Origin of the sequence: Streptomyces sp. NPDC050287 (genome assembly GCF_044459385.1) — a bacterium.
GTDB lineage: Bacteria > Actinomycetota > Actinomycetes > Streptomycetales > Streptomycetaceae > Streptomyces.
In genome coordinates this window covers 227,687-271,064 of record NZ_JBITIY010000014.1, presented here as the reverse complement: position 1 = coordinate 271,064, position 43,378 = coordinate 227,687, and the positions used below count along the sequence as shown (strand labels likewise).

Here is a 43,378-nt window from a genome sequence, read left to right as displayed (position 1 = left end):
AGCAGCCGCAGTTCGGCGGTGGCCTCATCGGTCAGTTCCACTTCCCGCAGGTCGGTGCGGAGCATGACCTGCTCGGCGATGACCTTCGCATCGCGCGGGTCGGACTTGTTCTCGCCGCCCCGGGTGCCGCGGCGGGCGCGGTTGACGGCGAGTCCGGGCACGTGCACGACACGCAAACCGGCGGCCAGCAGCATCGCGGTCAGCACGGCGGCCACGCCGCCCAGCAAGTCCAGCCCGATGGTCAGTTGGCCGTGTTCGGCCTGCAGGGCCTTCAGGTCGGTGATGGCCTCCTCGATGACTTCGGGGTCGTTGTCGACCCGTCGGCTGCACAGCTGCCGGCCCCGGTCATCGGTAACGGCGAGCCAGTGAAAGTCCTTGGCGATGTCGAACCCCGCGTTGGCGGACAAGGTGACGCTCCCCTCGTCGAACAGCCCGTGGCGCGACTCCTTCCGCCTGTCCTCGCCCTACCAAGCGATGATCCGCAGAGCCTGATCAGCAGTCCGGAAGAAGTGGCGAGGCAGGGGGAACAGCGGCCTGAGCCATCGACGGCAGCCAGCATGAAAACCATCCCTGCCCCGCTCGCGCGACCCCATCGTCGCGAACGACCGGGCCCTGCGAAAGAAGGTAGGGCCGCATGAGCACCGTACGGATCTCGCAGCGCGCCCAGGCCGTCGCCCCCTTCTACGCCATGGAGTTCAGCAAGGCGGCCGCCGCGCTGGAGGCGCAGGGCCACCATGTCGTCAAACTCAGCCTCGGCGAACCCGACTTCGGTGCTCCCCCGGCCGTCCTGGAGGCCATGCGCGCGGCCATGGACGGCCGGCCCATGACGTACACGGCGGCGCTCGGTCTGCCCGCGCTGCGGCAGGCGATCGCACGGTTCTACGAGGATCAGCACGGCGTCGGGGTCGACCCGGCCCGGGTCGTCGTGACCGCGGGCGCCTCGGCCGCGCTGGTGCTGGCCACCGCCGCGCTCGTCGATCCCGGCGACGAGGTGCTCATCTCGGACCCGTCGTACCCCTGCAACCGGCAGATCGTCGAGAGCTTCGGCGCCCGGGTCACCCTCGTCCCCACCAGCGCCGACACCCGGTTCCAGCTGGACGAGGCAGCAGTGCGGTCGCACTGGACGGACAGCACGCGCGGCATCATGGTCGCCACTCCGTCCAACCCGACGGGCACCTCGGTGCCGGCCGGCGAACTCGCGGCGATCTGCCGGCTCGCCGGCGAGAGTGACGCGTGGCGCATCGTCGACGAGATCTACCTCGACCTCGGCGACCACGACGGCCAGGGCCGGCCGCCGCGCAGCGTGCTGTCGTACGACCCTGACGCCGTGGTCATCAACAGTTTCTCGAAGTACTTCGGCATGACCGGCTGGCGGCTGGGCTGGTGCGTCGTTCCCGAGGTGCTCGTGCCGGCGATGGAGCGCCTGGCCCAGAACTACTTCCTCTGCGCATCCACTCCCGCCCAGCACGCCGCCCTGGCCTGCTTCACCGCCGAGTCGCTGGCCCTGTGCGAGGCCCGCCGCGTCGAGTTCGCCGAGCGGCGCGCGCTCGTCCTGGACGGCCTGGCCCGGATCGGGCTGCCCGTCCCGGTCCCGCCCGACGGCGCGTTCTACGTCTACTTCGACGTCGGCCGCACCGGACTCACCTCCTGGGAGTTCTGCGAACGAGCACTTCAGGAGACGCACGTCGCCCTCACCCCGGGACGGGACTTCGGCACGCACACCGCGCAGACGCATGTCCGCCTCTCCTACGCGGCGTCAGCGGACGAACTGAGCGAGGGGATCGCCCGGCTCGGGAAATTCGTGGCCACGCTGGGGTAGGACGGCCGGCATTGCCCTACCGTGCCGCGGCAAGGGATTGCGAAATCTTGGCCCGCACAAGCAAGGAGCGTCGCCATCCCCATGACCCCACTCGCCGACCGCTTCATCCAGCTCGCCCGCGACCCGCCGCATCTCCTCCAGGGGGCGGCCTGCCGGGCCGGTCGGTGCTGAAGAACGTCGTCAAGACGGTAGCCCGTGTGCCGTCGGAGCCGGGAGCTGCTGCACTCGATGTATGGACCCCGACCAGACCGACCCTCCAGATGGGTTTCGAGCGCCCTGTCCGGGGCTGGTCACCTTCGGCCACAGCACCGCGGACCGGGGAACGCTGGCCAGGCTCCTCCGCGAAGCCGGCATTGCCGCCGTCGTGGACGTCAGGACCGCTCCCGGCAGCCGCCGTGACCCGGATCTCTCCCGGCAGCGCGTGGCCCAGTGGTTGCCGGAAGAGGGCATCGCCTACCGGTGGGACAAGCGCCTCGGCGGCTTCAGGAAAGCGCCGCCGGACTCACCCGACACGGTATGGCGCAACCTGTCCTTTCGTGGCTACGCCGCTCATACCCGCAGCCCGGATTTCGTCACCGCCATGGACGAGGTCATACGCCAAGCGATTGACCAGCGCACTGCGGTGATGTGCAGCGAGGCGGTGTGGTGGCGATGTCACCGGCGCCTCATCGCTGACTTCGCCGTCCTGGCCCGCGGCGTGCTCGTCCACCACCTGATGCACGACGGGCGCCTCACGTCTCACACGCCGACACCAGGCGTGCGCCTTCGTTCCGACGGCCTTCTTGTGTACGACGACACCGGTGCCGTACCACCGTGATGGCGGATCAGACCGCGATCACCGTTTCCCCTGCATGGAGGCGTTCCGAGTCGCCATGGCATCCCAAGTCCCGAACACACGAGCCTTGGCGGACAAGGACGTCCGCCACTCGCCGAGTCAGGAATTTGGACATTTCCTACGGTGTTTCCGTAATGAGCATTACCTGAGCCTCGTCTCTTGAAGGACAGAGTCACGGGCGTGTGAGGAGTTCGGCGATGACCTGGATATCTGCCCTCGTTTCGGTAGCCGACCGAGGCAGCCGCGTGGGACAGGCCGCACTCGGCCTGCGGGGCCTCGTGCTCGGGGCGCCGCTGCTGCGGCGGCAGTCCGCGGCGGGGTCCGGCGATGGCTGGGGACACGTCGTTGTCGAGCCACGGGAGCCATGGTTCGTGCGGGGCCATGCGGCGGACCTGGGATCCGTGACGGTGGCGTACGAGCGGCAGGGAGCCGGGGAACCCGTGGTCCTGCTGCACGGGCTGGGCTCCCACCGGCTTGCCTGGGACACGGTCGTGCCGCTGCTGAGCGGGCAGCGGGAGGTCCTCACGATGGATCTGCCGGGCTTCGGACAGTCCCCCGACCTGGATCCCGGCATGCCCCGCGACCTGGATACGGCCGTACTGTGGCTGACTTCGGTCTTCGCGGCGCTGGGCGTGGAGCGGCCGCATGTGGTGGGACACTCGCTGGGCGGACTGATCGCGCTGCGTCTGGGGCAGGCCGGGCTTGTGCGCAGCGTGACCGCGATCGCTCCGGCCGGTTTCTGGACCAGCGCCGAGCGACGCTACGCGTACGCCGTGGTGAACGCCGCCCGCCAAGGGGTACGGCTGCTGCCGGGGCCGGCGCTGGAGGTGCTCGTGCGCACCGCGCCCGCCCACGCGGTGCTGACCGGAACCCTGTACGGCCAGGCCGACCTGTGCCCTCCGCACGCGGTGGCCGCGGCGCTTCGGACGCTGCGGAGCTCGGTGGCATTCAAGGCGACCCTGGAAGCCGGGCGTGCGCCGGGACTGTTCACCGGCGACATCCCCGACATGCCCGTGACGATCGCCTGGGGCACCCGTGACCGCCTCCTGCCGCCTCGGCAGGCTGTACGGGCCCGGGCAATGATCCCGAACGCCCGCCTGGTGCCGCTGCCCGGCTGCGGTCACGTGCCGATGCTGGACGCGCCCGACCTGGTCGCACAAACGATCCTGCACGCCACCGAGCCCGGGAAACCTTCGTGGCCGGGGTCCAACCCCGCCGAAGGACGATAGGCACCGAAGCGGAGCGCTCCGACCGTGTCAGCTCGATCTGCCGAAGCCGCCGAGCCGCGCCGCGTCGAGATCACGGCCGGAGAGTGATCCTCCTCGCAGAGACGGAATGCGCTCCTCGTACGGTCGGCGAAACGCATCGCTGAGATGAGAGCCGCCCGGGGGTCTGCCAGGCAGGAGGCCCCAAGGGCGGCTCCTCTCCCGATCAGGACGACACGCGTGCCTCCGCGGCGGACAGGACCCCTTGGCGTCGCCGGTGGCGCTGTTCGTACTCCACCACCTGACGGGCCACGTCTGACGGAGCGTCCAGCAGGCTCCCGGTGATCTCGTCCGTGTTCATGGCGTCGTAGCCGGTCCACGGCTCTGTTTGGCGCAGCTTCCCGATGGCGTCCAGGACCTTCTTACGGTGGGCGTGTGCGCGCTCGTAGCCCTCGATCACCGTCAGATCGAGCTGGGACAGCGTGGGCAGCCGCCTCTGGATCTGATCGGTGCTGAGCTGGCTGAACCCGTGGACCGGCAGGTCCTCCTCGCGCCTGACCGCTCCCAGAACCTCCTCGGCCAGCGGGCGGGCGGGCTCGTACCTCTCCTCCCGCCCGACGCCCTCGGCCGCACCCCGGACCTGCCGGAGGCCGCGCTCGGCGACGTACCGGGCCCGGTCGAAAGCGCTCCGCATCGACCGAGCCACCGCGTCACCCAGACCGCCGTCTCCACCTTGGTACGGGCCGAAGCCGTTGGTGGACTCCGCCACAGCGCGGGCGTGCTCGGCGAGGCTCTCGTCCAGTTCCCGCAGCAGCTTCTCGTCCTGGTGACGCAGCGAGCCGAGCAGATCGGCCGTGAGCTGGTCCGCCATCTGCTCAGCGAGGACCTCTCCCGCCCGGCACGCCGCCAGCGCCCGTGCCGCAGCCGCGTACTCGTCCTCCGCGTTCCTCATCAGCCGTCGTGGACCGGCCGGGCCCCAGCCGGGCAGCATCCCCCGGACGACCACCGACCCGATCGACATCGGCAGCATCACCGTGCGCACCGCCCCCCGCGAGACGGAGCGGGTCACACTCACCGCGGTGCCCAGGAGGCCCCGCGGGTGCAGAGCGCGCTCCTGGCGCTGGATGCGCTGGACGCTGATCTGGAGCTCGGCGGCCCGACGCTCGAGCATCTGCCGGTGCGGGCCCGGCGGCGTGACTGTCGCATCCGCCCGGAACCGGTCGAGGACCACGGTATGCGCCTGGCGCGCATCCTCCAGTACCGGTACGAGTTCCTCCGTCATCACAGCCATGCGGTACTCCCTGCGGAAAGGTGAGCGGCATCCGCCGCACACGGAAAGCGGCCGCCCTGAGCGCCCCCATGTCCAGGCCACCGGCACCATCCTGCGGGACAGACGCCAAGATCGCCCTGCGGGCCGGACCGGAAGGCCGGGGCTCGCCGGTCCCCGCAGCGTGGCGCCAACGCGGGCGGGCACGTGACCGCATTGGCCTGTCCGGGTGAAGGCCGGGCCGCCGTACGGCGTGCACGAGGCCCACGGGCCCCCCGGGCGTGGCACCCTCGTCGCTGCCCGTTTCCCTGGCCGACGAGGCAACCAGCGGGTGAGGGCCACAGTGAGCGGCCCCGGCCCGGCCACGACCAGACGGAGGGAAAGGCAACCGTGGAGACAGATCCGTTCCCCTGGGCCGACCAGCCCTCCCATGCCACCGAGACCGCGAAATTCCTGCCGGGCCCCCGCGTGCCCGCCGTGCCCGCCCTGCCTGAGAACACACCAGGTATTGCCGTCGGTGACGCCACCGCCATGACGCTTTACGGTCTGATCTTCGCGTCAGTGGCCTCCGGAAGGCCGGACATCCGCCGGGACTCCGGCGCCACAGCCGACAGCCCACCATGACCCAGCCCACCGACCGACTGCGGAACCCCTCATGTCCGCAGGTCGTCGTCCGCTTACGGTCGAAGCGGCCCGCCCCCGCCCGCCCCCTGCCGCCGCCGTCCGCCAGGAGCTCGCTACGGGATTCCATGACCTGGGCGGTAGAGCGGACCCACGGCCGGGTGATGCCCCACCCCCACCTGGCCCGCGACTACGAAACCCACTGCTCTACGGGCAGTGTCATGGGGTGCCTCCTTGATCAGCGTGCGAGCAGGTCGGGCAGCTCGCCCAGGACCTGCTCGAAAACGGAAGGGTCGTCCAGGACTCGGGCCACCACCAGGGCGCCCTCGATACGGACGAGCGCGGCACGAGCCCGACTCTGCGCTTCCTGTTCGCTCGAGCCGGCCCTGGCGGCGGCGTCGGCCATGGCGTCGAGCCAGGTTCTGGCGAGCCGGGTGGCATGGGCTCTGATGTCCTGCGGCGCCCCGATCAGTGTCATCGTGTCGAGAACGCAGGCCATGCGGCCGTCCCTGTAGACGACCGCCATCCGCCGCGCCATCTCGGCGACACCTTCGGCGACATCGGGTTCCGAAACGAGCGGCTGGAGGATCTCACCGAACCGGGCCTCCATGCTCCTGAGCACGGCGGCCGCCATGGCGGAGTACGTCGTGGTCCCCGCCGACCGGATCGCTTTCACGTCGGCGGGCCTCTCGCCGGTGGACGCGGCCTCCCTGGTCGTCGGGGGCGCGACGGCGCTGATCGCCCTGCGGGACTCCGTGCGGCTGGTGAAGGGAGAACGGGTCCTCGTGCGGGGCGCGGCCGGCGGAGTCGGTACGGCCGCCGTGCAGCCGGCGCACGCCATCGGTGGCCGCGTCACCGCGCCGGCCCGCGACCGTCACGCCAAGGCCCTTGGCGACTTGGGCGCCGACCAGGTCCTCGACCACGCCGACACCACCCCCGAGCAGAGCGGGCCGTTCGACGTCATCGTCGACACGGTCGGCTCCGACCTGAGCCGTTACCGCCGGCGCCTGACTGACGGCGGCCGGATGGTCACCGTCGCTCTCTCGGGTCCCATTCTGGCCGCGATCGCCGCGTCCACCGTGCACGGAGCCCGCCTTATCCGCACCTTCAGCGCCAATCCCGACAGCGCTCTCCTGCACGACCTGGCCGACCAGGTCACCTTCGGCGCGCTGTACCCCGTCGTGGCCGACGTGTACCCGTTGGCGGACATCGCATCAGCCCACCGGGCGTTCCAACGGGGCGGTGTCATGGGCAAACACGTCGTTGCCATATCCGGCTGACGTCATCGGCGCCCCTGCCCACCCCGACCGAAGGTCCGCCGAAACAGCCTCATCAGCCTGCTGAGCGCGCCAGATCCGTCGGCGGCCCTCACCGAGCGGGCTGGGGAAGCGAGGGACGGGGCCGCCCCGAAGCGGACCGGGGCCTTTCCCCGTTCCACCCACTGAGCACGGGCCCGTACCCCCGCCGGAATGCCCGAATGCCTGCTCCGCCTCTGTCCGGGCCCCTTCGTCGCCCGCCTGGCCTCCGGCCGGCAAGCGGCTGACGCATCCGCGCGCGGGCCGAATTCGGGCGGCGACGGCACCCGCGGCCTGGCGATCGTGGCGGTCACCGTTGCGACCATCGCCCCTCCATCGGCTACCCGGAGCTCAGCCGAGCACATCAGGCCGACGGTTCGGCCACGGCTCGTGTTGCCGGCGTGTCTGCGGCGGACTCCGCCGGAACGACCCGGCTGCGCGGAGCGGTGTCGCCGACGAGCACGGCCAGGAAATCGTCGAAGGCCTGATCGGCTCGCGACACATCACCCGTCGCCTCGATGTCCATCACGAGACCGCGGATGACCGCCAGCACAAGGGTGCCGAGTTCGGGGCGGCCGATGCTTCGCATGCCGTCCTCCAACGGGCGCAGCCAGTCCGTGGTGGCCTCGCGCCGGAAGCCCGGCCACAGCTGTTGCTCGGCATTCTCGCGGAGCCTGCCGAACATGCTGAGGTACGGGCGGCCGACCGGACCGGTCATGGCCCGCCAAGCCCGTCGCAGAGTGCTCGGATAGGGCTCGTCCGATCGTGGGGCCACCAACTCGCCGAAGAAGTCGCGCTGACGCCGCCGTGCCCGCCCGAGGGTTTCCCGCAGCAGCGCGTCCCGGCTCCCGAAGTGGTAGATCAGCATCCGCGTCGAGGTACCCGACGCCGTCGCGAACGGCTCGAGACGGTCGGGCAGCCCGTGCGTGAGCGCGTGGTCGACGCAGGCGTCGAGGATGCGGTCGCGGATCTCCGGCTGCTTGTACCGTCCCATCGCCGCACTTTTTCACGTAACTGGCGGTACGTCTACCGTTGATCCAAGTGGTCGGGACACCGAATCAAGGAGGAAGAGATGCGTGTTGCCTTCGTGCACGGGGCGTGCGTTCGGGACGGGTCGTGGTGGTGGCACCGGGCCGCGGCGGCCCTGCGGGAGCGTGGCATCGACAGCGTCGCCCCGGCGCTGCCGAGCTGCGGCGAGGGCGACCGGCCGGCCGGGCCGCAGGGTCCCGGACTGCCCGAGGACATCACCGCGGTCCGCGCCGTCCTGGCCCAGGGAGACGAGCCGACCGTGGTCGTGGCGCACAGCTACGGCGGCATCGTCGCCGCCGAGGCGGCGGTGGGCGTCAAGTCGGTGCGTCACCTGGTGCTGGTGTCGAGCTACCTGCCCGAGCCCGGCGAGTCGCTGTCGGCGTTCGGCGCCGACGCGCCGCCACCGTTCCTGGACTTCGACCCCGACGGCGGCACGTTCGGCGCTCGGCCCGAGCTGTTCGCCGAGACCTTCGTCCAGGACTGCCCGCCGGACGTCGCCCGCGACGCGGCGGCCCTTCTGGTCCGGCAGACGCTGGCCGTGACGCAGCAGCCCGTACGGGCGGCGGCCTGGCACGACCTGCCCACGACGTATGTGGTGTGCACGGAGGACCGGGGCACCCCGGCGGCGGCACAACGTGAATTCTCCCGCCGCGCGGACAAGGCCATCGAGGTGGACGCGGGCCACCACCCGTTCCTGTCACAGCCGCAGACCATCGCGGACATCATCACGAGCCTGTGGTGACCGGGACTGCGGACCTTGTGCGGCACGGCTCTACGCCGCCTCAGCGGCCGGAGCGGCCGGCATCTGCTCACCCTCGTGACCGAGGACATCGACGGACCGGACGGCCCGACCAGGGCGCACGGCACAGCGGCCCTCCGCGACCGCCGGGTACGCCAGTGGAGCCGAGCCCCGCGAACGGACCGAGCCGACCGTTTTTCTCCGGTCCCGTGGATCAGGAACCGGTGCGGTGACACTCAGGCGGCGGCCCCGGAGAACCCCGCTGACGTCCGACGTTCGACGTCCTGATGCTCGAAGCCTTCCGCGGTGATCCCGCACGACGGAGTCCGGTGATCCGGCGGCCGAGGTGCTCGCGCGGCTACGGGAGGCAGCGCCTCGGCCGAGCAGGACGGCCGGCAGGGCAGGGCCGGCCACGCGGTGAAGCGCTATCGCGAACTGGTCGTTCGGGCGACGTCCGCCCCGGGTCCGACGCCCTCGCCACCCTGGCCCCGCGACACCAACTCGCCCACTCAACACGGGAGTCGGACGACCCGGAGGGCGCGGTGCAGAGCACGAAGTCACGGCAGAAGTCCTCCGGCGGGCGGGCGGGCGATGGAACCCATGGACCGCCCGGCCGGGGAACACCCCGCTCATTCCAGGCAGGCCCGCAACTCGCGCACTGCGCGTGCCACCTCTGCGGGAGCGTCGAAAGGCTGATTGTGACCGCTATCGATACGTCGATAGTCAAGGAGGTGCGGAAATCGGGCGACGTGCTGCTCACGCGGGCGGGGATGCAGCGCGGGGTCCTCGGTTGGGTCAAGGACGATCGAGGGCACGTCGACGGTCGGGAGGCGGGCCAGGAATCGCTCATCATCCTCGTACTGTGGATCACCGGCCACGAGTCCGAATCGATGCCGATAGGAGTGAATGACGACCTCGACGAAGTCGGGGTTGTCGAACGACGGCGCCGCCCGCTCGAAATCCGCATCGTCGATGACACGTGTCGGCGACCACTCGCGCCAAAGCTGGTTCGCCAGCTCCCGGCGGTAGCGGGCGAGGCCGACGCGCCCGCGCTCGCCATGAAAGTAGTACTGGTACCAATCACGACTTTCATCAAGCGGCGGCGTCGGCTCGGAGGATGCAGCGATGTCTTGGATGGAGTAGCACCGAGAGCGACTGTTCCCCCTATGAGATCGGGACGGAGGGCCGCCGCGACGCACGCCGCGCGGTCACCCCAGTCGTACCCGACGAGAATCGGTGCCCCGAGTTCAAGTGTCTCCACCAGATTCAGCACGTCTCGGCCGACCGCCGCCTGCTGGCCCGAGCGCGGCGTCGACTCGGAGACAAAGCGGGTTGCTCCGAAGCCCCGCAGGTAGGGAGCGAGCACGCGAACTCCTGAGACCGCGAGCTCGGCCGCGACTGGCTCGAAGGAGTGTGGGTCGTAGGGGAACCCGTGCAGGAGCAGGACGGGCCAACCGCCCTCGGGCCCCGCTGTCTCAATACCCACATCCAGTGGGCCGCTGCGCACGGAGAGCCGGGTGAAGGTCATGGCTCAAACGCTAGGGGCGCTGTCAAATGTGGGCCTTTCCCCTTGATCACCTCGGACGGCACCTTTGGGGTCCCGGGGCCCGAGTACTGCCCCGGACTCGCGGTGTGGTGTACGTGATGCGGCAGGAATCGGTTAGACCTGTTCGAAGTGGAACGCCTTGATGAAGCAGTCGCGGGGTTGGGTGACGGCGAAGAGGATGCAGTCCACGAGCGACTGCGCGGTGAGGGCGTCCTTTGCCTCGCGAGGTGTGGTCTCCCACTCCTCGGAGAGCGGGTCGGGGTTATTGAAGTCGGGTGGGTAGAGGGTTATGACGCGGACCCCCCGGGGACGCAGACGTTTGGAGAGAATCTCGGCGAACCCTGCCTGGGCGGATTTGGCAGCGTAGAAGGCGTCGTGCGCGTCCGACCGGTGATGACCAGCTGTTCCGCAGGCGGAAACCATGGTCACCACGTCCGGCCTGTCCGAGTTGAGCAGGAGAGGCATGAAGTTCTTCACGGTCAGGACGGTTCCGGTGGCGCCGGAAGCAATGGTGTCGACAACGTCGGCATCGGAGGCGGATCGGAGGTCCGGGCCTTCGAGGTAGCGGGAACCGTTGTTGATCAGCAAGTCGACGCGATCGGTGTGCCGGGCGACGTCGGCAGCGAAGTCCCGGATCGAGGCAGGGTCCGTCAAGTTGCAGGAGAACGCGTGGACTTGTTGCTGTCCCCGGGCGCGAATCTCGTCGCGGACACGCTCGGCGGCGACGGGGTTGCGAGCGGAGAGGAAGACCTCGGCGCCGAGATCTGCGAGACGGATGGCCAGGGTGCGGCCGAAATCACGGCCGGCAGCCGTGATGACCACGCGGTGGTTGTCGAATCTCATGTCGTCGCTCCTGCCGTTGCCTGATCAGTTGAGCAGTACCACTGTGCCTGCGTCCACCGCGCTCACCCCTGGGTGTGACTGCTACGTGCCCGTGTCGGCGAACGCGCCGGAACCCTTCGCGACTCGACCGCGGCGTACAGCGGCGCGCGGCTCTCCCAAGCTGCCGTCCCCTTCCCCACGAGGGTGGTGGCGTGAACGCGTTCGACCAGGTCACGGTGGCGGTAGCAGAAGGGAGTCATCGTGTGGGGCATCGGACCGCACCTCGAGACCCCCGGGCGCAAGGGAAACCGCCCGCCCCGGACCGGACCACCACTGGGAGTGGTGTCGCCGGCTCGCCGCCGTGGACGCGAACGCGGCAACCCAGCCCGCCCAACACCGTTCGAGGCAGGCGCAGTGAACAGGAATGGATCTACGACCCACTCCCGCTCACTATGTGGGAACGGTACTTTGCCGTGTACGGGCTCTTCATCCGGTCTGCCGGCAGGGCGGGATGTCGGCCGATCGACAGCTCCGGGGGGTCTGTATGCGTTGGATCGGCAAGCGACGGAACGGCACTCCGGAGTCCGGTGAGCCGGCCGCCGAGGTGCTCGCGCGGTTGCGGGAGGGCAGTGCCTCGGCCGAGCAGGACGGCCGGCAGGGCAGGCCCGGCAAGGCGGTGAAGCGGTACCGTGAACTGGTCGTTCGGGCGACGGCCGCGCCCGGGCCCGACGACCCCGACACCCTGGCCCTGCGGCACCAACTCGCCCACTGGACAGGGGAGTCGGGCGACCCGGAGGGCGCGGTGCAGTTGTTCGCGCAGCTCCTCTCCGACCGCGAGCGGCTCCAGGGACCCCGGCATCAGGACACCGGCCTGGCCCGCCACCAGCTCGCCCACTGGCACGGCCGGGCAGGGCGGGCCGAGGAAGCCGTACGCCGTTACGAGGAGATGCACCGCTCGGCCGAGCAGGAGGACCGTACCGAGGCCGCGCTCAACCTGCTCTGCGACATGGGCCACTGGCAGCAGCAGGCCGGCGACAACGCGGCCGCGCTGCGCACCTTCGCCCGGATGCTGAAGACCGCCGAGGGCGAGCTCGGTTCGCAGCACCGGCTCACCGGTATCGCCCGACAGCGTTATGCCGAACTCGCCGGCGGGCTGCCCTTCGGTCATGAGCGGGGGCACGACAGCCTGGAGGGGCTCGTCGCGGCGGCCGCGGAGATCGAGCGGAGCGGTGACCTGCGGAGGGCCGCCCGCATGTACGGTCAAATAGCGGAGAAATGTGAGGAGTTGTACGGCGCGGGCAGTGACCGGACGCTCGGCGCGCTGGTGTCGCAGGCGAAGGCGGCCATGCAGACGGATGACCCAGAAGGCCTGGCCGAAGCCGTTGTCTGTTTCGGGAAAGTGCTCGCGTGCATGGAGCTACGGGGACAGGGCCCGGGTTCTCCCGAGTACGACACGCTGTCCCAGCAACGCGACGGACTCGCCCGGGCAGCCGGGACGACGGAATTGCACATCGGCGACGCGGCGGGAACCCTGCTCGCCAGGCAGGTGGAGGCGGCACCCGCCACGGCCTTCGGGCTGCTCGCACGCGAAGCCCGCGCCCGGCATATCGCCCGGGTCTTCCCGGTCAGCGGTGATACCGATGACACGCGACCGCACCGGGTCAGCGTCGCGCAGTGGCGCACCGTGATCCAGCACGTGGCCGACCAGGGGTGCGAGGCCCGCGCCTTCTACTTCGCCCGTGCGGACCGCCGGCCGATACCCGAGGAGATCGCTCTGTGCGAGCGGCTGGGGCTGCTCGGCGTCTACGTCTCCAGTGAGGGCGCCGGCAATGTCAACGTGCAGGCCTACTCCTTCCGGGACGGCACGGCCCATTCGGTGTCGCTCGTCGTGGTGGACGACGAGCCGTCGGAGCCGGAACCCGCCCCCGCGCGTGCCCAGGGTGGTCCCACGGACGTCCATGCCGAAGCCGAGGCCCTGGGGCAGTGGCGGCAGGTGGCGCGGGCCACGTCCGCGCGGACGATGGAGGATCCGGCGGCCTTCGGTCCCTACGAGGTCCTGGAGCGCGTCGGAGAGGGCGGGTTCGGTCGCGTCTACCTCTGCCAGGATCCGGACGGCGTCATGGTGGCGGTCAAGACCCTGCACGCGGAGTACGCGGCCGACTCCTCGATCCGAGATGGGTTCACGCACGAGGTGCAGGCGGCCCGGCGGGTCAGCGGCCGGTTCACCGTGCCCGTGATCGCCGCCGACACCAGCGGCGAGACCCCCTGGATGGCCGTGCCGTTCGTGGCCGCGCCCTCGCTGCAGGAGGTGGCCGAGCGGTGCGGCGCCCTGGATACCGCCACCGTCCGCGGCATCGGTGCGGGCATTGCCTCCGCGCTCAGCGCCATTCACGCCGAGGGCATCGTGCATCTCGACCTCAAACCCGCGAACGTGCTGCTGACCGAGGACGGCCCCCGCGTCATCGACTTCGGTATCGCGCAGATCGAGCGGCTGACCGAGCCCCGGAGCGGGTTCGCCGGTACGTACGCCTACGCCTCGCCGGAACAGATCCGGGAGCACCAGCAGTTCACCCCGGCCAGTGACGTGTTCTCCCTCGGCACGCTCCTCGCCCGCCTCGCCCTGGGGCGCCTTCCCTGGGGCAGGAAGGTCCTCGCCGTGATGAGCAACATCTGCGACGGCACGCCCGACCTGGGGGGTCTGCCCGCCGAACTGGAGCAGGTGGTGCGGTCGTGCCTGCAGGCCGATCCGGCCCGGCGGCCGACCCCCGCCGAGGTCGCCGCGGCCCTCGCGGTCGGACCTGCGGGCGCACCCCTCGTACCGGAGGCGGAACGCTGCGCCCCGCCGCCCCTGCCCGCCGAGGCAACGACCCTCATCCGCGAGCACGCCGCTCTCCCGGCCACCCGCCGCTTCGAGACGCTCGTCCGCACTCGGCTCGAGGGGCCGGACGACACCACGGTCGCCGCACGGCCGACGACGGGCGGCGACACCAGTGACACACCACCCGAGGCCCGCACCCCCGACACCGCGGCCCGGGACCTCGAAGCCCAAGTCCTCGCCTGGGAACGCGAAGGCGGCTCGAAGTCGACCGACCAGGTACGCCGGGAATGCGGCGCCTTCGCCGCGGAGGCGCGCTCCCGGCTCGGCGAGGACCACCCCCTGGCCCTGCGCCTCAAGGTCTCCCACGCCATGCTCGGCTACGACGGGACAAGCGGAACGGCTTACGCCGAACGCGTCGTGGACGAGGTCGCCGTACGTCTCGGTGACGGCCATCCCACGGTCCGGGACGCTCGTTCGCTGCTGGCGGCGCTGCGGTCCGCCCAGCCGGGCTGAGTGCGTTGTGGCAAACCGGATTCGTTCGAGGTGTGCGGTGCGGGTGATCGTCTGGACAGAGTTACGGGCGCGGCGGTGGGCATGGAAGAACGGGCCTCTTGGTAGTGACGCGGTTACGACACCCAGCACGACCAAGGAAGCCCGTTGCCTGATCAGTTGAGCAGTACCACTATGCCTGCGCCCGCCGCGCTCACTCCTGGGTGTGACTGCTACGTGCATGGGTTCGGTTCGATCGCTCCGGGGCTGCGGGCAGGCTGCTGTCCGGGTGACATGACGGATGCGGAGTGGGCCGAGGTCCGCTCCGCGATGCCGGTGCCGGCCTGGCTGAGCGTCGGCGAGGACAGTCGCGGATACGACGGCGGCAAGTCGCGTGACGGGCGCAAGCGCCACATCCTGACCGATACCGAGGGCCTGCTCCTGGAGGTGACCGTGACCACGGCCGATGTGCACGACTCCAAGGCCGCCGGCCCCACGCTGCTGGAGACATTCATGGACCAGCCGGGCCGGCTGTTGAAGCTGGTGTGGGTCGACAGTGCCTACCAGGGGCCGGCGCTGGTGAAGGCGTTCGCCCGCCACGGAGTCCGGATCGAGGTCGTAGAGCGTCGGTCCCCTCTCGCCCCTTCCCGCTGTCTTGGCTGATCGACGTGCAGGTCGAGTCCGTCCGACCGTTCAGCTGGGGGGGTAAGTCCAGGTCGGGAACGTCTCGCAAGCGGATTACCCGAGGCGCTTCAACAGGAGCCCGAGAACATCGTCGGCCGAGTTCATCCCCGCGATCTCCCCGGCCACCGTCGCGGCGCCGTCGGCCACCGCGTGGTCGGCGAGCACTCGCGCGACCGCGTCGGCGACCTGGTCCGGGGCATCAATGACCACGGCCGCGCCCGCTTCGGCGGCGCGTGCGGCGTTGACGGGTTTGTCCAGGCCCATCGGGAACAGGACCATCGGCCGGGCAGCGCTCAACGCGGACAGCACACTGCCCGCTCCCGCAGAGGACACCACCACGTCCACTCCCTCCAGCAGGTACCTCATCGGAACGAAACCCGCCAGGTGCACCCGCGCGGAGTCGACCGGCCGGTCCCCGACGTCCGTTGCACGGTGCGGAGCGACCAGAACGTTGACGTCCAGGGCGGCCAGCGAGTCCAGGATCGCGGCGAGGGTGGCGGGATCCTCGACAACCGTGCCCAGAGTCACGAGGACCAACGGGCGGTCCTCGCGGTCGGCGAAATGCGGCCGGGACCACGTGCTGTTCTCGTCGGAGTGCGGCTCGGGGCGGATGGCTATACGCTCCGCGGGCAGCGTGTAGCCGTCCCGGAGCAGGCTGTCGGGCCACGGGTCGATGTAGGCGACGGGCGCCGTGGGGGTCACCCCGTAGTGGGCGAAGCGAGCGACGGCAGCCTCGTCAAGCACGGTGGCCAGCCCGGCGTCGAGCGGCAGGGCCGCCCCATGCGCCGCCCAGGGGACGCCGAGCGATGCGGCGGCAAGTTGGCCGAGGTAGTCGACCATGTCGGCGACGATGAGGTCGGGGGCGAAGGCGGTGGCCGCGGCCAGCGCGGCCTCCGCACCCAGGCTCACTCGGGATTCGATGAAGAACTCGACCGGTCCGGCCGCCATATCCTGCATGGCGTCTATTTCGGCGCGTCGGGTCACATCCTGCAGGGTCTCCGGGATGCTCGGGCCGGCGGGGAGTAAGGGCGTCGGAGCGGTCGAGGCGGTCATCGACGCATGGCTGAGCACCGCGACTTCGTGACCGGCACGGCGGGCGGCCGCAACGAGCGGCAGCATGGGCAGCAAGTGTCCAAAGGCAGGCGTGCTGGAGAACAGGATGCGCACGGAACTCCTCAACGTGATGTGGCGGCCATGCCATCGGCCGCTCGAAGGCGAGCGCAGAACTTCGGCCGGCGGATGGGCAGGCAACCACCGGTCCGCCCGGACCGGACGGACTACGCGTCCGCCCAGGCCACTGCCCCCGGCTCAGCCGAAACTCGCGCTCTGACAGGGTGTTGACCCAGCAACGTCGGTGAGCGACTGGGGCGGTAGTTACCCTAGCAATAAAAGTGAGGGATGATTCATTTTGCCGAAGGTCACAGCGGCTTACCTTGAGGCGCGGCGTCAGGAAATCCTCGAGGCTGCCCTCACGCTGTTCGCCGAGAAGGGCTTTGCGCACACCTCCATGGCGGACATCGCCGCCGCGTCCGGGATTTCCATCGGAGCGGTGTACCGCTACTTCCCGAGCAAGGGTGACCTGGTTCTCGCTGTCTGCAGCGAGGGTGAAGGCGAACGGATCCCGGGCGACACCGCGACCGAGGCCGCCGAGCAACTCCGTCGCCACGTGGACCCGCAGCACAACGGGCGCACGCATGCCCGGCTGGTGGCTCAGATCTGGGGCAACGCCGCGATCGACCCCCTCCTCGCTTCGGTCGTCGCGCGACAGCACACCCGCATTCGCGACCAGCTCGCCGACCTGATCACGCAGAAGCAGTCCGGAGACAGTGAGCACCGGACGCCCTCCGACGAAGCCGAAGTCGTCCTCGCCGCCCTCATCGGATACGCCGCGCTTGTGGCCGTCGATGGGCACGTCGACCACGACGGATTCGGGCGTGCGCTGTCCCGGCTGCTCGACTGACGCCTCCTGACCACACCCTGCCTGCGTCGATGTCGGCCCAGATCGCGGTCATGCGGCACGGGAGCTGGCCATCCGTAGGCTCGTCGTCCTCTCTCATGCCAGCGACTTGGCCTTGCGCCAGACCCGGGCGCCGTTGCGGTCGAACCGTAGGGCAACCACCCGGTCGACGGCCGTGACCTTGAGGTCGGTGTGGTCCATCAGCTCTTTGAGCACATCGGGGGCCACGCTCGCATCCGCATGCCGCTGGGGGTAGGTGTGCCGGTAGGCGTAGGGGAAGGTCCGGGTCTTGTCGAACGGCAGCAGGCACGAGACAGGTTCTCCTCCTTCTTCCAGAGCACCCACCTGGCATCGGACCGACGACGGTGGCCAAAGCGTCCTTTGCCCACGGCAGCCCGTTCCGGCGGGACGGACGAGGGACAGGCTTGGGGAAACCGAGTGGTTCTGCCCCCAATGCCTGGCCTGAGCAATGAGCTGTACCGCGGTGCGGCGTCAGTCGAAGGTGAATCCGTACTTGTCGGCGACGGCGGCCATCGCCTTCACGTCGACCTCGTTGAGCGGCGGGCCCACCTGTCCGCGCACGCCCGGAGTACCTATCTCGGTGAACATCGCGTCCATGCCGCCCGGGGCGTACAGGAAGTAGATGCGCGCCGGCTCGGTCCGGCTCAGGTTCCTGAAGGAGTGCCGTACACCCTTGGGTACGTAGACCACACCGCCCGCCTCGACCTCGTACTCCTCGTCTCCGGCGGTGATGACGAGTTCTCCGTCCACGACGATGAACGTCTCCGACTCGCCGTGATGCGTGTGCGGAGGCGGTCCGGCGTCCGCGGGCATGATCGCTTCCACCAGGGAGAGTTCGCCATTGGTGTGCGTCGACTTCAGCAGCGTGGTGTACGTGTCACCCACGAGGTAAACAGGCTCACCGCCGTCCGGCGGAACGTGCACGGGGGGAATGTGGAGGGACACGCGTGATCCTCTGACTCATGTGACGTTGAAACGGCGGACACACCATGAGGTGCCGCCCACCGCAGTCGGAGTCTGGCAAGAGTGACCACCCCAACACCACAACACGAGGTGCTCAATAGGTGCTCACTCCTGTTCATTCCTGTACGGCCAAGGCTTGGGCACAACCGCCAACTCATGCCGCAAGTCTGGACGCAGGCTGATCCCAAGGGGCTTGTCGGCGCCCGCATCGCGGCCGCGGGCTTGGCTCTTCGCCACGGCTCGGCGAACGTCATGGCCGTGAGCATAATTTGGCATGGAACGATCAGGGAATGAGCACCGTGGTCACGCGGTCCGGGCCGGTGACGATGCCACGATCGGACCGTGAGGCTCCCGGTGCCCCCTGAGTAGCCGGCCTGCGTCGCAGAACGCCGACCGCGCTGTCCGAGCACGAACCGACGCGGCCCATGGGCCGCGAACGTCCTGTCAAGAAGAGGTAACCAGCTTGCGCACACATCGACTTGCCGTGGCCTTGGCCAGTTCCACCGCGCTGGCCCTGGCGCTCACCGCCTGCGGAGAAGGCGGCGCCGAGTCGAAGTCGGTCGGAACGGCAACCACGGAGCCCACCGACACGACCGTCACGCCCACCGCCACCGCCACGGCCGCCTCGGCATCGGCATCGGCATCGGCGTCTGCCACCGCCACAGGGCAAGCCACGAAGGGGGCGGGCTCCCAAGGCTCCGGAAACGGTGGCGGCAGCGGAGCGGGTGCCACCAAGACCTCGTCCGCCGGCACGGGCTCCGGCAGCGCCAAGCCCGTGGACTGCACCACCGGTTCTTTGAAGTTCGCCATGAGAGAGGTGAAGAAGCCCATCAACCATGTCCTCATCACGGCTACCAACACCGGCTCGAAGCCCTGCCACATCTACCGCTACCCCGCCCTGCGGTTGAGCGAGAACTCGCAGGCCGAAGCAGCCAGGTTGGGGCAGAGCCAGCCACAGGCCGTCGTCACCCTCGACCGCGGCGCCACCGCGTACGCGGGCCTGATCACCGCGTCCGTCGACCGCAACAGTCAGACCAAGGTCACGACCTCCTCGATCGGTGTGTCCCTGCACGGCCCCGACGCGGGAGACTCGTCCACCGAGAACGGGGTGGATGTACCCGTTCCCGGCGGTTCCCTGTACGTCGAGGAGGACAACGCCCAGGTCACTTTCTGGCAGGACAACGTGAGCGACGCGCTCGCCTGGTGACCTGGAACTGGCGTCCCACGCAAGGGCCTTGGCCTAAGCTGAGCCGTCGATCCACGTAAGAAGAAGGTGTGACCGTCCATGCCATTGCGAGATGGTGACCCGGAAGCCGTGGGGGGCTATGTCCTGCTCGACAGGATCGGTGCCGGCGGCATGGGCACCGTGTTCCTGGGACGCTCGGCCGCCGGACGCAGGGTCGCCGTGAAGCTGGTGCACCCACAGCTCTGCGAGGACGAGGAGTTCCGCGTCCGTTTCCGGCAGGAGATCGCGGCGGTCCGCCGGGTCAGCGGGGCGTTCACGGCACCCGTCGTGGACGCCGACCCGGATGCCGAGCAGCCATGGATGGCCACGCTGTACGTACCGGGCCCGAGCCTGGCGGCCTGCGTGGAACGCAGCGGCCCGCTGACCGGACCGGAGCTGCGGATCCTGGCACTGGGGCTCACCGAGGCGCTGCGCGAGATCCACCGGGCCGGGGTGGTGCACCGCGATCTGAAGCCGGGGAACGTGCTGATGGCCGAAGACGGCCCACGCGTCATCGACTTCGGCATCTCGCGCGCCGCCGACAACCAGCAGTTGACCGTCACGGGCAACGTGATCGGTACGCCGCCGTTCATGTCACCGGAGCAGCTGCGTTCGCCGCGCGATGTCACCCCGGCGTCGGACGTGTTCTCGCTGGGCTCGTTGCTGGCCTACGCGGCCACCGGGAACGGCCCGTTCGACGCGGACACGCCGTACATGGCCGGCTATCAGGTGATGTACGAGCCGCCGGCACTGGACGAGGTTCCGCAACCACTGCGCGGTATCGTCGAACGCTGTCTGGACAAGGACCCGGCGGCACGCCCCGGATTGGTGGAACTGCACGACTGGCTCCGCGCGTTGCCGCAGACGGCCGCCTCCGGCAACTCCGACCACACCACCGGTCCCGGCGAACACGGCCGCCCCGGCGATCCCGACGACTCCGGCAACGCGGTCGGCACAGGCATATGGGCGATCCCCGGAGCCTCCACGGAACCCGTCACCGGCCGAGGTCCGCGCGGAGAACGTCGTGGCCGACGGCTCACCCGTCTGCTCACGGCCGTCGGTACAACGCTCGCCGTCACCGCGTTGAGCCTCGCGGCGGTCAACGCCTTCGGCGGCGACGAACCAGCCGGCGCACGCACCGCTTCGCTCCCCGCCGGCTGGCAGCCGTGGCAGACGACGCTCCGCCTCCGCTCCGTACCCGACACCGCGATGGATTCCGGCCCGCCGGGATGCGTCCCCGAGCGCACCGTCCTCTACTGCGGCGGCGAGGGCTTCACCGTCGCCAAGATCGATGCCGCCACCGGCCGCGTCATCTGGCGGTCCGGCGACTCCGTGCAGAACGCGATGCCGTACGGCGTACGGAACGGGGTCGTGTACGTCGCCGAGCAGACACAGGGTGAATTCCGGACCGCGGCTCTGGACACCGCCACCGGGAAGCGCAGATGGGTACGAGACAGCCCGAACGACGACTCGGTCGTGTTCAGCGGCGGGCTGCTGACCTCCACGGGCGACATCCAGGGATTCATCGCGTACGACACATCGGGGAAGGAACTGTGGCAGTCGCCGAAGGCCGCGTTCTGCACACCGCTGTCCCTGGCAGGCGTGCCGTACGCCGAGTGCACGGTCTCCGGCCAGACCACCACCCTGCTGCGCCTGGACCCGGCCAATGGCACGGCACGCAAAATCGCGGCCCTGCCGATCGGGTCGAAGGGCATCGGGCAGTCCGGAGGCGCACCGGTCTACGCGCAGCCCGCGGCGGCGGCGAACCAGGACGGGGAGATCGAGAGCGAGCGCCGGTACACCACGTTGCTCCGGGTCGACCCGCGTACCGGCGCCGTCCGTCCCGTGCCGCTGTCCCGCACCCTGCGCGGCGCGCCGACCCTGCTCGGCGACGATGTCGTGGTCTTCGCCCAGACCAATGGAAGCGTCACCGCGGTGTCCGCCGACGACGGCAAGCAGTTGTGGCAGCGGTCGACCGGCATGGAGGGCCTGTCGCAGCCGGTCTTGTCGGCGACGTACGGGCGGATCTACTTCGCCAACCGCATCGGCCGCGTGGTGGCCCTGGACCTGAGCACCGGCAAGGAACTCTGGCGCACCTCCGCCGTCGACGTCCTCGGGGACGCGTCCCAGGACTGGGCGCCGAGCGTGGTCCTCGTCAGGGACGAGATCGTGGCGATGGCCGGCAACACGCTCTCCTCCGTCGGTCCGAACGGCCCCATGCCACGGGCCACCGACTGACGGCCATGGCGTGCGGCGGCAGCGGGCTCGCCGAGCGAGGCCACCTCCACGGTGCGTCGGCGGACATCGCTCAGCCTGGCTGCCCGCCTCACTGCTCCGCTGACAGGTCCCGGCCCAACGGAAGGACCGGTGTTCCGCTCAGTTCGTGACTCCACAGGACGCCCTTGATGTGCTGCACCGCGGCCGTCAGGTGGCGGCGGTAGGTGCTGAAAGACATCCCGAGGCGTCGGGCCGCCGCTTCCTGGGTGGGGGCGGTCTTGCTGTACGTGGTCGTGAGGACCTGATGACGTGTCTCTCCGCCGCGCTCCCGCAGCAGGGTGTCGATGGCGTGGAGCAGGACATCGCGGAGGTTCTGGTCGTGCTCTGCGACCAGTCGGCTGCGGTTGAGGGGGTTTGCCGCGAGCTCGCCCGGCCACCACAGTGCCCGCAGGGCGTCCCGTACGGCGGTGTCGAACTCCGGCCGGGACAGCACCACGTGGTCCGACCGCTCCTGGGGAGCCGTGACCGCAGGCGTGACGGCAGCCACGCCCTCCTGCAGAGCTTCGTGCTTCTCCGCCACCCACTCCATTGCGGACCGGGTACGCCAGTCTTGGGCGAACAGGCGGTAGCCGTGGTCGCCGACCACGGGACTGGCATCCGTCGGCCGCATGTCGCCGGGCGCGAGGTGAGCGTTCCAGAACCCGTCGTCCCGCATCACGACGAACAACCACGCCAGACGGTCGGCCCGGATGATCTCCGCCGTCACGCGCCACGTGACCAGGTTCAAAGACGCCGAGGGCCGCTGGTACGTCTGTGCGTCCACTATGAACCGTGCAACAGCGATGTGCTCGCCTGCTCGCAGTGGGCTGCCTGCGCGGGCGTGAGACCAGGCGGCGGCCACCACCGGATCGACGTCCTCCCCCTCCGGTCCGCTGAGCCGCAGAAACGTCGAAAAGGCAGTGATCTCGTCGGTCCGGTTCGAGCGGTAGACCCTGAACGCTTCGGGCTGCCGCTGCAGCCAGAAGCGGGCGATCGCGGCGGACTCGGCGCCCTCCGTCCGGTGGACCAGGTCCACCACGCGGCTCTCGTCGTCAGGCGTACAGGGCATTTCCCGCACCGCGTCCTCAGGGTCCCATACGAGGGTGTCGGCAAGATGACCGAGGGAACGGTCCAGGTACACGAGTGAGTTCATCGCCTGCAGCACCTGTGCGGCGGGCACCTCGCGGACCCGGGCGAGCAGATGGTGGTACATCCGCCGGCGCAGGGCGGCGAATCCCTCGGGGTCTCGCCAGCGGAGATCGGCGGCCAGCACCTCGCGCACGACATCGTGCGGAAAGAGCCCGGAGGCGGTGGATTCGACGAACGGCTGGGTGCGCAACCAGGCGAACAGTTCAGCGGCGTCTTCGCCCATCATCGCCCGCATCAGGGCCTCGGAGGTGACATCGGCCTGCGCGCACACCTCCAGCGCCGTGCGGTGCGCCGCACTCGGGGTGTGGCCCACGAGGTGGGGCAGCAACGTCGCGATCACGTCCTGGCCCGGTGACCAGTCTGCAGCACCCCGGGCCCCGTCCGTGTCCCGCTGCACGGCGAACGCCACCGCCAGCGACAGGGCCAGCGGATTACCCCTGGTGAAGGACATCAGCGCGTGGTGCGCACCGGCCGGGACACCACGTACCCGCAGGAAGGCGGCGACATCTTCCCGGGCCAGATCCCGCAACCGCACCACCCGCAGCAGCTCCGCCCACCCCGCATCGGCGACCCAGCGCGGATCGGGGGCGACGCGTCCGGCCACCACCACGACCGTGCCCAGCGGCAACCGCGGCAAGAACTGCTCCCACAACCAGTGTTCCAGGCCGTGGCAGAGCTCGAAGGTGTCGACCAACAGCACGGTGTTCGGCTCGCCGATCGCTTTCCCGGCTGCGTGCTCGAAGTCCTCCGGCGTCGCGGCGACCGTGCGCCCGTCCACCTCGATCACCAGCCGCCCCGCGTCCCGCGCCTCGAGAGCGAATCGCCTCAGCAGCGCGGACTTGCCGATCCCGCCCGGCCCGTGCAGATACAGAACCGACGGCGCGTGGGAGTCCCCCGCCAGCGCGGACCGGAAGACCGCCCGCTCCGCCATCCGCCCCACGAACGTCTGGTCCCGCGCGGCGACCACCAGGTCACCCAACAAGCCACCGTTCCCCGAATCCACGAGCCCTCCCCCACCAACCGAACCATGCACGGCCGAGCACCTTACGCCGCGCACTCCTGCGCCTGCAGAACTCACCACAGGAGGTGCCGCCGTCGCGCCCAGCGCCGGGCGTGCCAGTTCCGCCGTCTCCTGCGCCGCGGAGCTGGCGTACGCCCGTCTGCTGCACGAAGAGCGCAGCCCCGAAGGCATACGTGTGGCACACACCGCGATCGTCGGCGCACTGGGCCCTGGGCTACAGCATGAACCCGCGACGGTGGCCGAACTCCTGTGGCGACAGCATGCCGAGGGCCGCGACTTCCAAACCGTCCGCGCGAGATGAAACCAGTGGCCCACTGGGCAGCCGCCCGCAAGCGATCTGAGTGGTGTCCGGGCATTTCGCGGTGCGCGGTCAGAGACGAGGCCGGTTGGGGCACCTCGCTGATGTCGGGGGATCAGCCAGTGCCACCGATGGCTGACAGCAGCCGTTCTCGGGTCAACTCCAAGAGCTCGGGCACCGGGCTGAAGCTCGTGTGCAGAATGCGCAGTGTGCCGGCGAGTGTGCTCAAACCGAGGGTCTGCTCTCCCTCGAATCCGAAGAGGACCGAAGGTCCCCACAAGCTTTTGAGGGTCAACGAACCGTAGGACGTCCCGATGGGCAGGGCTCCGAGATTGGTGAGCAGCAGTTCGTGGGGTGCGGCGGCGGCGAGCATACCGGCCATGTCAGCCGGGGCCGGGCGGCTGCGCAGGACGCCTGTCCACAGAGCGAGCGACTGAAGCAGCGCGCTCTTGTGGCGGAACGGGGCGAGGGTGTCGGTGAAGGACCGGGCCGCCTCCCACGGGTCGCTCCACTTGCCGACCTGTGCGGTGGTGGCCGGGGCGAGGATGTTTCCCATTCCTTCAGCCGGTGCGGGAAGGAGCCCGCGCAGGCTGAGGGGCGAGTGCACCCGCAGCGGGACGGTCGACCAGTCCGCGTTGAGTTCGGCCGCCGCACCCAGGGCCGCGGCGGCGACAGCGCCGTGCACGGTCGTGCCTTCTGCCCGGGCGCATTCGCGCAGTGCGGCTGTCTGGGTCCGGCTCAGAGTGGCGGCATCGATGGAGAGCACGGCGTCCGGGTCGGGTGTCCGGTAGATGCCGGGCATGTCGGAGAGGGGGATGTCCATGTCACTCGGCAGAGTCGTGGCTGCGGCGGCGATCTCTCGAGCCAGGAAATGGTCCACCGGATGTCCAGGATGCCCTTCGGCCGCCCCCTCGATGCTCCCGCCGCTGAGGAGGGTCAACAGGTCTCGTACGAGATATGCCTGTGACAGCCCGTCGACCACCGCATGGTGCGCGACGAGAACCAGCGCGCACCGTTCGGGGCTGTACAGCAGGACGGCCCGTACGGGCGGCATCGCGGCCGCATCGACTCCGTGGCGCATCTCGGTGGCCAGTTCGTGTTGCCACCCGGTCGCCGCCAGGTCGGTCACTCGCAGCGGAATCTGTGCGGCGTGGCCGAACGAGAGACGGGGGCCGTTGCCGCTGTCGCGGATACGGGCGCCGAGGAGGGCGTGGCGGTGCTGGAGGGTGTTCAGCGCCGTTCGCCACTCATGCACCTCGGTGGGGCCCGCGACTTCGATGGCGGTGGCCGAGTGGGTGGGGCGGTTCTGGTTCATCAGCCACATGAAGTGCTCAGCCACCCCGAGCGGCCGTTGTGCGGGCATGCTGGTGGCCGGTGCTGGGGCCGTCGTCACGATGGTGCTCCTCGGGCGAACGTGGTCCGCACACGCTCCGGATCCGGTGGGGGCGCGGACGGTGGATACGGCTCCACTCTCAGCCATCAACCAGGCCTGGACCAGCCCATTCCCTGTCCGCTGGTTGTTCACTTCGCGCTCAGTCGACCTTCACGCCCGGCCACCCGCGTCGTTGTGCTCCAGCTCCCACCGTCGGCCGGTCACACGGGCGAGCCCGCGGGTGTGGTGCCTGCGGTAGGTACTGAGGTTGCTCGTTGTGCACCGACATGCGCACGCCTGCGGGCGCAGACCGCCGGCAGCCGCGACGCTACGGGCGCTGCCGCACAGGCCGGATGACCAACTCGTTGACGTCGACGTCGGCGGGCTGGCTGATCGCATAGGAGATCGCACGAGCGATGGCATCGGGCGAGATGGCCGCCGAGCGGTAAGCCTTCATTGCCGCCGCGGCTCCCGGTTCGGTGATGGTTTCGGCCAGTTCGGACTCGACGACGCCAGGTGAGACAGTGGTAACCCGGATGAACGGCTCAGCCTCCTGCCGCAGTCCTTCTGTGATCGCCCAGGCCGCGTACTTCGTGGCGCAGTACACAGCAGCTGTGGGGACCACGGAGTAGGCACCGATCGACGCAATGGTGATGAAGTGCCCGCTGTTCTGGCGCTGGAAGTGCGGCATGGCCGCAGCGATGCCGTGCAGCAGTCCCTTGACGTTGACGTCGATCATCCGGTCCCATTCGTCCACCAGCAGTGAGTCGAGGCGCGACAGCGGCATGACGCCGGCGTTGTTGACGATCACGTCGATGTGCCCCCGGGCAGTAACCGTTTCGTCGACGAACCTGGTCACGTCGGCCCGGTCGGTGACATCGAGACGGCGTACATCGATGCTCCCGCCGTCGGCTCGCACGCTCTCCGCCAGGCTGGTCAGGCGATCCTCTCGACGCGCACCGGCAACGACGTGGTGGCCCTCCGCAGCAAGCCGCCTGGCGATGCCTTCGCCGATGCCGCTCGTGGCACCCGTGACGAGTACGACCTTCCGGTCGCTGCCCTGCTCTGTGGTCCCTGAGGTTGTCCGTGTCATCGCGTTCTCCTTGCTCAGTCAGGGCAGAAGCCCCGTTGACGGATCGTTCACCTGCGAACTTGCCGTGCTTTCGATGGCAGGAGAAGGCCGGGATCTTCCTAGGAGTACTGCACACACCACACCTGACCGACGAGGCAGTCGTGCCGTCACTGACCCACCGAGCGTCGGGTCACGAGGTCAGGTCCGTGGCGATCCACTCGGTGACCGAGCCGTGGGAGGGCGAACGGCGCGGGTCAGGAGAAGTTCTGACGAGTAGTGAGCAGGGTTTGACCTGTTGATGACCGTGTGGCCTGCGGAAGGCTGGCGGAGTGAGGCCAGATGCGCACACGTCTGCCTCGCATCCACTCGTCATCTACGGAAAGCACCATGATTCAGGACAAGCGCATCATCGTGACCGGCAGCTCCCGGGGAATCGCCGCGGCGGCCATCGCGTCATTTGCCCGAGCCGGACATCACCGCATCAGGGAGGTCCTGCCGGCCTCCGTGTCCTCCGGCTCGTCCGGGGCGTCCGCGCCTCCGCCGTTTCCGCAGGTCAGCGAACCCTTCCCCGCGGCTTCATAGCCGTCGCCGGCAGTTCGGGAGCCGGCAACGGGTCCCCGTCGTACCCCTTCACCTCCCCGAACCGTGTCCCTTCCATCCAGTCCTGCCGAGCCTGCACGATCTCCTCCTGCGACCGCCCGATCCAGTTCCAGAACATGATCAGCTCCTCCTCGAACGGCTCGCCGCCCAGCAGCATCAGGCCCGCGTCCGACTCGGCGCGCAGCGGGAGTTCGCGGCGGCCGCAGCCCAGGTAGAGCATCGATCCGGGCAGCAGCGGCACGCCGTCCACGTGGGCCTCGCCGGACATGGCCAGGACGGCGTACTCGAAGTCCGGTTCCAGCGGCAGGCGTACGTCCGTGCCGTGGGCGAGGGCCAGATCGGCGCCGACGATCGGGGTGTACGTCGTGCCGGGCGAGCGCGCGCCGTCGAGATCGCCGAGGACGAGCGTCGCGGTGAGACCCGGCGCCGTGACGCGGGGCAGGTCGGCGTGGTGTTCGAAGTGCGGGTCGGTGTGCCGGTGACTGTCCGGGAGCGCGACCCACAGTTGCGCGCCGTGCAGGAAACGGGCGTGCGACCTGGGGCTCTCCTCGGAGTGGCTGATGGCGCGGCCTGAGGTCATCAGGCCCAGTTCACGCGGGCGGATCGTCTGGAGGCTGCCGGTGGAGTCGCGGTGCAATACCTCGCCCTCATGCAGCCAGCTCACGGTCTGCAGGCCCATGTGCGGGTGCGGGGGCACCTGCATCCCGGGTTCGTCGGCGATGTCGTCCGGGCCGTAGTGATCGACGAAGCACCAGGCACCGACCATGCGCCGGCCCAGGTTGGGCAGCAGACGGCGGACCTCGGTGGACTCGCCGAGCTGGACCCGACGGGGACTGAGGAGCTCCCGCACGGGCTCCGCCACCACGAATCCACGGCCGCCGCACAGCGCGGGCACCGCCTCGCGATCAAGATTGCTCATGCCGCTCAACCTAGTCCCGCGCGGGGTTCCGCGTCAGTCCGACCAACCCTCGACCATCAGAAGCCATGGATATGGTATCCATGTACTGTATCTGGCTCATTCGCCTCACGACATCCGAGCGAAGGTCGAGGAGCAACCATGACCACCACCGCCCCACCCACCGTCAACGGCCGCGTCATCGCCCTGGCTCACTACGCCGGCCGCGCGGTTCTGGAGACAGCCCTGGCCCGCCGCGGTCTCACCTTCCAGCAGATGGTCACCCTGCGGCCCGTCGCGCTCGCCGGCGCACCCGTGGAGCGCGACGAACTCACCGGCCAGGTCGTCGACGCCCTCAAGGTCGACGCGGTGGAGGTCCGGGGCGTCGTCGAGGAGTTGACCGCCCGGGGCCTGCTGGCGGCCGAGGCGTCCCGGCTGAGGGCCACGGACGCCGGCCAGGCCCTCTACACCGAGGTCAACGCCGAGACCGCGCCGATCTCCGCCCGGATCTACGCCGGCATCCCCGCCGAGGACCTGGCAACCGCCGGCCGCGTCCTGGCCCTGGTCACCGAGCGGGCGAACGCGGAGCTGGCCGCCCTCTCGCGGTGACGGGCCCGAGCAGACCGGGTCGCGGACGAAGACGGACCACGGTCATGGTGCGGGCCCGGACCCTCCGAGGAGCCGGGCCCGCACCACATCCCGCGGCGCCCCCTACTTGGCCCCGAACTCCTAGCTCGGACACGAGCCGCAAGGTAACCGGCGGGTAGCTTTCGCATCGTCAGACGGCCCCGTTTCCCGGCTTCGGGCGCCTCGTTGGGCTGATCGAGTGATGAGAGGCTCGGCGAGGCAGGGGCGGGAAGTGCGTCAGGAGTGGTCGCCGGAAGAACTGTTGGCGAGTTGGACGCTGGTGGATGGCGACTGGAAGCTGGTGGCCAACAAGACCGGGGTGACGAGGCTCGGCTTCTGCCTGATGCTGAAGTTCTTCGAGTTGGAGGGCCGGTTCCGGGAGCTGTTGGAGGAGGTCCCGCAGCCCGCGGTGGAGTACGTCGCCGGGCTGGTAAAGGTCCCGGCCGCCGACTTCGCGAAGTACTCCCTCACAGGCCGAACCGTTGAGTACCACCGCGCGCAGATCCGCGAGGCGCTGGGGTTCCGGCCGGCGACGCTGGAGGACGAGGATCAACTCACCACATGGCTGGCCACAGAGGTGTGCCCGGTCGAGCTGGTGGAGGACCGGCAGCAGGAAGCCCTGCTGGTCGAGTGCCGCGCGCGCAGTATCGAGCCGCCGGGCCGGACCCGGATTGAGAGGGTGCTGGTCGCGGCCCGCAACCGGTGGGAGCGGGTGTTCTGCGCGCGGGCCATCGAGCGCCTGGGTGAGGTCGGGGTGGCCCGGCTGCTGGCGCTGGTCCCGGAGGGCAACGAGGACGGCGCCGCACTGCTGGCGCTGCTCAAGCGGGACCCGGGCGCGGTCGGCCTGGACTCCCTGCTGACCGAGGTCAACAAGCTGAACGACGTGCGCAGGCTCGGGCTGCCCGAGGGGCTGTTCGCGGACTGCTCGGAGAAGCTGGTGGCCGCGTGGCGGGCACGGGCGATCAAGATGTACCCCTCCGACTTCCGCGACACCGCCGAGGACGTACGGATCATGCTGCTCGCCGCGCTGTGCTCCTCCCGGCAGGCGGAGATCACCGACGCGCTGGGAGACCTGCTGATCGCCCTCGTGCAGAAGATCAACGCCCGCGCCGAGCGGCGGGTCGAGAGGCAGCTGACGGCCGAGTTGAAGAAGGTCCGCGGAAAGGAGGGCATCCTCTTCAGGCTCGCCGACGCAGCGATCGGCCAGCCCGACAAGACCGTACGCACAGCCCTCTACCCGGTGGTGGGAGAGAAGACGCTGCGCGACCTGGTGGCCGAGGCTAAGGCGAACGAGAAGGTCTTCAAGGCCAAGGTCCGCACCACGCTCCGCTCGTCGTATAGCTCGTACTACCGGCAGATGCTGCCGCCGCTGCTGCGGACGCTCGGCTTCCGCTGCAACATCACCGCCTACCGGCCGGTGATGGACGCGCTCGCGCTGCTGGAGAAGTACGCCGGAGTCGACGGCAAGACCCGCTTCTACGACGCCGCGGACGCGGTGCCGATGGATGGCGTCGTACGCAAGGACTGGCGCGAGGCCGTCGTCGATGACAAGGGCAGGGTCGAACGCATCCCGTACGAGCTGTGCGTCCTGGTCGCGCTGCGCGATGCGATCCGGCGGCGCGAGATCTACATCGAGGGCGCGGCCCGGTGGCGCAACCCGGAGGACGACCTGCCCGGAGACTTCGAGGCCACCCGCACCGTGCACTACGCCGCGATCCGTCAGCCGCTGGACGCGCGGGAGTTCATCATGGATCTGAAGCAGCGGATGACGAACAGCCTGGACCGGCTCACGGCCGCGCTGGCGGACGGCTCGGCGGGCGGGATCAAGGTGACCACCCGGCACGGTGAGCCGTGGATCTCCGTGCCTAAACTGGAGAGGCTGGATGAGCCCACCGGCCTCCAGGCGCTCAAGGACGAGGTGGTACGCCGATGGGGCGTGCTCGACCTCCTGGACGTGCTCAAGAACGCCGACTTCGACACCGGCTTCACCGACGAGTTCGCCTCGGTCGCCGCGTACGAGCGCATCGACCGCGCGGTCTTCCAACGACGCCTCCTCTTGGCCCTGTTCGCCCTCGGTACGAACATGGGCATCCGGGCCATCGTGGCGACCGGCGAGCACGGCGAGAGTGAGGCGGCGCTGCGGCACGTGCGCCGACACTTCATCACCGTCGACAACCTGCGGGCCGCCGTGCGGAAACTGGTGAACGCCGGCTTCGCGGCCCGGGACACCGCATGGTGGGGCCAGGGGACCGCGTGCGCGTCGGACTCGAAGAAGTTCGGGTCGTGGTCCTCGAACTTCATGACCGAGTACCACGCCCGCTACGGCGGCAACGGCGTGATGATTTATTGGCATGTGAAGCGGAAAAACGTCTGCATCTACTCCCAGCTCAAGAGCTGTTCGTCGTCCGAGGTCGCGGCGATGATCGAGGGTCTGCTGCGGCACTGCACAGACACCGAGATCGAGTCGAACTACGTCGACACGCACGGCGCGTCGGTCGTCGGATTCGCGTTGACCGAGTTACTCAACTTCCGTCTGCTGCCGAGGCTGAAGAACATCGGCAGCATCCGCCTGCACCGCCCGGACGACACCCCGCCCGGCTGGCCGGCGCTCGGCGCCTCGCTGACGACCCGGGCCATCAAGTGGGACCTGATCGTCTAGCAGTACGACCAGATGGTCAAGTACGCCACCGCCCTGCGCCTGGGGACGGCGGAGGCCGAGCAGGTGCTGAGGCGCTTCACCCGTGGCGGCCCCAAACACCCCACCTACGCCGCGCTCGAAGAACTCGGCCGCGCCGTGCGCACCGTCTTCGCGTGCGATTACTTGGCCAGCCCCGACCTTCGCCGGGAGATCCACGGCGGCCTCCAGGTCGTGGAGAACTGGAACTCGGCGAACACCGTGCTGCACTACGGTAAGGACGGAGCCCTCACCGGCCCGGACAAGGAGCACGCCGAGACCTCGATGCTCGCCCTGCACCTGCTCCAGTCCGCGCTCGTGCACGTGAACACGCTGCTGCTCCAGCAGGTCCTCGCCGAACCGGCCTGGGCATCGAGACTCACGGACGAGGACCGGCGCGGACTGACCGCGCTGTTCTGGTCGAACATCAACCCGTACGGCATGTTTCGCCTCGACATGGACAAGCGGCTCGACCTGGCACCTCTGGCTGTTCCCCGCCCCCGGCAAACCGTCGGTGCAGCACAGGCCGCGAGATCCACGCTGTGATGAGGGCTACTGCGCCAGTGTGGCGATCGCCTGCTCGGCCATCTGGATACCGACCGTTGCAGCCATGGTGGCTCCGGCTTCCAGCAACCGATCCTTGATCTGACCAGCTAGCTGGTGCAGTCGGCTCACCTGGGGAGCATCCGACGTGGCTTCCTCGTGCAGTTCCTGGGTGACGCGTTCCAGTTCCACACGATCCGGCTCGTCCATGCCCAGAGCGCTGCTGACTTGGCCCACATAGCCAGCAAGCTGGATGAAGGCTCTCGGGTCCATGCCGGTTGTGTTGTTCTGGGTGAAGTTCTGCTGCTCGCCGACGATGACCCCTTGCGCGTTCGGCAAATAGGTGTTGTAGACGACCGGGTCGCGGCGTTTTCCCTGCCCGGAGTCTTCCGCATACTTGGGCATGAGCTCCAGCACCTCCGTCAGATAGTCAAGCGCTATTGCAATGAATGCCGCGTGAATCCGTTGAAACAGAGAGGAGAACTGCCCAGAGTCGTAGTGTCCGATAACCTCCATGCCCTGGAGTCCGTCCGTTGCCTCGGCGAATCGCTGGGGAACCTCGGTCGTCAGAAATGCCCCGAGTACGCGGTGGCACTGGAAGTCCCAGCCAGGTCCGAATGAGGGGCTCGGGCTGAACCTGCCATCCGCCACTTGTTCGTAGCAAAGCCTGCCCTCCGATATCAACGCGGCGAGCTGATCAGCAACGGACGCCGCTACGACGTCATCACGAAGTCGGGCGAATGCCGGCGGCTTATGGCGAGGCAGGGCCGGAGGAGAGATTGTCCGAAGGATGTTCGCCAACCCGACGAGGCCCGCACGAAGTTCTTTTAGGCGTGCCTCCAACCTATCGCGTGGTACCGAGCCAGGGAAGGCGCCGTTCCAATACTCGCTCGGAAGGATATAGCCAAAAATCTGTCCACCTGTCATGCTGCGAACGTCGCCGCCCGCGGCACTGTAAGACGACCATCTCCCCTTGAATTTCTTGAAATCCCCAGGCAAGCGGGAGAGGATATTTTCCATATTCACTAGCCAGTCGCGAAGGTCATAGGGCACCCGTGGCGTGGAATTTGCATGGCGCTGCATCTGGTCGGCGATGCGGCCCGCAAGTTCAGTCAGGGACTCGCTGATCACCCGGCGTGCGGCGTCGGGATCGGGTAACCCGGCGTGTTGGCTAGATGGCATCTGATCATCATGGCCTCAGTTCGCAGCACACAGCAAGGGGCCAGCAAGAGGGGGCGCGACTCATGATCGTGTCACCGGTTGCAAGCACAGTGTCGGTGAACGATCGCCTGTCGACACTCGGCGCAGTGATCACGAACCCGCAGGTGGGCAGTGTCGGCAACTCGCGTCGGCAATCAATGTCGGTGAACGGTCCGGCCGATAGATTCCGACGATGCTCATTGGCTACGCGCGCACATCGACGGCCGACCAGAACCCCGATCATCAGATCGACGCACTTCTCCGCCACGGCGTCGACCGCGACAACATCCACGTCGACGTCGCCAGCGGCGCGAAGGCGTCGCGCCCGAAGCTCGATCTCGTCATGCAGTTGCTGCGCCAGGGCGACACGTTGAAGGTGACCCGGCTCGACCGGCTCTCCCGCTCCGTGCTGCACCTGGTGACCCTCGGCGCCGAGCTGCGCGAGCGGAGTATCGGGCTGCACGTCGTCGAGCAGGGCGTTGACACGGCCACGATGGAGGGGCGGGCGATGTTCGGGATGCTGTCCGTACTGGCAGAGCTCCAGCGGGAGCTGATCGTGGCGAACACGAACGACGGGCTTGCCTCCGCTCGGGCCCGCGGCCGGGTAGGCGGGCGCCGGCCGAAGCTCACCGAGGACCAGGCCGCGCTTGCCCAACGACTCTACGACGAGCGTGAGAAGACCGTCCAGCAGATCGCTGACATGTTCAGCGTGCCGAGGTCGACGGTGTACGGGCACCTCGACAGAGCCAAGACCGTCCCCCGTCAGCCGAAGAAGACCAAGGTCACGAAGTCCTGACCGCTACCTTGCGGCTGGTGTCTGAGCTAGGACTCCGGGGCCTACTTCGCGCCCGCCCCGCTCACCCGCCCGCGCCGGTGGGCGATCTCGCCCAGGACGACGTCGACGACGAGGAAGGCGGCCAGCGGAATGCCCAGCAGCGGTACGAAGTAGCCGAGGACGGCGACGGCCGCCACGCACGGCACCAGGATCTGCGGGGGCACCTGCTGCCAGGCACCGCGTGGGATCGGCCGGCCGAAGGCCGAACCCCGGCCGCGCTGCCACCACATGCGGTAGCCCCACACGATCAGCAGGATCAGGCAGAGCGCCAGGCCCATCAGGGCGATCTGGTTGACCAGCCCGAAGAGGGATCCGGTGTGCAGGTCGATGCCCCAGCGGGTCAGCTTCGCCAGCAGCGGATGGTCCGCGAACCGCAGGATGTCGGTGACCTCGCCGGTGGCCGGGTCGACGGCGACGGCGTCCTGCTTCTCGGGCCAGCTCCGCTGGATCTGCCGTACGACGTACGCGGACGAGGCGTCGGCCGGCGGAACGATCTCGACGGGGTCGCCGAGCCCTTTGGAGCGGGCGGCGGCCAGGATCGTGTCGAGGCCGGCACCGTGCTCGGCGTCCCCGGCCGAAGCGGAGGCGCCGTGACCCGCGTGGTCGCCGCCCGCCGTCGCGGTGACCGACGGGGTGGCCTGGCCGAGCGAGGCGCGCAGTTCGTCGATGTTCGCTCCGGCGTACGTCGACCAGGTCAGCCCGGTCGCCGAGAGGAACAGGAACCCCGCCGCCGCCCAGGCACCGAGGGTGCCGTGCAGTCCGAGTGTGCGGCGGCGTCCGTTCGTGCCGCGCAGCTTGCGCAGGGCCCGGCGACGGGTGAACCACAGCACCAGACCGCCGACGGCGATCACCCCCAGCCAGCTCGCGGCGAACTCGCTGTAGAGACGGCCGGATTCACCCAGGTGCAGATCGCGGTGGAGTTCGTCGATCCAGGTGCGCAGGGGCAACGCGCCGGTCGAGCCGTACTGTTCGAGCGTGCCCCGCACTTTCGCGGTGTACGGGTCGACGAACACGGCGAGCGTGTGGTCCGGGTCGACGCCCTTGACGCCGGACAGCAGCACCCTGGTGGTCGCGTCGGCCGCGGGCGAGGGCCGTACGGCGGAGACGGTGCCCTCGGGGTGTGCCTCGAGGGCGGCGGTCACCTGCTCGGACACGGGGAGCTTGGCGTCACCGACGGCGGAGACGGTCAGTTCGTCGGCGTACAGGAACCTCTCGGCCTGGAAGGAGCCGGCGTACAGGAAACCGGTGACGGCGGCGACGAGCAGGAACGGGGCGACGAGCACTCCGGCGTAGAAGTGCAGACGCAGGATCAGCGGGCGCAGCGGGGACCAGCCGCTGGGGGACGGCGCCGGTGCGGCGGCGGGCCGGGGGGCCTCGTCCGATGGGGGTCCCCCCGCTCGATCGGAGCCGAGAGTGGGGGAGGTAGTGGGATCGGTGGACATCGGCGTGGTTCTCCCGGGGCAGGGGACGTTTCTCGGCTGTAGCGGTCCAGTAGTCGGGGAGAAGGGGTGCCGAGTTCCCGAAGGCGTGGGTGGCCTTTTTCACACAGAGGTGTCCACGGGGCCCGTAGGAGATGCCGTGGCATGCTGGCGTGATGGCATCTCCCCGTGATCGTGCGCCCGTTGCCGGCCTCGTCGAGGAACTGCTGGCCGCGGACGGCCCGTTGCCCATCGTCGCGGCCGGCGATCCGGTGCTGCGGCGCGGCGCCGACCGCTTCGACGGACAGTTGGACGGCGCGCTCCTGTCCCGTTTCGTCGAGGCCCTGCGGCTCACCATGCACGCGGCGCCGGGCGTGGGCCTGGCCGCGCCGCAGGTCGGCGTACCGCTGCGGATCGCGGTGATCGAGGACCCGGCGCCCGTCCCGGAGGAGGTACGGCTGGCGCGCGGCCGGGTCCCGCAGCCGTTCCGGGTGCTGGTCAATCCGTCGTACGAGCCGGTCGGCACCGCCCGTGCCGCGTTCTTCGAGGGCTGTCTGAGCGTGCCGGGCTGGCAGGCGGTGGTGGCGCGGCCCACCGAGGTTCGGCTGACCGGCGAGGACGAGCGGGGCCGTGCGGTGGACGAGGTGTTCACCGGCTGGCCCGCCCGTATCGTCCAGCACGAGACCGACCATCTCGACGGCCTGCTCTACCTCGACCGCGCGGAGCTGCGCTCGCTGTCCTCGAACCAGGCGATGGCGGAGCGCTGGACACAGCCGACGCCGAGGGAGGCGGCGACCTCCCTCGGCTTCGAGCTGCCCGGGTGAGCGACCCGGTCAGTTGTCCCGGTAGGCCTCCAGCAGCCGCAGCCAGATCTCGCTGATCGTCGGATACGACGGGACCGCGTGCCACAGCCTGCCGATCGGGACCTGGCCGGCCACCGCGATCGTGGCGGAGTGGATGAGCTCCCCGACGCCGGGGCCGACGAAGGTGACACCGAGGAGGATCTCGCGTTCGAGGTCGACGACCATGCGGGCGCGGCCCTTGTAGCCGTCGGCGTACAGGCCCGCCCCGGCGACGGAGGCGAGGTCGTGGTCGACGGCGCGAACGCGGTGGCCGGCCTGTTCGGCCTCCGCGAGGGAGAGTCCCACGGCGGCCGCCTCCGGGTCGGTGAAGACGACCTGGGGGACGGCCGCGTGGTCGGCGGTGGCCGCGTGGGCGCCCCACGGGTCGGACTCCAGCAGCGGCACCCCGGAGGCCCGGGCGGCGATGGCGGCGCCCGCGATCCGGGCCTGGTACTTGCCCTGGTGGGTGAGCAGGGCGCGGTGGTTGACGTCGCCGACGGCGTACAGCCACTCGCTGCCGGTGACGCGCAGGCTGTCGTCGACTTCCAGCCAGGAGCCGGGGTCGAGACCGATGGTGTCGAGGCCGATGTCGTCGGTGCGGGGGGCGCGTCCGGTGGCGAAGAGGATCTCGTCCGCCTCGATGCGGTCACCGGCGTTCGTGACGACCACGACCGTCCCGTCCTCGCGGGTGACCGATTCGACGGAGGTGCCGGTGCGGACGTCGGCGCCCGCCTCGATGAGCGCCTCGGCGACCAGTTCGCCGGCGAACGGCTCCATGCGGTTGAGCAGGCCCTTGCCGCGGCAGAGGACGGTGACCCGGGAGCCGAGGGCCTGCCAGACCGTGGCCATCTCGGTGGCGACCACTCCGCCGCCCACCACGACCAGCCGGCCGGGCACCTCGTGGGCGCTGGTGGCCTCGCGGCTGGTCCACGGCCTGACCTCGGCGAGTCCGGGCAGGTCGGGCAGGCCGGCGCGGGAGCCGGTGCAGACGGCCACCGCGTGCCGGGCAGTGAGCACGTGCCGCTCGCCGTCGGCTCCGGTGACCGTGACCGTGCGCGGTCCGGTGAGGCGGCCGTGGCCGCGGTAGAGGTCGGCCCCGACGCTGTCGAGCCACTGGACCTGGCCGTCGTCCTTCCAGTGGGAGGTGTAGTAGTCGCGGTGGGCGAGGACCGCCGAGGCGTCGAGGGGGCCCTGCACCGACTGGCGCAGACCGGGGACGCGGCGGGCGTCGGCGCGGGCGATGACCGGGCGCAGCAGGGCCTTGCTGGGCATGCACGCCCAGTACGAGCATTCGCCGCCGACCAGTTCGCTCTCCACGACCGCGGTGGAGAGGCCGGCCGCACGGGTGCGGTCCGCGACGTTCTCCCCCACAGGTCCGGCACCGAGCACCACGACGTCGTAGGCAATGGATTCCGTTTCCGTCATGGGGTCAGTCTGGTGGGTGGTGTGCGCTCAGACCACATGGGTACGTGCGCGGAATATGGACCAGCGCCGCCGTGTTCTCGCTCACGGCTTCGCCCCCGACACCAGGAAGAGGGATCACGCCAATGAGCAGCACCGTGGAGCTCACCAAGGAGAACTTCGACCAGACGGTCACGGACAACGAGTTCGTCCTGATCGACTTCTGGGCGGCCTGGTGCGGTCCGTGCCGTCAGTTCGCGCCGGTCTACGAGAAGGCGGCCGAGGAGAACCCTGATCTGGTGTTCGGCAAGGTGGACACCGAGGCGCAGCCGGAACTGGCCGCGGCCTTCGGTATCCAGTCGATCCCCACGCTGATGATCGTGCGTGACCAGGTCGCCGTGTTCGCCCAGCCGGGTGCCCTGCCCGAGGCCGCCCTGACGGACGTCATCGGGCAGGCCCGCAAGCTGGACATGGACGAGGTCCGCAAGGCCGTCGCCGAGCAGCAGGCCCAGGCCGCGCAGAACGGCGAGTGACCCTCCGAGCGGTCCGGGCGTTCTGATCCTCGGATCAGATCAGAACGGGTACGTCGCCACGTCCCCGCGCACCGTCGTCCAGCGCAGCTCGGTGAACGCCTCCAGGTTGGCGTCACCGCCGAAACGGGCGCCGGTGCCGGACGCGGCGATGCCGCCGAAGGGCGCGACGGCCTCGTCGTTCACGGTCTGGTCGTTGATGTGGACGATGCCGGTGGGGATCCGCTCGGCCAGGTCCAGGCCGCGGGCGGTGTCCCGGGTGACGATCCCGAGCGAGAGGCCGTAGGGGCCGGCCGCGGCGAGTGCGGCAGCCTCGTCGGGCGTGCCGAAGGAGCGCACGGGCGCGACGGGGCCGAACACCTCCTCCGTGTAGGCGGGGGTGCGGTCGTCGACGTCGGCGAGCACCGTCGGCCGGTAGAAGAGCCGGTCGTGGGTGCCGCCGGCGGCCAGTTTGGCGCCGTTCGCCGTGCTCGCCTCCACCAGGCCGTCGATCTTGGCGAGCTGGCCGCCGTCGATGATCGGGCCGAGGTGGACCTGTTCGCGGTGCGGGTCGCCGACGGCGAGCGAGTCGGCCTTCGCCGCCAGCCGCTCGACGTATTCGCCGTACAGGGACTCGTGCACCAGGTGGCGGCCGGTCGTCATGCAGATCTGGCCCTGGTGGAAGAAGGAACCCCAGGCGGCCGTGGATATCACCGCGTCCAGGTCGGCGTCCTCCAGCACGATCAGGGCGGAGTTGCCGCCCAGTTCGAGATGCGCGCGCTTGAGGTGGCGGCCGGCCGCCTCGCCGACGGCACGGCCCGCCGCGGTGGATCCGGTGAACGAGACGACGGGGATGCGGGGTTCGGCCACCAGGGCCTGCCCGGCGTCCGGGCCGCCGGGCAGGATGTGCAGCAGCCCCTCCGGCAGCCCGGCCTCGGCGAAGACGGCGGCGAGGGAGAGTCCACCGCAGACCGCCGTGCGCGGGTCCGGCTTGAGGATCACCGCGTTGCCCAGGGCGAGTGCCGGGGCGACGGAGCGTATGGACAGGATCAGCGGGGCGTTGAACGGGGAGATCACACCCACCACCCCGACCGGTACCCGACGGGTGTACGACAGCCGGGCGGCCTCGCTCGGCAGGACCTGTCCGGCCGGGCGGGAGGCGAGTGCGGCGGCCTCGTAGCACTCCTGGGCGGCGACGTGCAGTTCGAAGTCGGCCTTGCCGGGGATGGAGCCGGACTCGCGCACCAGCCATTCGCGCAGTTCGTCGGCGTGCGCGGTGAACAGGTCGCCGGCCTTGCGCAGCACCCCCGCCCGGCCGAAGTGCGGGGCGCGGGCCCACTCGGTCTGGGCGGCGCGGGCCGTCTCGGCGGCCGCGGCGACGTCCTCGGCGGTGGCGAGGCGCACGGTGCCGAGCGAGTCGCCGGTGGCGGGCTCGGTGATGGTGTGTTCGGGTCCCGACAGGCTGCGGGACTGCCAGTTCTTGGGGTCGAGCAAGGACATGACGGCTCTCCGTTCGGTCACCGGCGGACGCGCAGGGGAAACGGAAGCCCCATGTCGCACCCCCATTTTGTTGAGCACTCAACAGCCTAGTGCCGCCACACGACGAACGGGGTACCCTCCGCACGCGCGCCGCCCACACATTCCGATTCCGATGGTGCGACGAGACGCGGAACTTGTCCTGCGCGATCCGATTCCGCTGGTCCTGCGCGATGCCGTGCTTCGCCGCGCCCCGATCCGCTGGTCCTGCGCGATCCGATCCGCTGGTCCTGTGCCATCAGATCCGCTGGTCCTGTGCAATCCGGTCGCCCGGTGCCGCGTCGGCCTGTCTCAGCTGGAGTCGCGGTGCACCATCGAGGCGCCGAGCACCTTGTGAGTCTCGGGGGCGGCGTTCGGGTCGCGTACGGCGCGGTCGACGAGCTCGGCCAGGTCACGACCGGACGGCAGCTCGATGTGGACCGTGCTCAGCCGCGGCCTCAGGAGCCGGCCGAGCATGAGGTCGTCGGCACCGATCACCGCGGTGTCCTCGGGAATCCGGACACCCTCGTCCTGAAGAGCGCGCATCAGCAGCATCGCGTACTCGTCGTTGTACGCGAACACCGCGTCGAGACCGAGGCCGCGCCAGCGGGCGGCGAGCCCGGCGGCGGACATCTCGTCGTAGGCGAGGGGCAGTTCGACGACCGTGGCGTCCGTGCCGCGCAGGGCGTCGCGTACGCCTTCGAGGCGGGGCGCGGAGAAGGACTCCAAGCCCGGCTCCTGCGGTACGACGACACCGATACGGCGCCTGCCGCGGGCGTACAGGTGCCTGGCCGCGCAGTCCCCGACGGCCGCGTAGTCCATCAGCAGGGCGTGCGCTCCCTCGACGGACTCGGGGCCGACGACGACCACCGCCCGGGCGCCGGAGCGTTTGAGGACCGTCACGCCCTTGGGGCCGAGGTCGGAGCCCGGCAGCAGGACGGCGACCGGCCGCAGCTCGGCCCAGGCGCGAGCGGCGTCGTCGCCGCGCAGCCCGACCGCGCCGTACTGCACGACCGTGTAGTCGAGGCGTCCCAGCTCCCACTGGAGTTCGCTGAGGAACCGGGCGTAGAGCGGGCCCACCGGGGAGGCCGGCGCGGGCATCAGCACCATCCGGCTGTGTCCCGCGCGCAGGCTGCGGGCCGCGGCGTGCGGCACGTACCCGAGCTCCTTCGCGGCCTCGTGGACCCGGCGGCGCGTGGGCTCACTGATCCGGACGGCGCTGGTGTTGTTGAGGACGTAGGAGACGGTCGCGCGCGAGACGCCGGCCAGGCGGGCCACATCGGCGCTCGTGGGCACAGAGCGCGGTACGGGCGACACGGGCGCGGTCGTTTTCGGTATCTGCACCATGACGTACGGCATCTTTGCAGAACCGGTGTCCGGGCTTTCGAGCGGGGGAACTTCGCGACCGATTCGGTGGCGGGCTCAACTGGTTTCGCCGGTTTCCGCGGCATCGGTTCGGTCCGGCCCGCTCCGTTCGACGAGCCACCCGCCGTACGCGGAGCGGGCGTTGAGGGCCGACGGACGGAAGTCCGCGGCCCCTGATCGCCGACGTCGACGGTCCGCTCGTACGGCGGGCCGCCTCACCGGGTCGGCTCGGCTCCCGCCACCCGGTCGACCAGGTCGTCCCAGCCGGCCTCCAGCCGCTCCAGCGGCATCCCGCACTGCCGGGTCAGGTGGTGGATCAGCACCGGGTTCAGGTAGCCCATCAGCGTCTGGGACAGGAGCTCGCCGTCCCCGTCCGGCGCCGCCTGCCGCAGCAGCAGGGCGACATGGCTGAGCAGCACCCGGCGGGCCGGTACGGCGAAACGGCGGTCCGCGCTCGGCTCGGCCGCCAGCTGGAGGTCCAGCTCGTCGACCGAGCGGCGCAGCATGGCCCGGCCGAAGGCACGCAGGCGCTCCACCGGCGGCGCACCCGGCCCGAGCGGCGGCGGACCACTGAGGAAAGCGGCCTGGAACTTCTTCTCGGAGTGGTCGAGCAGCGCCGTCAACAGACCGGTCCGGTCACCGAAGCGACGGAAGACCGTGCCCTTGCCGACGTTCGCCGCGGCCGCCACCGCCTCCATCGTCACCCCAGCCGCCCCGTGCTCCGCCACCAGCCGTGCGGCGGCCTCCAGCAGGCGAGCCCGGTTACGGGCCGCGTCGGCACGCAGGCACGGCTCGTCCTCGGCGCTGCCCAGCTGAAGCAACTCGAGCGCGGCCGGCAGCTGCGGTTCGGCGAACGGGGGCGGAAACGCGGACATGAAGCCAGCGTAAAGCATCGGGAAGAAAACTGGACCGCGGTCCGGTTAGGATGCTAGAACATTAAACGGACCCCGGTCCGGATCGTTAAGGCAGTATTTCAGCCCCTTGGAGTCCCGCATGTCTGTTCGTATCCTCGCACTCGTCGGCAGTCTTCGCGCCGGTTCGCACAACCGCCAGCTCGCCGAGGCAGCCGTCAAGCTCGCTCCCGAGGGCGCCGACGTGGTGCTGTTCGAGGGCCTCGCCGACATTCCCTTCTACAACGAGGACATCGACGTCGAGGGCAACGTGCCGGCCCCCGCCGCCAAGCTGCGCGAGGCCGCTCAGGCCGCCGACGCCTTCCTCTTCTTCTCGCCCGAGTACAACGGCACCATCCCGGCCGTCCTGAAGAACGCCATCGACTGGCTGTCCCGCCCGTTCGGTGCCGGCGCCTTCGCCGGAAAGCCGGTCGCCGTGGTCGGCACCGCCTACGGCCAGTTCGGCGGCGTGTGGGCGCAGGACGAGACCCGCAAGGCCGTGGGCATCGCCGGCGGCCGTGTGATCGAGGACATCAAGCTGTCGATCCCCGGCTCGGTCGTCCGGTTCGCCGAGACGCACCCGGCCGACGACGCCGAGGTCGCCGCCCAGCTGTCCGAGGTGGTCGCCCGTCTGCACGGCCACGCGGACGACTCCGTCGCGGTCTGACCGTACGCCTGGTCAGCTGACCCACCACAGGTCCCGAAGGGGGCCGGAGCCGCACCGCTCCGGTCCCCTTCGCGCGGTTCCGGCCCCCTTCGCGCGGTTGGGGTGGCGCGGTTCGCGCGGCTCGGGCCGGGTTATGGGCCCCCGCTCGGACCCTCGGGTCCGGGGCCGTCGCTCGGGGCTTCGGTCCCGGCCCCCGCTCTGGCCCTCGGCTCCGGGCCGTCGCTCGGACCCTCGGTCCCGGCCGTCGCTGGGCGCGGCTCAGGACGCCGCCGTGGGTGCCAGTTCCCGCAGTTCCTCCAGTGCCGCCAGCACCGCCGGACGGGTCCGGCCACCGCGGCGGGTGCAGGTGAGCAGGGTGCGGTGCGGGTTGCCCGTGCAGCGCACCCGGGCGATCGGCAGGTGGGGGGTCAGCTGGGCCAGCCGCGGGACCAGCGCGACGCCGAGCCGGTGGGCGACCAGATGCGCGGTGACGTTCCAGTCCAGCGCGTGATGGACCACGTCGGGGCTGAACCCGGCCTCGCCGCACGCCGACATCACATGCGGACGGCACGGACTCTCCGGGACCGGCGCGATCCACGCCTCGTGCGCCGCGTCCGCGAGGTCGACACGGTCGCGCCCGGCCAGCGGATGGTCATCGGGCACGACGAGGTCGAACGGGTCCTCCAGCAGCGGCTGTTGGTCGAAGCGCGCGTCGCTCAGCGGTGGGTTGTGCGGGGTCGCCTCGACGATGGCGAGGTCGGTCTCCCCCTCGAAGAGCAGGTCGAAGCTCCCCGGCACGCCCGCCTCCTGGATACGGACGGCCAGCCGCGGATGACGCTCGCGCAACCGGACCGCCATCGGCGCCAGCAGCACCGACACGGCCACCGGGAACCCGCTCACCCGCAACGGCCCGGC

General features: G+C 69.9%; 36 protein-coding genes and 1 pseudogene (1 of these 37 only partly in view). 16 read left to right on the top strand and 21 right to left on the bottom strand.

The features are described from left to right. Positions 1–407, bottom strand: a 407-nt coding sequence (locus ACIBK3_RS37755; protein WP_399372346.1) for an IS110 family transposase, incomplete at its 3' end; no start/stop codon positions are given. A 227-nt stretch (positions 408–634) separates the two neighbouring features. On the opposite strand from ACIBK3_RS37755, the gene ACIBK3_RS37750 reads away from it, so the two are divergent. The 3 genes from ACIBK3_RS37750 (at position 635) to ACIBK3_RS37740 (ending at position 3,883) form a co-directional block, all read left to right on the top strand. Next, positions 635–1,819, top strand: a complete 1,185-nt coding sequence (locus tag ACIBK3_RS37750; protein WP_399372344.1) for a pyridoxal phosphate-dependent aminotransferase — start codon at positions 635–637, stop codon at positions 1,817–1,819. A gap of 232 nt (positions 1,820–2,051) precedes the next feature. After that, positions 2,052–2,636, top strand: coding sequence for a DUF488 family protein (locus ACIBK3_RS37745; RefSeq protein ID WP_399372343.1), 585 nt, complete (start codon positions 2,052–2,054; stop codon positions 2,634–2,636). A 215-nt stretch (positions 2,637–2,851) separates the two neighbouring features. Beyond that, positions 2,852–3,883 carry an alpha/beta fold hydrolase gene (locus ACIBK3_RS37740; protein ID WP_399372342.1) on the top strand — a complete coding sequence of 344 codons (1,032 nt, stop codon included), beginning with the start codon at positions 2,852–2,854 and terminating at the stop codon, positions 3,881–3,883. 202 nt (positions 3,884–4,085) lie between these two features. Here the strand turns inward: ACIBK3_RS37740 and ACIBK3_RS37735 are convergent, their stop codons facing one another. Together ACIBK3_RS37735 and ACIBK3_RS37730 are read right to left on the bottom strand one after the other, a co-directional pair. Further along, positions 4,086–5,150 (bottom strand): hypothetical protein, encoded by a 1,065-nt coding sequence (locus tag ACIBK3_RS37735; protein WP_399372341.1) that lies wholly within the window; start codon positions 5,148–5,150, stop codon positions 4,086–4,088. A gap of 835 nt (positions 5,151–5,985) precedes the next feature. Further along, positions 5,986–6,381: a hypothetical protein gene (locus ACIBK3_RS37730; protein ID WP_399372340.1), complete on the bottom strand. Its 396-nt coding sequence runs from the start codon at positions 6,379–6,381 to the stop codon at positions 5,986–5,988. Between ACIBK3_RS37730 and ACIBK3_RS37725 the strand changes: the two genes are divergently transcribed. Further along, positions 6,380–7,027 carry a zinc-binding dehydrogenase gene (locus ACIBK3_RS37725; protein WP_399372339.1) on the top strand — a complete coding sequence of 216 codons (648 nt, stop codon included), beginning with the start codon at positions 6,380–6,382 and terminating at the stop codon, positions 7,025–7,027. The genes ACIBK3_RS37730 and ACIBK3_RS37725 overlap by 2 nt on opposite strands. 379 nt (positions 7,028–7,406) lie before the next feature. Here ACIBK3_RS37725 and ACIBK3_RS37720 read toward each other — a convergent pair whose 3' ends face one another. Then, the gene (locus ACIBK3_RS37720; RefSeq protein ID WP_399372338.1) at positions 7,407–8,036 is read right to left on the bottom strand and encodes a TetR/AcrR family transcriptional regulator; all 630 of its coding nucleotides are present in this window, start codon (positions 8,034–8,036) and stop codon (positions 7,407–7,409) included. 78 nt (positions 8,037–8,114) lie between these two features. Between ACIBK3_RS37720 and ACIBK3_RS37715 the strand changes: the two genes are divergently transcribed. Next, positions 8,115–8,813, top strand: coding sequence for an alpha/beta fold hydrolase (locus tag ACIBK3_RS37715; protein WP_399372337.1), 699 nt, complete (start codon positions 8,115–8,117; stop codon positions 8,811–8,813). Between the two features lie 355 nt (positions 8,814–9,168). Here the strand turns inward: ACIBK3_RS37715 and ACIBK3_RS37710 are convergent, their stop codons facing one another. Further along, positions 9,169–10,338 carry an alpha/beta fold hydrolase gene (locus ACIBK3_RS37710; RefSeq protein WP_399372335.1) on the bottom strand — a complete coding sequence of 390 codons (1,170 nt, stop codon included), beginning with the start codon at positions 10,336–10,338 and terminating at the stop codon, positions 9,169–9,171. Positions 10,339–10,470: 132 nt separating this feature from the next. Beyond that, the gene (locus tag ACIBK3_RS37705; RefSeq protein ID WP_399372334.1) at positions 10,471–11,199 is read right to left on the bottom strand and encodes an SDR family oxidoreductase; all 729 of its coding nucleotides are present in this window, start codon (positions 11,197–11,199) and stop codon (positions 10,471–10,473) included. Between the two features lie 523 nt (positions 11,200–11,722). On the opposite strand from ACIBK3_RS37705, the gene ACIBK3_RS37700 reads away from it, so the two are divergent. Both ACIBK3_RS37700 and ACIBK3_RS37695 read left to right on the top strand, forming a co-directional pair. Beyond that, positions 11,723–14,509 (top strand): protein kinase, encoded by a 2,787-nt coding sequence (locus ACIBK3_RS37700; RefSeq protein WP_399372332.1) that lies wholly within the window; start codon positions 11,723–11,725, stop codon positions 14,507–14,509. A 270-nt stretch (positions 14,510–14,779) separates the two neighbouring features. Beyond that, positions 14,780–15,148 (top strand): transposase, encoded by a 369-nt coding sequence (locus tag ACIBK3_RS37695; protein ID WP_399372331.1) that lies wholly within the window; start codon positions 14,780–14,782, stop codon positions 15,146–15,148. A gap of 75 nt (positions 15,149–15,223) precedes the next feature. Here ACIBK3_RS37695 and ACIBK3_RS37690 read toward each other — a convergent pair whose 3' ends face one another. After that, entirely contained in the window at positions 15,224–16,288 is a 1,065-nt protein-coding gene (locus ACIBK3_RS37690) for a glycosyltransferase (RefSeq protein WP_399372329.1), read from the bottom strand. Between the two features lie 289 nt (positions 16,289–16,577). On the opposite strand from ACIBK3_RS37690, the gene ACIBK3_RS37685 reads away from it, so the two are divergent. Then, positions 16,578–17,129, top strand: coding sequence for a TetR/AcrR family transcriptional regulator (locus ACIBK3_RS37685; protein WP_399372328.1), 552 nt, complete (start codon positions 16,578–16,580; stop codon positions 17,127–17,129). 93 nt (positions 17,130–17,222) lie between these two features. Here ACIBK3_RS37685 and ACIBK3_RS37680 read toward each other — a convergent pair whose 3' ends face one another. From ACIBK3_RS37680 to ACIBK3_RS37670, 3 genes are all read right to left on the bottom strand, one after another. Then, positions 17,223–17,471, bottom strand: coding sequence for a hypothetical protein (locus ACIBK3_RS37680; RefSeq protein ID WP_399372326.1), 249 nt, complete (start codon positions 17,469–17,471; stop codon positions 17,223–17,225). A gap of 147 nt (positions 17,472–17,618) precedes the next feature. Next, positions 17,619–18,071: a cupin domain-containing protein gene (locus ACIBK3_RS37675; RefSeq protein WP_399372325.1), complete on the bottom strand. Its 453-nt coding sequence runs from the start codon at positions 18,069–18,071 to the stop codon at positions 17,619–17,621. A 483-nt stretch (positions 18,072–18,554) separates the two neighbouring features. Then, positions 18,555–18,941, bottom strand: coding sequence for a hypothetical protein (locus ACIBK3_RS37670; protein WP_399372323.1), 387 nt, complete (start codon positions 18,939–18,941; stop codon positions 18,555–18,557). Here ACIBK3_RS37670 and ACIBK3_RS37665 point away from each other — a divergent pair. After that, complete coding sequence (locus tag ACIBK3_RS37665; RefSeq protein WP_399372320.1) at positions 18,928–19,317, top strand: DUF4232 domain-containing protein; 390 nt, start codon at positions 18,928–18,930, stop codon at positions 19,315–19,317. The genes ACIBK3_RS37670 and ACIBK3_RS37665 overlap by 14 nt on opposite strands. Positions 19,318–19,395: 78 nt before the next feature. Next, the gene (locus tag ACIBK3_RS37660; RefSeq protein ID WP_399372318.1) at positions 19,396–21,573 is read left to right on the top strand and encodes a PQQ-binding-like beta-propeller repeat protein; all 2,178 of its coding nucleotides are present in this window, start codon (positions 19,396–19,398) and stop codon (positions 21,571–21,573) included. 88 nt (positions 21,574–21,661) lie between these two features. Here the strand turns inward: ACIBK3_RS37660 and ACIBK3_RS37655 are convergent, their stop codons facing one another. The 4 genes from ACIBK3_RS37655 to ACIBK3_RS37640 all read right to left on the bottom strand — a co-directional run bounded on the left by ACIBK3_RS37655 (position 21,662) and on the right by ACIBK3_RS37640 (position 28,022). Then, positions 21,662–23,743 carry an ATP-binding protein gene (locus ACIBK3_RS37655; protein ID WP_399372316.1) on the bottom strand — a complete coding sequence of 694 codons (2,082 nt, stop codon included), beginning with the start codon at positions 23,741–23,743 and terminating at the stop codon, positions 21,662–21,664. 431 nt (positions 23,744–24,174) lie between these two features. Further along, positions 24,175–25,452 carry a condensation domain-containing protein gene (locus ACIBK3_RS37650; protein WP_399372315.1) on the bottom strand — a complete coding sequence of 426 codons (1,278 nt, stop codon included), beginning with the start codon at positions 25,450–25,452 and terminating at the stop codon, positions 24,175–24,177. A gap of 307 nt (positions 25,453–25,759) precedes the next feature. Further along, complete coding sequence (locus tag ACIBK3_RS37645; protein WP_399372313.1) at positions 25,760–26,524, bottom strand: SDR family oxidoreductase; 765 nt, start codon at positions 26,522–26,524, stop codon at positions 25,760–25,762. A gap of 532 nt (positions 26,525–27,056) precedes the next feature. Next, positions 27,057–28,022, bottom strand: a complete 966-nt coding sequence (locus ACIBK3_RS37640) for a pirin family protein (protein WP_399372311.1) — start codon at positions 28,020–28,022, stop codon at positions 27,057–27,059. A gap of 138 nt (positions 28,023–28,160) precedes the next feature. Between ACIBK3_RS37640 and ACIBK3_RS37635 the strand changes: the two genes are divergently transcribed. Then, on the top strand, positions 28,161–28,607 hold the full coding sequence (locus ACIBK3_RS37635; RefSeq protein ID WP_399372309.1) for a MarR family transcriptional regulator: 447 nt from the start codon (positions 28,161–28,163) through the stop codon (positions 28,605–28,607). Between the two features lie 220 nt (positions 28,608–28,827). Further along, positions 28,828–31,845, top strand: a pseudogene (locus tag ACIBK3_RS37630) (Tn3 family transposase). Between the two features lie 6 nt (positions 31,846–31,851). On the opposite strand, the gene ACIBK3_RS37625 reads toward ACIBK3_RS37630, so the two are convergent. Further along, positions 31,852–33,024, bottom strand: a complete 1,173-nt coding sequence (locus ACIBK3_RS37625) for a hypothetical protein (RefSeq protein WP_399372307.1) — start codon at positions 33,022–33,024, stop codon at positions 31,852–31,854. 211 nt (positions 33,025–33,235) lie between these two features. Here ACIBK3_RS37625 and ACIBK3_RS37620 point away from each other — a divergent pair, with 211 nt between their 5' ends. After that, on the top strand, positions 33,236–33,838 hold the full coding sequence (locus ACIBK3_RS37620) for a recombinase family protein (RefSeq protein ID WP_399372306.1): 603 nt from the start codon (positions 33,236–33,238) through the stop codon (positions 33,836–33,838). A gap of 41 nt (positions 33,839–33,879) precedes the next feature. On the opposite strand, the gene ACIBK3_RS37615 is transcribed toward ACIBK3_RS37620, so the two are convergent. Then, the gene (locus tag ACIBK3_RS37615; RefSeq protein ID WP_399372304.1) at positions 33,880–35,319 is read right to left on the bottom strand and encodes a PepSY-associated TM helix domain-containing protein; all 1,440 of its coding nucleotides are present in this window, start codon (positions 35,317–35,319) and stop codon (positions 33,880–33,882) included. Between the two features lie 152 nt (positions 35,320–35,471). On the opposite strand from ACIBK3_RS37615, the gene ACIBK3_RS37610 reads away from it, so the two are divergent. Continuing rightward, entirely contained in the window at positions 35,472–36,119 is a 648-nt protein-coding gene (locus ACIBK3_RS37610; protein WP_399372302.1) for a peptide deformylase, read from the top strand. Between the two features lie 9 nt (positions 36,120–36,128). On the opposite strand, the gene ACIBK3_RS37605 is transcribed toward ACIBK3_RS37610, so the two are convergent. Further along, positions 36,129–37,562: a dihydrolipoyl dehydrogenase family protein gene (locus ACIBK3_RS37605; RefSeq protein ID WP_399372300.1), complete on the bottom strand. Its 1,434-nt coding sequence runs from the start codon at positions 37,560–37,562 to the stop codon at positions 36,129–36,131. 122 nt (positions 37,563–37,684) lie between these two features. Here ACIBK3_RS37605 and trxA point away from each other — a divergent pair, with 122 nt between their 5' ends. After that, the gene (gene trxA / locus ACIBK3_RS37600) at positions 37,685–38,071 is read left to right on the top strand and encodes a thioredoxin (RefSeq protein ID WP_399372298.1); all 387 of its coding nucleotides are present in this window, start codon (positions 37,685–37,687) and stop codon (positions 38,069–38,071) included. A gap of 39 nt (positions 38,072–38,110) precedes the next feature. On the opposite strand, the gene ACIBK3_RS37595 is transcribed toward trxA, so the two are convergent. From ACIBK3_RS37595 to ACIBK3_RS37585, 3 genes are all read right to left on the bottom strand, one after another. Continuing rightward, positions 38,111–39,547 carry a benzaldehyde dehydrogenase gene (locus ACIBK3_RS37595; protein ID WP_399372296.1) on the bottom strand — a complete coding sequence of 479 codons (1,437 nt, stop codon included), beginning with the start codon at positions 39,545–39,547 and terminating at the stop codon, positions 38,111–38,113. A gap of 327 nt (positions 39,548–39,874) precedes the next feature. Further along, positions 39,875–40,909, bottom strand: a complete 1,035-nt coding sequence (locus ACIBK3_RS37590) for a LacI family DNA-binding transcriptional regulator (protein WP_399372295.1) — start codon at positions 40,907–40,909, stop codon at positions 39,875–39,877. 233 nt (positions 40,910–41,142) lie between these two features. After that, positions 41,143–41,802 (bottom strand): TetR/AcrR family transcriptional regulator, encoded by a 660-nt coding sequence (locus tag ACIBK3_RS37585; protein WP_399372293.1) that lies wholly within the window; start codon positions 41,800–41,802, stop codon positions 41,143–41,145. 118 nt (positions 41,803–41,920) lie between these two features. Here ACIBK3_RS37585 and ACIBK3_RS37580 point away from each other — a divergent pair, with 118 nt between their 5' ends. Beyond that, a complete protein-coding gene (locus ACIBK3_RS37580) occupies positions 41,921–42,484 on the top strand; it encodes an NADPH-dependent FMN reductase (RefSeq protein WP_399372291.1) in 564 nt (187 codons plus the stop codon). 258 nt (positions 42,485–42,742) lie between these two features. Here ACIBK3_RS37580 and ACIBK3_RS37575 read toward each other — a convergent pair whose 3' ends face one another. Continuing rightward, positions 42,743–43,378: the 3' portion of a LysR family transcriptional regulator gene (locus ACIBK3_RS37575; RefSeq protein ID WP_399372290.1), read on the bottom strand. Its footprint extends 270 nt past the window's final position; 636 of the gene's 906 nt are visible here — the last part of the coding sequence; its start codon lies off the right edge, out of view; the stop codon is at positions 42,743–42,745.

Excerpts from the sequence above, each read along its gene's own strand:
- ACIBK3_RS37720 (WP_399372338.1), bottom strand. The coding sequence starts at position 8,036 with ATGGGACGGTACAAGCAGCCGGAGATCCGCGACCGCATCCTCGACGCC.
- ACIBK3_RS37580 (WP_399372291.1), top strand. The coding sequence starts at position 41,921 with ATGTCTGTTCGTATCCTCGCACTCGTCGGCAGTCTTCGCGCCGGTTCG.
- ACIBK3_RS37705 (WP_399372334.1), bottom strand. The coding sequence starts at position 11,199 with ATGAGATTCGACAACCACCGCGTGGTCATCACGGCTGCCGGCCGTGAT.
- ACIBK3_RS37610 (WP_399372302.1), top strand. The coding sequence starts at position 35,472 with ATGGCATCTCCCCGTGATCGTGCGCCCGTTGCCGGCCTCGTCGAGGAA.
- ACIBK3_RS37750 (WP_399372344.1), top strand. The coding sequence starts at position 635 with ATGAGCACCGTACGGATCTCGCAGCGCGCCCAGGCCGTCGCCCCCTTC.
- ACIBK3_RS37740 (WP_399372342.1), top strand. The coding sequence starts at position 2,852 with ATGACCTGGATATCTGCCCTCGTTTCGGTAGCCGACCGAGGCAGCCGC.
- ACIBK3_RS37690 (WP_399372329.1), bottom strand. The coding sequence starts at position 16,288 with ATGCTGCCGCTCGTTGCGGCCGCCCGCCGTGCCGGTCACGAAGTCGCG.
- trxA (WP_399372298.1), top strand. The coding sequence starts at position 37,685 with ATGAGCAGCACCGTGGAGCTCACCAAGGAGAACTTCGACCAGACGGTC.
- ACIBK3_RS37725 (WP_399372339.1), top strand. The coding sequence starts at position 6,380 with ATGGCGGAGTACGTCGTGGTCCCCGCCGACCGGATCGCTTTCACGTCG.
- ACIBK3_RS37660 (WP_399372318.1), top strand. The coding sequence starts at position 19,396 with ATGCCATTGCGAGATGGTGACCCGGAAGCCGTGGGGGGCTATGTCCTG.
- ACIBK3_RS37700 (WP_399372332.1), top strand. The coding sequence starts at position 11,723 with ATGCGTTGGATCGGCAAGCGACGGAACGGCACTCCGGAGTCCGGTGAG.
- ACIBK3_RS37605 (WP_399372300.1), bottom strand. The coding sequence starts at position 37,562 with ATGACGGAAACGGAATCCATTGCCTACGACGTCGTGGTGCTCGGTGCC.
- ACIBK3_RS37620 (WP_399372306.1), top strand. The coding sequence starts at position 33,236 with ATGCTCATTGGCTACGCGCGCACATCGACGGCCGACCAGAACCCCGAT.
- ACIBK3_RS37730 (WP_399372340.1), bottom strand. The coding sequence starts at position 6,381 with ATGGCGGCCGCCGTGCTCAGGAGCATGGAGGCCCGGTTCGGTGAGATC.
- ACIBK3_RS37745 (WP_399372343.1), top strand. The coding sequence starts at position 2,052 with ATGGACCCCGACCAGACCGACCCTCCAGATGGGTTTCGAGCGCCCTGT.
- ACIBK3_RS37635 (WP_399372309.1), top strand. The coding sequence starts at position 28,161 with ATGACCACCACCGCCCCACCCACCGTCAACGGCCGCGTCATCGCCCTG.
- ACIBK3_RS37670 (WP_399372323.1), bottom strand. The coding sequence starts at position 18,941 with ATGGGCTTCTTCACCTCTCTCATGGCGAACTTCAAAGAACCGGTGGTG.
- ACIBK3_RS37640 (WP_399372311.1), bottom strand. The coding sequence starts at position 28,022 with ATGAGCAATCTTGATCGCGAGGCGGTGCCCGCGCTGTGCGGCGGCCGT.
- ACIBK3_RS37735 (WP_399372341.1), bottom strand. The coding sequence starts at position 5,150 with ATGGCTGTGATGACGGAGGAACTCGTACCGGTACTGGAGGATGCGCGC.
- ACIBK3_RS37590 (WP_399372295.1), bottom strand. The coding sequence starts at position 40,909 with ATGGTGCAGATACCGAAAACGACCGCGCCCGTGTCGCCCGTACCGCGC.
- ACIBK3_RS37625 (WP_399372307.1), bottom strand. The coding sequence starts at position 33,024 with ATGCCATCTAGCCAACACGCCGGGTTACCCGATCCCGACGCCGCACGC.
- ACIBK3_RS37585 (WP_399372293.1), bottom strand. The coding sequence starts at position 41,802 with ATGTCCGCGTTTCCGCCCCCGTTCGCCGAACCGCAGCTGCCGGCCGCG.
- ACIBK3_RS37645 (WP_399372313.1), bottom strand. The coding sequence starts at position 26,524 with ATGACACGGACAACCTCAGGGACCACAGAGCAGGGCAGCGACCGGAAG.
- ACIBK3_RS37715 (WP_399372337.1), top strand. The coding sequence starts at position 8,115 with ATGCGTGTTGCCTTCGTGCACGGGGCGTGCGTTCGGGACGGGTCGTGG.
- ACIBK3_RS37595 (WP_399372296.1), bottom strand. The coding sequence starts at position 39,547 with ATGTCCTTGCTCGACCCCAAGAACTGGCAGTCCCGCAGCCTGTCGGGA.
- ACIBK3_RS37710 (WP_399372335.1), bottom strand. The coding sequence starts at position 10,338 with ATGACCTTCACCCGGCTCTCCGTGCGCAGCGGCCCACTGGATGTGGGT.
- ACIBK3_RS37615 (WP_399372304.1), bottom strand. The coding sequence starts at position 35,319 with ATGTCCACCGATCCCACTACCTCCCCCACTCTCGGCTCCGATCGAGCG.
- ACIBK3_RS37695 (WP_399372331.1), top strand. The coding sequence starts at position 14,780 with ATGACGGATGCGGAGTGGGCCGAGGTCCGCTCCGCGATGCCGGTGCCG.